Origin of the sequence: Rhizobium sp. 862_C5_N1_2 (assembly GCF_051811205.1) — a bacterium.
Taxonomy (GTDB): Bacteria; Pseudomonadota; Alphaproteobacteria; order Rhizobiales; family Rhizobiaceae; genus Rhizobium; species Rhizobium leguminosarum.
This window is the reverse complement of the sequence record NZ_JBPWPT010000001.1, coordinates 3,318,771-3,376,441: the sequence shown is the minus strand read 5'-3', so window position 1 is coordinate 3,376,441 and position 57,671 is coordinate 3,318,771. Positions and strand designations below refer to the sequence as shown.

Annotated in this window: 52 protein-coding genes, 1 tRNA gene and 2 pseudogenes (2 of these 55 cut by a window edge); 24 read left to right on the top strand and 31 right to left on the bottom strand. The window is 58.4% G+C overall.

Features of this window, described 5'->3' with window-relative positions; translation table 11 throughout:
- The 3 genes from ACD590_RS16960 to ACD590_RS16950 form a co-directional block, all read left to right on the top strand.
- Positions 1–744, top strand: partial view of a type I secretion system permease/ATPase gene (locus tag ACD590_RS16960; protein WP_018243214.1) — the 3' end only. Its footprint begins 1,023 nt before the window's first position; 744 of the gene's 1,767 nt are visible here — the last part of the coding sequence; its start codon lies off the left edge, out of view; it ends in the stop codon at positions 742–744.
- Between the two features lie 15 nt (positions 745–759).
- Entirely contained in the window at positions 760–2,067 is a 1,308-nt protein-coding gene (locus ACD590_RS16955) for an HlyD family type I secretion periplasmic adaptor subunit (protein ID WP_018243213.1), read from the top strand.
- A 143-nt stretch (positions 2,068–2,210) separates the two neighbouring features.
- The gene (locus tag ACD590_RS16950; RefSeq protein ID WP_130652901.1) at positions 2,211–2,906 is read left to right on the top strand and encodes an SGNH/GDSL hydrolase family protein; all 696 of its coding nucleotides are present in this window, start codon (positions 2,211–2,213) and stop codon (positions 2,904–2,906) included.
- Between the two features lie 42 nt (positions 2,907–2,948).
- Here ACD590_RS16950 and ACD590_RS16945 read toward each other — a convergent pair whose 3' ends face one another.
- The 13 genes from ACD590_RS16945 to ACD590_RS16885 form a co-directional block, all read right to left on the bottom strand.
- Positions 2,949–3,425, bottom strand: a complete 477-nt coding sequence (locus ACD590_RS16945) for a glycosyltransferase (protein WP_018243211.1) — start codon at positions 3,423–3,425, stop codon at positions 2,949–2,951.
- Positions 3,422–3,880: a glucuronosyltransferase gene (locus tag ACD590_RS16940; RefSeq protein ID WP_018446812.1), complete on the bottom strand. Its 459-nt coding sequence runs from the start codon at positions 3,878–3,880 to the stop codon at positions 3,422–3,424. Before ACD590_RS16940 ends, ACD590_RS16945 begins: the two co-directional genes overlap by 4 nt.
- Before the next feature lie 13 nt (positions 3,881–3,893).
- A complete protein-coding gene (locus tag ACD590_RS16935) occupies positions 3,894–4,106 on the bottom strand; it encodes a hypothetical protein (RefSeq protein ID WP_130717552.1) in 213 nt (70 codons plus the stop codon).
- A complete protein-coding gene (locus tag ACD590_RS16930) occupies positions 4,093–5,073 on the bottom strand; it encodes a glycosyltransferase family A protein (RefSeq protein ID WP_018243209.1) in 981 nt (326 codons plus the stop codon). Before ACD590_RS16930 ends, ACD590_RS16935 begins: the two co-directional genes overlap by 14 nt.
- Positions 5,070–5,954 (bottom strand): glycosyltransferase family 2 protein, encoded by an 885-nt coding sequence (locus ACD590_RS16925; protein WP_247264429.1) that lies wholly within the window; start codon positions 5,952–5,954, stop codon positions 5,070–5,072. Before ACD590_RS16925 ends, ACD590_RS16930 begins: the two co-directional genes overlap by 4 nt.
- 24 nt (positions 5,955–5,978) lie before the next feature.
- Positions 5,979–6,923, bottom strand: a complete 945-nt coding sequence (locus tag ACD590_RS16920) for a glycosyltransferase (protein ID WP_112904663.1) — start codon at positions 6,921–6,923, stop codon at positions 5,979–5,981.
- 82 nt (positions 6,924–7,005) lie between these two features.
- Complete coding sequence (locus tag ACD590_RS16915) at positions 7,006–7,827, bottom strand: hypothetical protein (protein WP_018243206.1); 822 nt, start codon at positions 7,825–7,827, stop codon at positions 7,006–7,008.
- Between the two features lie 11 nt (positions 7,828–7,838).
- A complete protein-coding gene (locus ACD590_RS16910) occupies positions 7,839–8,870 on the bottom strand; it encodes a polysaccharide pyruvyl transferase family protein (RefSeq protein ID WP_018243205.1) in 1,032 nt (343 codons plus the stop codon).
- 30 nt (positions 8,871–8,900) lie between these two features.
- Positions 8,901–10,403, bottom strand: coding sequence for a lipopolysaccharide biosynthesis protein (locus ACD590_RS16905; RefSeq protein ID WP_247264430.1), 1,503 nt, complete (start codon positions 10,401–10,403; stop codon positions 8,901–8,903).
- A gap of 151 nt (positions 10,404–10,554) precedes the next feature.
- Positions 10,555–11,457 (bottom strand): exopolysaccharide glucosyl ketal-pyruvate-transferase, encoded by a 903-nt coding sequence (gene pssM, locus ACD590_RS16900; protein WP_018243203.1) that lies wholly within the window; start codon positions 11,455–11,457, stop codon positions 10,555–10,557.
- Positions 11,454–11,960, bottom strand: a complete 507-nt coding sequence (locus ACD590_RS16895; protein WP_026230735.1) for an acyltransferase — start codon at positions 11,958–11,960, stop codon at positions 11,454–11,456. Before ACD590_RS16895 ends, pssM begins: the two co-directional genes overlap by 4 nt.
- Positions 11,960–13,111, bottom strand: a complete 1,152-nt coding sequence (locus tag ACD590_RS16890; protein WP_128408351.1) for a glycosyltransferase — start codon at positions 13,109–13,111, stop codon at positions 11,960–11,962. The genes ACD590_RS16895 and ACD590_RS16890 overlap by 1 nt, the downstream gene beginning before the upstream one ends.
- Before the next feature lie 31 nt (positions 13,112–13,142).
- Positions 13,143–14,216 (bottom strand): endo-1,4-beta-xylanase, encoded by a 1,074-nt coding sequence (locus tag ACD590_RS16885; RefSeq protein ID WP_247264431.1) that lies wholly within the window; start codon positions 14,214–14,216, stop codon positions 13,143–13,145.
- A gap of 139 nt (positions 14,217–14,355) precedes the next feature.
- Here ACD590_RS16885 and ACD590_RS16880 point away from each other — a divergent pair, with 139 nt between their 5' ends.
- Positions 14,356–14,799, top strand: a complete 444-nt coding sequence (locus tag ACD590_RS16880; protein ID WP_222284039.1) for a hypothetical protein — start codon at positions 14,356–14,358, stop codon at positions 14,797–14,799.
- Positions 14,800–14,907: 108 nt separating this feature from the next.
- Here ACD590_RS16880 and ACD590_RS16875 read toward each other — a convergent pair whose 3' ends face one another.
- Positions 14,908–15,798: a DUF6030 family protein gene (locus tag ACD590_RS16875; RefSeq protein ID WP_018243198.1), complete on the bottom strand. Its 891-nt coding sequence runs from the start codon at positions 15,796–15,798 to the stop codon at positions 14,908–14,910.
- Positions 15,799–16,534: 736 nt separating this feature from the next.
- Between ACD590_RS16875 and ACD590_RS16870 the strand changes: the two genes are divergently transcribed.
- The 7 genes from ACD590_RS16870 (at position 16,535) to ACD590_RS16840 (ending at position 22,202) form a co-directional block, all read left to right on the top strand.
- Entirely contained in the window at positions 16,535–17,227 is a 693-nt protein-coding gene (locus tag ACD590_RS16870) for a class I SAM-dependent methyltransferase (RefSeq protein WP_018243197.1), read from the top strand.
- Between the two features lie 171 nt (positions 17,228–17,398).
- On the top strand, positions 17,399–17,824 hold the full coding sequence (locus ACD590_RS16865; protein WP_018446802.1) for a helix-turn-helix domain-containing protein: 426 nt from the start codon (positions 17,399–17,401) through the stop codon (positions 17,822–17,824).
- A gap of 9 nt (positions 17,825–17,833) precedes the next feature.
- The gene (locus ACD590_RS16860) at positions 17,834–19,678 is read left to right on the top strand and encodes a peptide antibiotic resistance protein (protein WP_439003071.1); all 1,845 of its coding nucleotides are present in this window, start codon (positions 17,834–17,836) and stop codon (positions 19,676–19,678) included.
- 20 nt (positions 19,679–19,698) lie between these two features.
- Positions 19,699–19,911, top strand: coding sequence for a hypothetical protein (locus ACD590_RS16855; RefSeq protein ID WP_018243194.1), 213 nt, complete (start codon positions 19,699–19,701; stop codon positions 19,909–19,911).
- Positions 19,912–19,952: 41 nt separating this feature from the next.
- On the top strand, positions 19,953–21,146 hold the full coding sequence (locus tag ACD590_RS16850) for a YcaO-like family protein (protein WP_439003070.1): 1,194 nt from the start codon (positions 19,953–19,955) through the stop codon (positions 21,144–21,146).
- On the top strand, positions 21,143–21,850 hold the full coding sequence (locus tag ACD590_RS16845) for a TfuA-like protein (protein WP_222284035.1): 708 nt from the start codon (positions 21,143–21,145) through the stop codon (positions 21,848–21,850). Before ACD590_RS16850 ends, ACD590_RS16845 begins: the two co-directional genes overlap by 4 nt.
- 103 nt (positions 21,851–21,953) lie before the next feature.
- On the top strand, positions 21,954–22,202 hold the full coding sequence (locus ACD590_RS16840) for a hypothetical protein (RefSeq protein WP_065277190.1): 249 nt from the start codon (positions 21,954–21,956) through the stop codon (positions 22,200–22,202).
- Positions 22,203–22,466: 264 nt separating this feature from the next.
- Here the strand turns inward: ACD590_RS16840 and ACD590_RS16835 are convergent, their stop codons facing one another.
- Positions 22,467–22,673 (bottom strand): hypothetical protein, encoded by a 207-nt coding sequence (locus ACD590_RS16835; RefSeq protein ID WP_032980530.1) that lies wholly within the window; start codon positions 22,671–22,673, stop codon positions 22,467–22,469.
- 220 nt (positions 22,674–22,893) lie between these two features.
- Between ACD590_RS16835 and ACD590_RS16830 the strand changes: the two genes are divergently transcribed.
- Entirely contained in the window at positions 22,894–23,130 is a 237-nt protein-coding gene (locus ACD590_RS16830) for a hypothetical protein (protein WP_130729357.1), read from the top strand.
- Positions 23,131–23,940: 810 nt separating this feature from the next.
- Here ACD590_RS16830 and ACD590_RS16825 read toward each other — a convergent pair.
- From ACD590_RS16825 to ACD590_RS16795, 7 genes are all read right to left on the bottom strand, one after another.
- Complete coding sequence (locus ACD590_RS16825; RefSeq protein WP_047618777.1) at positions 23,941–25,065, bottom strand: glycosyltransferase family 2 protein; 1,125 nt, start codon at positions 25,063–25,065, stop codon at positions 23,941–23,943.
- The gene (locus ACD590_RS16820; RefSeq protein ID WP_439003069.1) at positions 25,062–26,816 is read right to left on the bottom strand and encodes an ABC transporter ATP-binding protein; all 1,755 of its coding nucleotides are present in this window, start codon (positions 26,814–26,816) and stop codon (positions 25,062–25,064) included. Before ACD590_RS16820 ends, ACD590_RS16825 begins: the two co-directional genes overlap by 4 nt.
- Positions 26,809–27,888, bottom strand: a complete 1,080-nt coding sequence (locus ACD590_RS16815) for a glycosyltransferase family 2 protein (RefSeq protein WP_439003068.1) — start codon at positions 27,886–27,888, stop codon at positions 26,809–26,811. The genes ACD590_RS16820 and ACD590_RS16815 overlap by 8 nt, the downstream gene beginning before the upstream one ends.
- A gap of 7 nt (positions 27,889–27,895) precedes the next feature.
- A complete protein-coding gene (locus tag ACD590_RS16810; protein ID WP_439003067.1) occupies positions 27,896–30,898 on the bottom strand; it encodes a glycosyltransferase in 3,003 nt (1,000 codons plus the stop codon).
- The gene (locus ACD590_RS16805; protein WP_047618769.1) at positions 30,892–32,109 is read right to left on the bottom strand and encodes a glycosyltransferase family 2 protein; all 1,218 of its coding nucleotides are present in this window, start codon (positions 32,107–32,109) and stop codon (positions 30,892–30,894) included. Before ACD590_RS16805 ends, ACD590_RS16810 begins: the two co-directional genes overlap by 7 nt.
- A 31-nt stretch (positions 32,110–32,140) precedes the next feature.
- On the bottom strand, positions 32,141–33,097 hold the full coding sequence (locus tag ACD590_RS16800; RefSeq protein WP_247264439.1) for an NAD-dependent epimerase/dehydratase family protein: 957 nt from the start codon (positions 33,095–33,097) through the stop codon (positions 32,141–32,143).
- Between the two features lie 122 nt (positions 33,098–33,219).
- A complete protein-coding gene (locus ACD590_RS16795) occupies positions 33,220–33,447 on the bottom strand; it encodes a hypothetical protein (RefSeq protein WP_334545174.1) in 228 nt (75 codons plus the stop codon).
- Positions 33,448–34,021: 574 nt separating this feature from the next.
- Between ACD590_RS16795 and ACD590_RS16790 the strand changes: the two genes are divergently transcribed.
- Positions 34,022–36,337: a rhodanese-like domain-containing protein gene (locus tag ACD590_RS16790; RefSeq protein ID WP_439003551.1), complete on the top strand. Its 2,316-nt coding sequence runs from the start codon at positions 34,022–34,024 to the stop codon at positions 36,335–36,337.
- Between the two features lie 64 nt (positions 36,338–36,401).
- Here the strand turns inward: ACD590_RS16790 and ACD590_RS16785 are convergent, their stop codons facing one another.
- The gene (locus ACD590_RS16785) at positions 36,402–37,823 is read right to left on the bottom strand and encodes a DUF882 domain-containing protein (RefSeq protein WP_439003066.1); all 1,422 of its coding nucleotides are present in this window, start codon (positions 37,821–37,823) and stop codon (positions 36,402–36,404) included.
- 138 nt (positions 37,824–37,961) lie between these two features.
- Between ACD590_RS16785 and ACD590_RS16780 the strand changes: the two are divergent.
- The 3 genes and pseudogenes from ACD590_RS16780 to ACD590_RS16770 all read left to right on the top strand — a co-directional run.
- Positions 37,962–38,196: pseudogene (locus tag ACD590_RS16780) on the top strand (IS481 family transposase); the annotation flags it as partial.
- A 159-nt stretch (positions 38,197–38,355) separates the two neighbouring features.
- Positions 38,356–38,805 carry a hypothetical protein gene (locus ACD590_RS16775; protein ID WP_018243180.1) on the top strand — a complete coding sequence of 150 codons (450 nt, stop codon included), beginning with the start codon at positions 38,356–38,358 and terminating at the stop codon, positions 38,803–38,805.
- A gap of 60 nt (positions 38,806–38,865) precedes the next feature.
- A pseudogene (locus ACD590_RS16770) lies at positions 38,866–38,993 on the top strand (transposase domain-containing protein); the annotation flags it as partial.
- 901 nt (positions 38,994–39,894) lie between these two features.
- Here ACD590_RS16770 and ACD590_RS16765 read toward each other — a convergent pair.
- From ACD590_RS16765 to xylF, 4 genes are all read right to left on the bottom strand, one after another.
- Positions 39,895–39,971: transfer RNA gene (locus ACD590_RS16765), tRNA-Arg, on the bottom strand.
- Between the two features lie 204 nt (positions 39,972–40,175).
- Positions 40,176–40,958: an ATP-binding cassette domain-containing protein gene (locus ACD590_RS16760; RefSeq protein WP_003542059.1), complete on the bottom strand. Its 783-nt coding sequence runs from the start codon at positions 40,956–40,958 to the stop codon at positions 40,176–40,178.
- A gap of 14 nt (positions 40,959–40,972) precedes the next feature.
- Positions 40,973–42,286, bottom strand: a complete 1,314-nt coding sequence (locus ACD590_RS16755; protein WP_018243179.1) for a sugar ABC transporter permease — start codon at positions 42,284–42,286, stop codon at positions 40,973–40,975.
- A gap of 266 nt (positions 42,287–42,552) precedes the next feature.
- Positions 42,553–43,593, bottom strand: coding sequence for a D-xylose ABC transporter substrate-binding protein (gene xylF, locus ACD590_RS16750; protein ID WP_018073829.1), 1,041 nt, complete (start codon positions 43,591–43,593; stop codon positions 42,553–42,555).
- 227 nt (positions 43,594–43,820) lie between these two features.
- Between xylF and ACD590_RS16745 the strand changes: the two genes are divergently transcribed.
- Complete coding sequence (locus tag ACD590_RS16745; RefSeq protein WP_439003065.1) at positions 43,821–45,044, top strand: ROK family transcriptional regulator; 1,224 nt, start codon at positions 43,821–43,823, stop codon at positions 45,042–45,044.
- 258 nt (positions 45,045–45,302) lie between these two features.
- On the opposite strand, the gene iolG is transcribed toward ACD590_RS16745, so the two are convergent.
- A complete protein-coding gene (gene iolG, locus ACD590_RS16740; protein WP_018243177.1) occupies positions 45,303–46,295 on the bottom strand; it encodes an inositol 2-dehydrogenase in 993 nt (330 codons plus the stop codon).
- Between the two features lie 314 nt (positions 46,296–46,609).
- On the opposite strand from iolG, the gene ACD590_RS16735 reads away from it, so the two are divergent.
- The gene (locus ACD590_RS16735) at positions 46,610–46,891 is read left to right on the top strand and encodes a hypothetical protein (RefSeq protein ID WP_105006986.1); all 282 of its coding nucleotides are present in this window, start codon (positions 46,610–46,612) and stop codon (positions 46,889–46,891) included.
- Here the strand turns inward: ACD590_RS16735 and ACD590_RS16730 are convergent, their stop codons facing one another.
- Positions 46,892–47,353 (bottom strand): hypothetical protein, encoded by a 462-nt coding sequence (locus ACD590_RS16730; protein WP_439003064.1) that lies wholly within the window; start codon positions 47,351–47,353, stop codon positions 46,892–46,894.
- Positions 47,354–47,510: 157 nt separating this feature from the next.
- Positions 47,511–48,515: a LysR family transcriptional regulator gene (locus ACD590_RS16725; RefSeq protein ID WP_018243174.1), complete on the bottom strand. Its 1,005-nt coding sequence runs from the start codon at positions 48,513–48,515 to the stop codon at positions 47,511–47,513.
- Positions 48,516–48,785: 270 nt separating this feature from the next.
- On the opposite strand from ACD590_RS16725, the gene chvE reads away from it, so the two are divergent.
- The 6 genes from chvE to araD all read left to right on the top strand — a co-directional run bounded on the left by chvE (position 48,786) and on the right by araD (position 57,094).
- Positions 48,786–49,850, top strand: coding sequence for a multiple monosaccharide ABC transporter substrate-binding protein (chvE, locus tag ACD590_RS16720; protein WP_003561803.1), 1,065 nt, complete (start codon positions 48,786–48,788; stop codon positions 49,848–49,850).
- A gap of 92 nt (positions 49,851–49,942) precedes the next feature.
- Positions 49,943–51,481, top strand: a complete 1,539-nt coding sequence (mmsA, locus tag ACD590_RS16715) for a multiple monosaccharide ABC transporter ATP-binding protein (RefSeq protein WP_018243173.1) — start codon at positions 49,943–49,945, stop codon at positions 51,479–51,481.
- Positions 51,478–52,689 carry a multiple monosaccharide ABC transporter permease gene (gene mmsB, locus ACD590_RS16710; protein ID WP_018243172.1) on the top strand — a complete coding sequence of 404 codons (1,212 nt, stop codon included), beginning with the start codon at positions 51,478–51,480 and terminating at the stop codon, positions 52,687–52,689. Before mmsA ends, mmsB begins: the two co-directional genes overlap by 4 nt.
- Positions 52,690–52,795: 106 nt before the next feature.
- Positions 52,796–53,791 (top strand): AraD1 family protein, encoded by a 996-nt coding sequence (araD1, locus tag ACD590_RS16705; RefSeq protein WP_026188493.1) that lies wholly within the window; start codon positions 52,796–52,798, stop codon positions 53,789–53,791.
- Between the two features lie 68 nt (positions 53,792–53,859).
- Positions 53,860–55,293 carry an aldehyde dehydrogenase family protein gene (locus ACD590_RS16700; protein ID WP_028733335.1) on the top strand — a complete coding sequence of 478 codons (1,434 nt, stop codon included), beginning with the start codon at positions 53,860–53,862 and terminating at the stop codon, positions 55,291–55,293.
- A gap of 61 nt (positions 55,294–55,354) precedes the next feature.
- Entirely contained in the window at positions 55,355–57,094 is a 1,740-nt protein-coding gene (gene araD / locus ACD590_RS16695; protein ID WP_439003063.1) for an L-arabinonate dehydratase, read from the top strand.
- A 169-nt stretch (positions 57,095–57,263) separates the two neighbouring features.
- On the opposite strand, the gene ACD590_RS16690 is transcribed toward araD, so the two are convergent.
- A protein-coding gene (locus ACD590_RS16690; RefSeq protein ID WP_018243168.1) for a transglutaminase family protein crosses the window boundary here: on the bottom strand, positions 57,264–57,671 show its 3' end. The gene runs 417 nt beyond the window's last position; 408 of the gene's 825 nt are visible here — the last part of the coding sequence; its start codon lies off the right edge, out of view — the gene reads right to left on this strand; its stop codon occupies positions 57,264–57,266.

Sequence of the window (57,671 nt, the reverse complement as noted above, 5' to 3'; positions counted from 1 at the left end):
CCACCGGCTGGCCAGCGCCTGGTCATCTCCGATGTCAGCTTCGGCTTAAGGGCAGGGAGCGCGCTTGGGGTCATTGGTTACAGTGCCTCGGGTAAGTCGTCGCTGGCGCGGGCGATGATGGGCATCTGGCCGACCGTCAGAGGATCCATTCGCCTTGATGGTGCGGCACTCGACCAGTGGGACGGTGACGCACTTGGCCGGCATATCGGTTATCTCCCGCAGGATGTGGAGCTTTTTTCGGGGACCGTCGCGCAGAATATCTGCCGTTTCGCGAAGGAGATGTCGCCCGAGGCAGTGGTTGCCGCAGCGAGGGCGGCGCGTGTTCACGATCTTATCCTTCGTCTGCCGAACGGTTACGAAACCGAAATCGGCGAAGGCGGTGCGGCGCTTTCGGCCGGCCAGAGACAGCGGATCGCGCTTGCAAGAGCGCTTTACGGCGAACCATTCCTCGTCGTGCTCGATGAACCGAACTCCAATCTTGATGAAGAAGGCGAGCGGGCGCTGAGTGCTGCGATCATGAGCGTGCGGGCGCGCGGCGGCATTGTCGTTGTCATCGCACATCGGTCCGGCGTTCTGGCGGTCTGTGACTTCGTGCTGATGATGCAAGATGGCCGGATGATCGCGTTCGGTCCGAAAGAGGAAGTTCTGGCAAGGGTCAGCCGGCCGGAAGCGGCGCGCACGCCGATTGCCGAGCGCGTGGCTCAGCTTAAAGTCGTGGTCGACGGCATCAATGCGGCCGAATAGGCCAGAGGGAAGATTGTGAATAAAGTTATCAGTGAATCGAAACGCTCCCTCAATCGGCATGTTGCCGTTGTCGGTGCGTTGTCGATAGCCCTCGTTTGCGGCATCGGCGGTTGGGCGGCGACGACAGAGCTTTCGAGCGCAGTCATCGGCGAGGGCGTGATCGTTGTTGACGGCGATGTCAAGAAGGTCCAGCACCTGACAGGTGGTATCGTGTCGGAACTGCTGGTCGCCGAAAACGACCATGTGACGGCAGGGCAGGTGCTGATACGGCTCGATGGGACGACGACAAGAGCGAACCTCTCGATTGTCGAAAGCACGCTCGCTCAGCTTTATGCGCGCCGCGCCCGTCTGAAGGCGGAACGGATCGGCGCCGATTCGTTCGAGGTCGAGGAAAACATCACTGATCTGACATCCAGCACCTCCGCGGCGAAGCTTCTCGATGGTGAGCAGAAATTGTTCGACAGTCGCAGGACGGCGCTTATCGGAATGAAGAGCCAGTTGGCATCGCGCAAGGACCAGCTGGCCGAGCAGGTAAAGGGGTTGGTCGTTCAGATCAACGCCACCAGCGATGCCTTGGGCTTGATCGAACAGGAGCTTGAGGGCATTGATACGCTCTACAAGAAGGGTCTCGTCACGCTTCAGCGTTTGAATACGCTCAAGCGCGCACGCGCCGATCTCCAGGGCAACAGCGGCCAGGAAATCGCATCAAAGGCCGAGGCCGAGGGTAAGGCAATCGAGATCGATCGCCAGTCGATCCAGCTGGATGAGGATCGTCGTTCGGAGATCGCAAAGGACCTGACCGACGTCGAGGCACAGATCGCCGAATATGAAGAGCGCCGCGGAACCGCACTCGATCAGCTGCACCGTCTCGACATTACCGCGCCGCTGACTGGGCGAGTTCACGAACTTTCGGTTCACACCGTCAATGGTGTCATCGATCCCGGTCAGACGTTGATGCTCGTCGTTCCCGAAAATAACGAACTTACGGTCGAGGCGAAAGTCGCCACCCGCGATATTGACCAGGTTCACGTCGGTCAGTCCGTCGATGTGCGCTTCAGTGCTTTCGATCAACGCACGACGCCTGATGTGAGCGGTGAGATTACCTCAATCGCCCCTGATATCGTCAAGGATGAGCGCACGGGCATCAGCTACTATCCCCTGCGCGTCAAGCCGAAAGCTGAAAGCATTGCCAGGATGAAGACGATAAAGCTCTATCCCGGCATGCCGGCCGAGGTCTTTATCAAGATCGGCGACCGGACCGTCATATCCTATCTGACGAAGCCGCTGACCGATCAGATGCAGCACGTATTTCGTCAGGAGTGATTGGCGGCTGTTTCGCGTGGTTGAAAGCCCGGACGTCTCAAAGCAGCCATCCGCCAGAGTGAGATTGGATAGTTTCGCGTTGCTCGAACGGGCATGAGCGGCCATTTCACGAAATTGTCTCAAGTCTGCGGCAAGGTCTCCCGATGATGTGTTTGCTGCTTTGGCGAGCGGCGCCGACTGCGAGGCGACCGGCTTATGGACTGGTTCTGTTTCTGGCGTGTCTGGTGATGTTTTCCGCGGTCAAAAACGGCCATGCCGATAGTCCTCAGCCGCTGAAAATAGTGGCTTTCGGAACATCCTTGACGGCCCGCGGGGGATGGCAGCCCGCTCTCGAGACAGGGCTTTCAGTCTGCCTGCAAAGGCCCGTGAAAGTCGAGAGCGTTGCAAAGAGCGGCGAGACGTCACTATGGGCCCTTACCCAAGTTGATCGCGTCGTTGCCGCGCAGCCGGATATCATCCTGATTGAACTCTATGCTAACGATGCGACATTGCATCGGTTCGTGTCGCTTGCGCAAAGCCGAAAGAATATCGGCGAGATCCTCGACCAGCTGCGGCAGCGCCTGCCGCAAGCGCGGATCATCGTCATGGCCATGAATCCGTTTTCGGGGCTGCGGGGGCTAATCCGCCCCTTTGCCGACAGCTATGTCTCTGCCCATCAGACAGAGGCCGAAATACGTGGTCTGGAGTTTGTCGACCACCGGCCCAACTGGGAGCGTCTTACGCCGGATGATCTGGCCAGGGCAATTCCTGATGGTGTGCATCCTTTGCCCGACGTGGCCTCCAAAATCATCGCGCCCGAACTCGCCAAACGTATCGCCGGCAACAATTGCGGAGAATGAAATTCTCTCATGCCCGTCACAGTCCCTGACGGCTCTCAGGGTTCAGACTGCTGCAATATAGTTTTTCAGGTAGGTGACCAGTGAAGCCCGACCGGCCTCCGACGAATCTTCGTGAGACGGGCTATCCAGGTCTTCGAGCAGATAGCTCCTGAGATCGTCATCGGTATGTGCAACGTAGATACCCGGTCGGCCTGCGAGCTGGCCTACCGTGGCAAGCTGATGATCGTTTCTATGCTCGCCGAGGGATGCCTGCCGGGGAACGAGAATGATCGGCTTTCCAAAACGTTTCGCCGTAAGCACAGTGCCAATTCCCGCGTGAGAGACGATGACACTTGCATCGAAAAAGACTCTATCGAAGTCCGCGGGCTCGATATTCTTGATCCATTTCATGTTCTGTGGCGTGTAGGTGCCCTTGCCGATCTGCGCCAGAACCGGTTTGGACAGTTCCTTTGCGAAGGTGTCGACAGATTTGACGAGGCGATCAAACGGCAGCTGCGTTCCGACGGTGACAAGGATCAAAGGACAGCTCCTGCGTAGTGGGGGCCATCCGGCCGTGAAAGATGCTGCCACTGCGTGAGCCAGAGCGTCGCAATATGGCCGGCCAATTTACCCGATAGCGACAGCTTCTCGACATTGGCGACGCTATCGATCCAGATCGTCCGCTTGCCCATCAATTTGCCGGCAAGCAGGCAAAAAAGCCCGGGCGCGGCACCGGTCGAGATGACGACGTCGGGCCTCTGTTTGATGACGATGGAAAAGGCGCTGAAAAAGCACCGGATCGACATGGGTATCGAGTCGCGGCTGCAATCGGGAAGCACTAGTCCGTCCCGAATGTCGTATTTTGCAAGCAATCCCGGGATGGTCGTTGCAAAGACGATATCGCAGCCCTCGAATGCGCCGCGCATGGCCATCAGTTGCTCCCAGTGGCCGCCTCCTGACGAGGCAGCGAGAACCTTCAATTTTTTCTCAGTCATAGACAGGCATCTCCTATATTTGACCGATGATAGGGGCGAAAAACCGTTCTGTACGAACAGCGATTGTCTCACGATAGTTCAATAGAAGTGTACCATTTTTGGCTTGGTCGATTGAAGCCTTGAAGTTCATGGACAGCCAATCACTCATGATATTTTCAACTGGAACATAATAAGGGTCAAAACTCTTCCAAGGGCGCTCGCGTAAACAAATATCAGAGCGCGGCATTGGGCTTGTATTCCTGGTATGCATGGCCGAGAATCCCATTAACCATGCCCGCGCCGCGCAGAACATGGGTGAGGGCTCGCATGCCCCAATAGGGTGAAATCAAGATCGCCGGCAGCATGACCAGCCCAAGGATGACTCTCGTGGCACCATAGGCCGCGCGATAGATCCGGCGCTTGAGGTTGCCATGCAGGACCTCGCTGACTGCGAAGGTATTGCCGAGCCGGTATTGTCTTTGCAATACCCATTTCCAGGTCATCCGGCTGGCCGGAACGATATCATGGACGAGCGCCTTGTCAGCCCAGAAGACCTGCATGCCACGGCGGATGGCTTGGTTGAAGAAAAGGTAATCCGTGCCCCCGGTGAAGCGCATCTTCTCTTCAAAACGCAGATTCCATGAGCGGATCAGGGGATAGTCGAACATGACGTTGTTAGAGGCCGCATAAGAAATGCGTTGACCGTCCTTGTTCTTCTTGCGCTCGAACACCCTTGCCTTGATGAAATATTCCGGCGGGTTTTCGGGATAGACCGGTTGGACGGGGCCGTAGACGCAATCGGCGCGGTTTTTCTCCCGTGTCTCCAGCATCGCGTCCAGCCAGCCATCGACCGGCCATTCGTCATCGTCGAGAAAGCAGAAGAGGTCAGTGCCGGGAGGCGCTGAATCCAATGCGCGATTGCGTGCAAAGGGTATGCCCTGATTTTGTTCGATGACGTAGATCAGGTCGTAGGCACCTGTTTGGCCAAAGCTCTCTACCGTGGCCCTTGCGCTGCCGGCCGCATCATTATCGACGATCACCATAGTGAGATGATAGGGGCGAGCCGGCTGCCTGACCTGGCGCGTCATGACGTCAAGAAGCTTGGCGATCCCGTCGAGGCGGCGATAGGTCAGCACGCCGACGGCGATCCTCAGCGGCGCGGCGCCTACTTCTGTGCCGACGGATGAATGCGGAAAAGTCTTTTGCTGATTCATGACTGTCCTCTCCGCAGCATATTTCCCAAACGCTTGCGCGCCGCCATCAAGGCCACTTCGGTCGCGGCAGCATCGCCGAACGGACCGCCGGCCACCGTGTTGCGAGCTTCACCCCGGAGCTTCAGAAGCGATGTCGTTTCGGCAATTCCGCCGGCCACGAGGCTCTTGCCGAGTGCCTGCAGCCCGTCATAGCGGCGTGCCAGTTCGAGCCCAGTCGCGATCATGATCCGTGGGCGCAGCGTCTTTGCCCTGCTTGTGCCCGTGTAGCGGTTCGACTCATGAATGCGCTGAAACGTCAGCGGTGTTTCGACGATGGCGCCGCGACCCAGATAGGCGGCTGCAAACTTGATGTAATTGTCGCTGAGGACGACGTCTTTCGCGACAGACATTGGCAGGATCTGAGACAGCAGATCGCGGCGGAAGCTCAAGCCGGAGGTCGGCACAGGAAGCGAGGGAAAGCCGCCCCTGCGCAGCGTATCCCGCTTGTCGAACCGCGTCACCTGCAGCTCTGTTGGAGGCTGGTCGCTTTCCTTAGTCGTCACCCGGTCGAAGCACCAGTCGATCTCGCTGCGGTCGTAGATTTCGGCTATACGAGCGAGCTTGCCCGGCAAGAATGCATCATCGGCATCGAGGAGAAAGAGGACATCACCGCTTGCGGCCGCAAAACCCGCGTTGAAGCTCGAGGCCTGGCCACCGTTTTCCTTCAATACCGTCAGGATCTGTTCACCGTAGGAGGCAAGGATCTGGCGGGAATCGTCCGTCGATCCGTCGTCGACCACCACCACTTCGAAGTCGGGGTAGGCCTGTGACAAAACACTGTCGATGCATGGGCGCAAAAAGCGACCATAATTGAAATTGTTGATGAGCACCGAGAGTTTCAATTTACTGCCTCCTGGGCCAATCGATCACCGCGCGAGCGTCTGGGGCGCATATCGGCGAATTCCAGCACGATATCCACGCATGTAGTAATATTTCCAGATAGCCCAGAAACGCTTCTTTGATTGCGGCAAGAGATAAAGCATGGCTGCCCGAAATGCCCATTGCGCGCTTTCGATCCAGATCGGTAGTGGAACTCCGCTGAGCCTCACCCCTCCAGGTACCTCGTCAGGGAAGAGCGCCGGCATGCCATAGCCAAGCCGTTCGCCGCGTTTCTGTACCCAATCCTCAGTGACACTTGATGCCGGTATCCAGTGATGAACCACGGCCTCTGCGCATCGATAGGACTTGGCGCCATTTGCCGCCAGTCGAATGATGATTTCCGCATCTTCACCCATGGCAAATATTTTCCCTGGTAGAGGGCCGATATCTTCCCGGTAGCGCACGCTCGTTCCGAGCAACTCTCGCCGAATGATCGTGTTGGGACCCCAGACTTTCGTCGGGTCACAAGGTCCGCTTTGCGCTTCATCGACGATCGCGAAAGTCGAGCCCATTGGAATCCAATCGATAAAGCGGCCCTTCGGCTCCTTTTCCCAATCGGGGACGATTCTGCCTCCGAACACGCCATAGCCCGGATGGGCGATAGCGCAGTCGACGATCGCTTTCAGCCAGTTCGGTTCGGCGCGTATGTCGTCGTCCGTAAAGACTATGAGATCTCCCTTTACTTGATCCAAAGCCAGATTCAGCGCGCCAGACTTTCCCGGCTTGCGCTGCTGCAGGATGGTGATGGGAAGCTTCTCGCTGTACGATTTCAAAAGCTCAAACGTATCGTCATTGCTATTATTGTCGACAGCAACCAATTCCCATCGATCATGGGGAAGCTCCTGGCGCACCAAGGAATCCAAAGTATGGCGCAGCCGGCGGCTGGCGCCATTGTAAGATGAAAAGAGCACGCTGACGAAGAGATCCGACATCAGTTACCAACCCTCTTGGTGAAGTCGTAAGAGAAGAGCTTCATGTTTTGACTGCCTGTGCGATGTTCGAGCAGTTCGGCGCCTACGCGGGGTTTGACCGTGTCTTGCCGAAAAACTCGCGCCTGTGACCCTCGCCGAGTACCCTCAGCTTGCGAAGATTGCGTAACCACCGCCGCGGTTTGGTGAGCACACCGCGGTTGAGGAAATACTGCCGCAGCAGGCTCGGTGCCTGACTATGCGATCCGCCATGGGCGACCCGATAGACCGCCCCGCGAAACGGCAGTTTCGTTAGCGGCGCGCCCCGCTGGGCAAGGATGCTTGCTATGCGGACATGGCTGCCCAGCATCGACTTGATCCAGTCGAGCGAAGCCTCCTCGAAACGTTCCGGCAGTTCATAGAGATCGGCACGTATGATCAACGAGGTACCGCAGAGATGGCTGAAGTCGTCGTGGCCAAACAGGAAGTTGCCGCCATCGTCCCAGATATAACCATGATCGATCGTCCATCCGTTGGCGTCCCGATTGTCGGATACGTGTTGAACGATCCGAGAGCTGACGAAATCGTCGTCATCGACAATCATGAAGAAGCGACTGTCGGTGGCGTTCAGCATGCCGCTCAGAACGCGACGGCCTTTGTCTGCCCGGAAGGCATCAAGGAAGTCTTCCTTGCTGCCCTTTCCGAGCTCATGCAAGTCGTTCGGCGGAAAGGTGACACGCACGGCGGAGAATTTTTCCGGCAGGTCAGGCAGATCCGCACCTTCGTTTGCCACGATGATGCCGCGCCAGTCTCCATTGGTCTGGTTGGAAATGGAAGCCACGGTCTGGGTCAGGTTTGCCTTCAGCCTGCTCCAATCGCGGGCATTGTCCTGATGTCGGACCGGGATAATGAAGGTGACAAGTGTCATCGAATGCCCCCTTAAGCCCGCAAGCTCACAGCTTCTTTTGCATCGACGCGCCCCTTTGCCGCCTGACGACGCGCCCACTCTATTCCGTCCTCGAGCGAGGTTGCCTTGTATGAAAGGTCGGTTCCGCCGGAGAAAGCATTCATGAAGCGGCGGATCTTTCCATAGCTATTGTCTAACACGGCATGCGGGCGGCCGAGCAGCAGCGAGCAGATATGGACGTGCAGGCGATCGGTCACGATTGCGCGGGCACGCGAAATCTGACTGATGCCGCGCTCGAAACGGTTGTGTGCCGCAGCGTCCAGTCTGCGCAAGGCAACTTCGCTCGGCTTCAATGCGAGATAAGCCGAAGCTACCCCCAACTTCTTGGCGATATCGACCTTCCGTTTCGACTCGGTAATCCAGTCTTCCACAGGAATATCGGAAGGGATTGTGCGATCGGTACCGCCAACCCGTTCTGCATCCTCCCGCAACATGGCGAGGACGGGAATCTGTGTCGCCCTTTCCGGAAGCGGACCGATGGCAAAAGCCATGTCGGGGCATAGTCGTACGGTGCAGTCGAAGTGTTTTTCGGAAAACTCCTTCGATTCTTCGTCGCGCACGAGCAACACGAAATTCTTGTGGCGCCCGATTGCCCGTTTGGATTGCTCGATGCGCTCAGGCGAGCTGTAGTGGATCGACTGCGGGAACTGGATGATCTGCCGATCCGGGAAACGCTCCATGATCGATTCGCGGAAATCCTGGTGGGCAACCCAGATATCGCCGAAATTGCCGCCGCCGTGAATGAAAATCGGGCCGGTCGGTACCCGCCGTTTCAGTTCGTCGGCGGAGAAGTCGTACAGTCTGGAAACATAGTCCGGGCGCTTGCCGAAGCGATCCTTGAGATAGGCCATCTCACCCAGCCAGATTGCCGAGTCGCCGCAATTGCGGATGTCGGGAAAGTCGAGAATCGCAAGCGGCTCGTCGCGCGAGACATAGTCCTTCAGGCAATCATGGATCATGCCGTTGAGTTTTGAGATCAGCTCCGATCTGGATTGGCTGGTCATTCTGCCTCTCTTGTTGATGTTCGTTTAACTTCAGGCCGACTTGGGTACGGCAATACGTTTGGCTTTTGACAGGAACTTGACAACGATACGCTGAACTTCGGTTTCCGGGCCGTTTGGCTTCTTCATCGCGAGCCAAAGGACACAGCTGGAACCGACATAGAGGATACCGCCGGTGACGACGAGGATGGCCAGGTGAAGAGCCAACGCCAATTTGTCGGTGGGGGTGTTCAGGACATGCGACAATCCCCAGACGCCGGCAGCCATCACGGCGACACTGGCAAGCGCGCGGAAGTTTGCCGCGAGCTGCTGGAAGAATGGCAGATTGATCAAGCGCTTGACGAGAAGCATGTTGACTACGGTGGAAATCAGGCCCGTCAACACGCGGGCATAAACGACGCCCGGAAGCCCGGCCATCATGAGACCAGTGATGATGATGGGCACGCGGACCACCAGCATCTGCGTGTCGCGGATGAACAGCATCTTGGTATGGCCTTTTGCCATGCCGAGCGGTTGGACGAGCGAACCGAGGGTCTGCAGGGCAAAGACCGATGCGAGTGCCTGTACGATGAAGATGGCGGGAACCCACTTTTCTCCCAGGGCAAGCCGCATCATCGGATCAGCCACAACAGCCATGCCGATACCGGCCGGAAGCGCCACCGCCGCCAGAAGCGCCTGTGCACGCTGATAGGCTGCGATCAGCCGGACCGGGTCGTTGCGGACCTTCGAAAAGCCCGGGTAAATCGTCTGGTTCAATGGCGCCGTCGCCTCGCGCGTCGGCAGCGTCGAAAGGGTGTTGCCGACGGTATAATGGCCAAGCTGCGTGGCGCCCAGCATCTTGCCGATCAGCAGGTATTCGATGCGCCAGTTCAGCGTGTTGACGATCTGTCCCGCCGTCAGCCACACCGAGAACGAAAACAATTCGCGTGCATGACGAAAGGTGATGCGCGGCCAGAACGGCAGGACGGTGTAGGAAACGATGATATTCGTGACCTGATAGGCGAGGGTGCCGATAACGAGCGCCCAATAACTCTGGTAGATGGCAGCAATTGCCACCGTCACGACGAAGCCGACCAGCTTTTGCGAGACGTTGAGTACGAACTCCTGCCAGAAAATCAGATCACGCTGCAGCATGACGCGGCGTGGATTGGCCAGACCACTCAGGAGCAGGCTGAAACTCAAGGCAAGCATCACGCTCGTCAGCCGCGGCTCGTTATAAAATTCAGCGATCGGATAGGACGCGGCGGCAAACAACAGCGCCAAAACAGCGCTTCGCGTCACGCTCAACGTCCACACCGCGCTGAAGTGCGTTTCGCTGGGAGACTCGTGGCGGATAAGCGCCTGATTGAGCGAGAGTTCGGTCACCGAGCTCAAGATGACCTGGATCGTCGTTGCAATGGCGACGAGACCAAAATCAGCCGGCACGAGATACCAGGCGAGCACAAAGGTGCTGAGTGCCGAAAGTCCGTTGACGATGGCGCGGGACAGACTCAGCCACATGCTGCCCTGAATCAGTCGGTCGGTAACACTGCTCATAAATGAATGGCTCCGCACGTCGAGGACATTGACCATTTAATTGGACTGCACGCCCATCCAAAATGCCTTTCCCTTTTGCTGGTGCAGAAGGGGTTGATGGAGTTAGAAAGCATCATGCCTTGTTGCCTCGTCACGAACCCGGTTTGCGACCTCACAGAACGCTTGCCGTTTTCTTGGAAAAATCTTGCTTCAGTCGGTTTAGCTCAAGCAGCATTCTGTCGTGCGCTTTCACGATAGACTCATCTGTGCTGAGCTGGCCCGGCTTCTCTGCTACCCGCTGCAACGTCTTGACCGTCGACCCGAAGACATAGTTGCCAGTTAGCTGTCGGATACGGCGGTGGCGGAACGTTATGTTCTTCAAAAGGTAGGTATTTTTTCGTACCAGCGACGCTCCGGCTTCAACAAGGTTCGATGGGCCGATCGGATCGAAATCGATCTCCAGATCGAGCGCACTCGCCCAATCATACCACTTGGCGCGATTGCCTGGCGCGATCGGCCGGATCGCCCGCCAAGGAACGCGTAGCGCATCGGATATGATGCAGCCATGCATCGCCTCGGAGACGACCTTATGTGATGCGCTGATCTCGGTCAGAACCTTTTCCACCGACCAGCGGGGATCGATATAGTGGATGCCGGCGAGATCGCAGACTTTATCCCAGCTGCCGTACATGGCGCTTTCATAATGCGGCATGAAGGAGACGGGATAACGCTTCTCGATGCTTTTGGCATCCCAGCAGCTGCGCGTGAGGATGCCCGAATCGCCGATGGCGTAGCTCGGATCGATGCCGAGGATTTCCGCGGTCTTCTTTCCGCGCACGAAATAGAACGTCCAGTTGCCGTCGACCTTCGGCGGGTTGGTGTAGCCGCCATAGCCCGAGCCGAAGACGATCTTCTGCATGTTCGGGTCGAAATTGTCGTAGAGGATCGAGCCGATGCCGAGAAAGAGCTGGCTTTCGTCCTCGTCGAAGAAGCCGGGCAGCAAACGCTCCCAAAGCCAATGGTTCAGTTCGTCGCCAAAATTCTCGTGTTTCCCCCGGTAGGCAAACATCTTCATCGTGCTTCTCCAGTCGGCAAGTGCGTCACGATCTGCGAGACCGTGTCCTCTTCGCGAGCCATGCGTCCGTAACGCGAAATGATCTTGATGTCGCTGCGGATTATCTTTGCCGGGTTGCCAGCGACAAGCGAGCGCGGCGGCACGCTCTTGGTGACCACCGAGCCCGAGCCGATGACGCATTCGTCGCCGATCTCGACGCCGGGCAGAATGATGCTGCGGGCGCCGATGAAGCAGCGCTTGCCGATCCTCGTGTGAAGATAGAGCCCGCGCGTGAGATCGTGGGTCAGAATCGCCGCCTCAAAGGCGACGTAAGTTTCCGCGCCGATATGCAATCCCCTAGGGTTGGTCTTGTCGAAACGCACGCTCAAGGAAAAGCTGGCCGTCGGATCGATGTCCATTCCCCAGAATTTCGTATAGTAGAGCCACTTGGCCTTCACAAATCCGTTCCGCAGTGGCCGAAATACGTTCAGTCCCCACTTCGGCTTTTTTCCTGTCTGCACCATCAAGTCCGACCCCGGCTGGAAAATTCGTCTAGCACGGAACTGTAATAGTCCTCGAGCGTCCCCGTCTGACGACGTAAGTCGAAGCGCTCGGCCACCAGAAGCGGTGCCCGCGCGCTAAAGGCTGTCCACAGGGTCTGGTCGTTGAGCAGTCTTCCGACCGCGTCCGCCATTCCTGCGACATCCCGCTCCTCCACGAGATAACCAGTTTTCCCCTCTTCAATCGCTTCGCCGACGCCTCCCGAGCGAAATGCGACGACCGGAGTACCGACGGCTTCCGCCTCGAGATTTGCGAGGCCGAAAGCTTCGGCGTGACCATTGTCGAGGGTCACGCTTCCATGGAGATAAAGCTCCGCACTGGCGAGCAGATCTCTTATCTCCGTCTGCGACAGATTTTCATGGATCGTGACGCTTGGCAAGGAACGACGCGCCAGTGCTTCGATTTCCTCCTTCAAGGGACCCTGGCCGACCATGACGAATTCGACCGGGGTGCCGGCGGCAGCCACACGCGAAAGCGCATCGATCATGAAACGATGGCCCTTATAGTCGACGAAGCGGGCAATTGAAACCACGCGCCCTTTTTTTCGGGGACGGGGTTCCATTTTGAAGAGATCGAGATCGATGCCGATATGATGGCGATAGACGCGATCGGCTGGAAAGCCGAGTGCCAGCAACCGGTCTCGGATGAAATCGGAAACGGCGATGTTCCAGCTGTTCCATCCGGCCATCTCACTCCGGCCCTTGGCGAAGAAACGCACCTGATTGAAGCCGCCCGGCTTTTTCGGATCGCCGCCATAGGTGGCGTCAAAGCCGTGAAACGTCGTGATCAGCGGCTTGCCGGCGGCCCGGGCCAGCGGGCCGATGACATAGCCGTTCTTTCCAAAATGGGCGTGAACGAGATCGGCTTTGCCGATCGCAGGAAAGAGGAAGGGAAGGCCGATCTGCGGGATTTTCAGTAGCAGTTCACCGGCCCGCGCAATGGGAGAGCGACGGATGTCATGAACCGGAACAGTGGATTTTTTTGTATGCGCCGAAGAAATTCGCGAGCCGGCAAGAATTTCAGCTTCGAAAGAACGAAACGCTACCGCCTGGTTGAGAACAAACGCCTGGCTGGCAGGCAAAAATTTTTCCACATAAATAACGGCTTTTTTCATGAATCTGTTCGCGTCTCCGTTGTCTTGTGCATCACATCGCCTCTATTGCCCGCCGGATACCGTCGATCGCACTTCTTGGCGCATTATTTTCGTCGTAAAGATTAACGCGCTTCGTGCAAGCCGCAGCGGGATCGGCCGCTTTCTCATCGCGCTCGCCGTATTTTTCCGACATGCCCCATACTGTCACGCCTTTCAAGTCGCCATGTTCGGCCGCCACGGTGATCACGTCACTGAAAATATCGGCGTAGGATGCCGGCGTGAAGGCTTTGTCGCGGTTCAGGAAGTGGCAGGACGCATCCAGTTCGGTGATGAAAACGCCGACACCCATGTCCTTCAGCGCCGCGCAGAAGCGTCCCATTCCTTCCGGATCGATCCGGTCGAGGCCGGGGCGGAAATGCGCCTGCAGCCCTACCGCATTGATCGGCGTTTTTTTGGCGACGAGATCCTCGACGATTTTCAGGATGCGCGCACGCTTCTGTTCGAACACGTCGGATTTTTTCTCCAGATGCGTTTCGTTGAGGACCAGCGTCGCGCCGGGATTAGCTTGGTGCGCCATGTCGAAACTCATACGGATATAATCGTCGCCAAGAAGGCGTCGGAAAACACAATCCCGCAGATCCGCTGCATCATACTCCAACGGCTCGTTCACCACATCCCAAGCATCGATCGAGTTCTTATAGCGAGTGACAACCTGTTTTATATGACGGTTCATGGCCGCCTGAATGGTCTTTGCGTCCGTGATATCAGACACCCAGTCCGGGACGCGATACCAGATCAGCGTATGGCCATAAACCCTCATGTTGTTTTTACGTGCAAATGCAACCATGCGGTCGGCGCTACCGAAGCTGAAAACACCCGGTCTCTTTTCCGTCGCATTCCACTTCAGCTCGTTTCGCGGCGTTATTGAATTGACGTTGTCGATGTAAATCTCGGAAGCGATTGGATCGTTGATGTTTTGCAGGTCGATTGCCGATCCGAATCGGAACGACTTCCTATCGGCGAGGGCGCGCAGCCCTGCAGAGGCAGGCACCTGCGCTAGGGCCTGGCCCGCACGAACATACAACAGAGCGAGCGGAACCGAGGCGAGGAAACGTCTTCTATTCATTCTATCTCTCACTGTTAGCTTTTTTCATGTCCGCGTTGGAATTTGAAGGGCCAGGCTCGTCGGCACCGATCCATCACGGGATTCGCGTTCAATTCAGCAGAGTAATGCAACCTCAAATATACTTTCGCCGCAGGGGATATTGTTGGTGTCTGCTAGACTTTTCAGCATATTCCAAGATATAAACCGCTCGGGGAGGGCGCTCGTGATGGAAGATTGGTCCAGCTATCTGATGAGCTATTTTTATATGGCATTTCAAAATGCCGTTTTTTTTATGGCGCCTGTTCGAAACGATCTATCGCTCCTCGATGACCGGCAGTTCGCAGCCCTTGTTCTCGGCATCATCGGCGTCATTTTCCTCCCGCTTGCAGCGCTCGTCAGAATGTCGTGGCGGCTGCGTCAATCGGAGATCGTCATTCGCTCGCTGAACGAAGACCTTGCGCAAGTCACGCAGGACCTCAATGTCGAGCGTGTCTGGCGCCTAGCGGGTGGGGACAGCACCGAAGGGCCGAGTGCGGACAGTTTGAAGGAGCTTTACAAGATTCTGGCCAGAGATCACGACGATGCAAGTTACATGGCGAGATAAGTCGGCGCGCGGCGGGAAGTCAGAAATCTAGAAGATGTCCGCCTTTTAGTGCTCTATCTCTTTGTTTTTGCACAATTTCTGTGAAGCCGGCGCACCTTTGGAATTGCTCTAATGCCGATGCTCCGGACTTTCTGCCGGGGCCTCGGCATCGGAAGGCTCGGAGACTGATTCCGGTTGCGCGCTGTTGATGTCGACCGCATGGTCGGGCAATGGCAGCCATATTCTGCCGGAAAAGTAATTTCTCGTTCTTTTCTGCGGTCCTGAAGTCGCATCCAGCGAGAGTGTGAAATTGTAATTCCCGGGATTGAGCACCTCGCGGGTGAAGCTGATACTGGCTCCGAAGCCGTCTTCCTTGATATCCCTCAGGTTCTTGATGGCGTTCAGGGTCTCGTGAAAATCGAGCCATTGCGGTTGCCGCAGCATGATTTGGAAAATTCGCAGAATGCCGGGATCGAGCTGGCCATTTTGATCGGTCTCGGGATTGACGATCTTCACGCGCATATTGTTGATCGTGCCGGCGGCGTCGCCGCGAACGATGACGAAGATGGAGTTCGGGAGCTGATCCTTTTCCCGCTTGCCACTCTGCTCGAAAAAGCATTCGAACGTATCGGCGTTGAAGCTCGTCGCCGCCCAATCGGTGGTTTCGATGCCGGCATTGCGCAGCGCCGCACACATTGCGGCGCCGGATATCCGCCATGTCCGTAGAAAAGTCGACGCGGTCTGTGCGGCCGGCGGTTCAATGACATGCAAGGGAAGCGCGAAGGTGGCTGGAGGCGCCGGACGGGGAAGAGCTTTGGGCGGCGGCGGCCTAACCTCAGGGGGAAATAGATCGAAGCCAAAATAATGGCTGACCGTCTTTAAGTGTTTCATGTCGTTGGAAAGCAGCACCGTTCCCATAACCAGCGAGAGGGAAATCGTCAGCAGCAACCAGAAGACAACGGGAATCCGCGGTTTTCTCACCGGCTGTTTCGCATATGCGGACGACGAAGTATCGGGCAAGCTTGTCTTCTCCGGCGTGCGAGAAGGGTTTCGATCGGGCGGTCTAGAGCATTTCCGTTTTTCTCCAAGCCACGGAACCCTCTATCTTTTTGTTTTTGCGCAATTCCGGACGCAAACCGCCGCGCACTTTTGCTGGAATTGCACCAAAGCATGTCGCGCAAAAGTGTGCAGCGGTTTTGCGACAACGACATGCGTAAAATCAAAGACCTAAAGCGCGAGGAGCGAATCTAAAAGATCGCGACGCGCTTTAGATCAAGCATATACATTCAGCCGTTAAATATCTTTGGCTTCGTGTCGGCAATTGGGCACCTTTGTGTGTCATCAGGAAGGGAGCGCTGCAGATTTCGGCGGAGGCGCTTCAACCCTATGTCAATTGGGAAGCTCCAAGATAGCTAGGGGCAATCGCGGTGGAAGATGGCGAATGATCTCACCATTCGGTCTATGAATCGATCAGCGTTAGCTCGGCTTCCGCGTGATTTCGACGGATTATTGTTTTTATTATTATGATTAAGGTGGGATATTTTGGACAATTTCTGAATTACTATATGATAGCTATCCATATATTAATTTATATTATAGTCTCAGTCTATTTTCGCGCAAAAGTTTTTATTTTTATTATGAAACCATAGATTATATTTTGGATATCCTTGGAATCGGACGGGTTTTGGCGATTTTCATCAAATTTTCGACGTATTCTTCGATAGGGTTTGCCGCGCAATCGCCGAGGGGAAGGGATATGTCCGTCGAGCTAGACGCAACCACCTATGTTCACGCCAAACCGACCACCGCGCATTCCTACATCTTGCCCGCCGTGCTCGATGTGCTGGAGAGCCATTTCGACGGCGCTCTTGAGAACGACGTTTTTGACTTGGGATGCGGTACCGGTGGGGCAGCTGCGGCTCTTGCGGGAAAGGGATATTATGTCGTCGGCGTCGATCCTTCCAGCGATGGCATCGCGAAGGCCAATGTCAATTATCCCGAACTGCCGCTGAATGTCGGCTCGGCGTATGACAAGCTTTCCAGGGAATATGGCACATTCAATGCCGTCATCAGCCTGGAGGTCGTCGAGCATGTCTACGATCCGAAGGCTTTCACCTCGACGATGTACGATCTCGTCAAGCCGGGCGGTATCGCCGTGATTTCGACGCCCTATCATGGTTATCTGAAGAACCTTGCCCTGGCTGCGGTGGGGAAAATGGACGACCATTTCATGCCGTTGACGGATCATGGGCATATCAAGTTCTGGTCGAAAAACACGCTGCGTACGCTGTTGCTGGATGCCGGCTTCGACAATATTCGTTTTGAATATGTCGGAAGGATTCCCGTTTTCGCCAAGTCGATGATCGCTGTTGCGCAAAAGCCTCTTAGACACGGCGTCGGAGCTGCACTGATTTCGGACGGCATTCGTCCGCTGCGACGTGCGCGATAAAGCACGGCGCGCACCCGCGCCAAATGCCGCCCGTTGCAATAATCCACAGGTTGCTTTTACTGTCTGCACTGCTGAAAAAAACCCTTACGAAATATTTACTTTTAGTTGCATTCTTGCTTAAACTCTCCATTATACAGCTGGGCGTGCTGATAACGCGGGAGACTTATTCACATGAAGGCTAAATCGCCGAATTCGATCGACGTCTATGTTGGCAATCGCGTGAGAGTTCGGCGGAAGACGCTCGGGATGACCCAGAACGGCTTGGCCGAACTTCTGGGCATTACCTTCCAGCAGATCCAGAAATACGAAAAAGGAACGAATAGAATAGGGGCCAGCCGTCTTCAGCGCATATCCGAGATTCTTCGCGTGCCCGTCGGCTTTTTCTTCGAGAACGGCGGCGCCGGGCCGATCGATGGCGAGACGAGTGAATTGAACAGCTTTTTGTCCTCGAAAGAGGGACTGGCGCTCAACAAGGCATTCATCGCCATCGAGGACCCGAATATCAGGCAAAAGCTGGTGGCGTTGGCCAAAAGCCTGGCAGCCGCGGGATTGCCTGAAAGCGACAGTGAGTTGCACGATTCGGTTATGAACAGCTGAGGACGGATCGTGCTCCATCTGCAGACATTCGGCGATCTGCGGTTGATCGAGACGAATGGCGATCCGGTTCGCTATCCGATCAAGGGCCTGTTGATGATGGCCCATCTCTATGCCGGCGCGGGCCATGAACTCAGTCGTTATGAATTGGCTCAGTTTCTATGGAATGACGTCGAAGCTGATCTGGCGCGGCTCAATCTGCGCAAACTGCTTTCCCGCATCCGCGAGACAGACGGCGGACGCGCCGAAATGCCCTTCGATTTCACCGCCACCACGGTTCGTCTCAACACGCAGGTAGTTTCCAGCGATCTGGATATTTTTCGCGCCGGCGGTTCGCCACTGGAGCGGCTGAACGCGATCGCCGAACTGACCCAGCGCGGGTTCATCGGAAATATCAAACCAGCGACCAAGTTGATAGATGCGTGGATCAGGGCGCAACGGGACGCGCAGGCGCTGCAATTGCGGCAGGCATTGCTGGATGCGCTGCCGGATGCGCAAAAGCCCGGCGCGGCGCGCACCATTTCCAGCGCCGCCCTGCAGATCCTCGAACGGGATCCGAATGACGAGCAGGTCAGAGCCTTACTGCACCGGCTATCTGGCGGTTCGTCCCTCAATGAGAGATTGCCGAACGGCGACGACCATGCCCGGGTACAGGTGAAGCGGTCAGAGGCCGGTGAGACACCTGCCGACATCGAACGCATATCGCCGATGCCGCTGATCTTGCCTCGCCTGGTGCTGCTTCCCCCGACGTCGAAACATGCCGATGCCGGACTTGCGCTTGCCAACGCCCTGATCGAAGACGTCACGATCGAACTCTGCGCGCTCAGAAACATTTCCATCGTCGCGCCACATACGGCCGGCCAGATCCGCCGCGACTCCGAGAAGGCTGCCGTGGTCGCCCGTCATTCGATCGCCTATCTTCTGGATACAAGGCTTTCCGAAGAGGGATTATTCGCCCAGCTGGTTTATTTTCCCACGGACGAGATTATCTGGGCCAATCGCTTTGCGATGACGCCCCATATATTGCCGCGTCAGAGACGGCTGATCGCGCAGCAGCTGACCATGTCGGTGGCCCGCGAGCTGGCTGAAAACGAGGAAGAGCGCTTACGCTTCGAGGCCAATCCTGAGGCCTATCACGCCTATCTGGTCGGCTCGAGCCTGATGAGCAAGTTGACATTGCCGCATATCCGCCGGGCACGGAAGGCATTCAAGCAGTCATTGTCGCATAAGGCGGATTTTTCTCCGTCATTTACCGGGCTGGCGAGGACCTTCACCAGCGAGTGGCTTGTGACGGCGCAGGGAAACAATGAGCTGCTGCATCTGGCGGAACAGAATGCACTTCGGGCCATCGAGCGGGATCCGGCTTCGGCGGCGGGCCATCGCGAGCTTGGCGTCACCAAACTCTATCTCGGCGATGTCGATGCCAGTGTCGCCGCACTTCATCTGGCGGAAGAACTCAGCCCGCATTTTGCCGATGTCATCTATAGCCATGCCGACACGCTCGTGCATGCATCCCGCCCCGGCGATGCGCTCGCCAAGATCAAAAAGGCGATTTCGCTCAATCCGATAGCGCCTGACGCCTATCTCTGGTGTGCTGCGGGAGCGAGTTTTTTCCTGGAACAGTACGAGGAGGCCATCGCCTATGTCGAGGCGATGAAAGACAAAGCGCCGGCCCATCGCATCGCCGCGGCCAGTTGCGCAATGATCGGCGATCGAAAACGGGCGCTCTTCCATCGGCAACGGGCCGAAAGCATCAACCCGGTCTTCGACGTCGAGAAGTGGCTCGCCATCGTCCCCTTCAAGGAACATTGGCAAAAAGAGCTATATCGGGAGGGCCTATTGAAGGCCGGTTTTTAACAATAACTTAGGGGCATTACATGGCCAAAGTTGTCATTATAGGTATACCCGGCGAGGCGGGTCTCTGGCTTGCCGATCTCGGTGCGGGTACGGTCAAGCCTCTCAATCCGACGGGGGATTTGGGGACTGCGAACGACCTGCGCAAAGCCGGCGGCACATTTGTGAAGGGCGTCGACCTCGCCGTCGCCGTTTCGTCGGCGCAGGTTGCCCTTTCCGGTCACGTCGACGGCTGAGCCGGCTTCTGACGGACTGGTCCGTATATTCCGAGAGGGTTATGTCGCCGCGGGAAACCCTTTCCCGCGTCGAACCTCTTTTGGCCGGGTTCGGCATTACCAGGGTTGCGCGACATACCGGACTGGACGACATCGGAATCCCGGTCTGGTGCGCATATGCCCCGAATTCCCGTTCGATCGTGATTGCCCAGGGAAAGGGCCTGACCGATATCGACGCCAAAGTATCCACTGTTATGGAAGCCCTCGAGCGGGCGGTTGCCGGCGAACCCTCCGTCGTTCTCGTCCACGACACCTCTTCCCGTCTGCAGGCGATGGGACGCAAGACCGTCATGCTGAACTGCCTGACCGCTCTTCATAAACCCGATCTCGGACCGGACGAGGAGACGGATTGGGTTGCCGGCGTCAATGTCCTCACCGGCGACGAGGTTTATGTCCCCTTTGAAGCGGTGGTGCTCGACCGCACCCGTGACGCGCGATACTGGATGTCTTCGGACGGCCTGGCGTCGGGAAACAATGCCGAGGAGGCGATCTTTCATGGCGTCCTGGAGCGTATCGAGCGTGACGCCCATGTGCTGTGGCAGGTGGGCGCGGAAGCGGATCGTTACGCTGGCTGCGTCGATCCCCGCGGCTTCCAGGACGGCGCTTTGGGCGGGCTGATCGACAAGATCGAAACATCGGGATTGGCGCTCAGGCTCTTCGATATCACCAGCGACATCGGGATCCCCTGTTTCACCGCCATGCTGGGCCCTGGGGATCTCATTCCGGGCCGTCGGGCTCTTCACTGCGACAGGGAGATTCGCCTCGTCGAGGTAACCGGCGGCACTGGCGCGCATCCGTCTCCTGTGCGCGCGGCCATTCGGGCGGTGACGGAAGCCGTGCAATCCCGACTGACCTATATCAGCGGAGCCAGGGACGATATTTCTCCCGCAACGTTCTCACGATGCTTGCCGCCGCTGATGCGGCAGGCCTTCGCTGCGGTTGCGGCACCGCCCACTGCCGCCATCGGCCGTGACGGGGTGGCAGGACATGGGCAGCAGGATCTGCCCCACTTGCTGCAGCATGTGCTCGACCGGCTGCGCAACAGGCGGATCGCTTCGGTGATCGCCGTGCGCCTCAGCGACGACACGCTTCCATTCAGTGTCGTCAAGATTGTCATTCCCGAGCTTGAAAATCCGGAGGGGGAGCGCGCCCGGCGGTTCGGAACGAGGGCGCTTGCCAGGGCAATAGGGTTTTGAAGATCATTTTCGCAGGGCCCAGTCTTCCCGATGCGGAGTCGCTGGCCGGCGAGGGGATACGTGTCCTGCCGCCTGCCACGCAGGGCGATGTCTTGGCTGCGGTGGAACAGGGCGCCAATGTCATCGGCCTGATCGACGGCGGCTTCGAACATGCCGCGCCGGTCTGGCACAAGGAAATTCTCCATGCTCTTTCGCTGGGCGTCGCGGTTCTCGGGGCGGCAAGCATGGGCGCGTTGCGCGCTGCCGAATGCCATCCGTTCGGCATGATCGGGATCGGCCGCATTTTCGAAGACTATCGCATCGGTCGGCTGGTCGACGATGCCGCCGTCGCACTCACTCACGCGCCGAGCGCGCTGGGCAGCAAGCCGCTGACGGTACCGCTCGTCAATGTCAGCGCAACGCTCGATGTGATGGAGGATAGCGGGCAGCTGGCCAGTGGGTTGCGTCAAGAGCTCGAAGATGCCGCAAACGCGATATTCTTCAAGAAGCGAACGTGGCGGGCGGTCGTCGAGCAATGTGCAGGGCTGGCCGAGCCGGATCGTCCGCGGCTGCTGGCGGCACTTTTGTCGAATGCCGTCGATCAAAAACGCATCGATGCCTTGGAATTGTTGAAAGCCGTGCAGGACGCCCGCGACATTCGCTCGAATGCAGATTTGCCGTGGAAACTGCACGAAACCGCATTCCCCACGCGCCCTGCATTGTGAAGTGAACTCGGCATTTGTCACCGAGGGTTGTGTCACGCTTTTTTCACGGGCTGGATCACGTCCACAGGCGTATCATTCCTTCAATTCATTGGAGAAATGGGGCATGGGCGTGACATCGGTTGTCAAGATAAAAGCAGACCAAGGGGCAGAAGACGGACTGGAAGAACTCGTCGCATTGGCGCGGATGATCGCCTATGCGCGACAGGTCTCTCAGGATGTCAAACTGCCGTTTGCGACGAATTGCCTCGACCTTGCGCTTGAGGCGGTGAAGCAGGAGGTCGGGGAGGGCTTGACCAGGGAATTGGCCGAATTGAGCTCCCCGGTTCCGCAAGTGAGCGTGAGAAGCCATTAGACCGGCATGCGTCCGATCGGACGCACTGGAAACGCTCTACCACTTCAAACACATGCATAACCCCGAAAATCGGCATCGATTTTCGGGGTTATGCATGTGTTGCTGTGCAAGTGAGCGGTCAATCGAAGTCCATCTGTGAGCTGGCGCGAATTGTAGGTTGGGAGAAGCCCGCCTCGTTCTGGGCCGCGCGCGCGGAAGCGGCGGCGATTTTGGGTCTCACACATCGTGCGGACGATCGGCCGATTGGCGGCCGATCCGTTGACCTCAATGGGTCAAATTGCGCTTCTGGGCCAGCAGCAAAATGTAATCGTCGGCAATGTCTGCGATGGCCATAGCGACTTCCGCCGGATCGCATCCCTCGACCTTCGTATTTGTAATGAACTGATAGACCGCCTTTTCGATCTGCTTCCGGCAGATCATCACGCGCTCATCGTAACCAAATTCCGGAATCTGCGATGCCATATCACTCATCAGGTCGGCTCCCTCGCTACTTACAGTGACCATGACACAAATTATAAGTTGAGCAAGCAAATGCTTTATGAAGGGTTAATTCGCTGGCGAGGTGCGACCATTTCGACACAGGTCGGGGCATGTCGGGGCCTCCGATGTATTGAATCAGGACTGTCCAACTTCGCCCAAGCATATCTCGCCAAGAGGATAGGAATTTCTGACGCCGCAAGGACAGCCTCATATGCCGAGACTTGATGTGACAGGCCGAATGCTGTTGGCTGAATCGGCCAGTCCAGATCGTATTGAATTGTATAATAACTTTATTTATCAGGTTGTTAATATTTCGTGCGGCGGTGTTAAATTGCATCGGCAACTTTTCCACGCCCGGCCAGCCCAGGACTATTGGGCCATCGGCCGTAACAACCTCACCAGTGCGCCGGCAGGTTGTCGGACCGTTGAGAACCGGGGAGGGAAATAACTTTCGGGAGATTTCTCCGAAAGCTAAACGCCGATTCTTGTGAAATGAAGGAGCTAATAAAACCAATAACGATAATTGAGTAGAACAAATAAAATTTATCAAAAGGTAAATTTATTGTTTTCAGATAATGGTTGTATTTAAACATCAATTATAAGACGATTGAAATTATATCAAACTATAATCATAGGGTGCGTTCTTCTTGGGAACAGCAGCGATAATTATAAACTTCTATTGGAAAACAATATCAACTTCATGACGATTGCTCCGCTTCCGCAATTTCATTGCTGATCTCGAAATATCCGGAGATAAATTGCAATTATGGTCAAAATATTAAGCAGGGAAAGCCGGAAATTCGACCGTCACTTGCCGATGACGCGGGATTTTCTCATCAAGCCGATCTCAACAGCGTAATATCGTCATCCGAAGGAAGATCTATCTACGCTGATGCAGCGACAACGGCGACCGCATTTGTGCAACCAGCCGAGAAGCAAAGTTGAGGACCCGCCGGGGTGGGTGACGGGTCCTCCAGTCGGAATGCCTGCACTGTACGTAGGTATGATTTCAGTTAAATTCGACATTGTCGAAGATCATTATTGGGGTAGTTCTTTTTTTCTTTAGATTACTCTCTTTTTTAGCAATTGCTATTCTACATCAATATAAAATTTCATAGTACAAAATAGTGAGATAGTCACCAGGCTGATGGAAAGGAAGGGGTTTCAAACCTTTGGATGTTTGACGGCGCTCGATCTCTTCGGCGCGACAATAGCGGCCGAGCGGAAAACGCCGTCGACAGCCGTTCAGCCGACAGATTCAAGCCTCCTGCAATGAGGTCGCCGCAGCGCATTCGTCAGACCGATCGATCTCAGATAAGCGGCTGAGCAATGTCTTCGTTCTGAAGCGAGACCAACCGCCGACCAAGGGCAGAAGCGGGTCTATCTCTTCGAATTTCCTCAGATTCTTTTGCTTTTGCTCCCTCGCTGGCCAGATTTTCGACAACGCCCTGCGTGCGGCTCTGTCAGATTTTGTAAAGATCAATCTGGCGAGGACGCCGGAGGCGACCATAGGGCTATGATGATAAATGTGTTTGAGCGAGGTTGCAGCGCTGGGCCAATCTTTCAAAGCGGCAAATTTTGAAAATGCATAAAGATGCGCCGACGCGCGGGCGCAGCTGACGACAAATGCCGGAAGCTGGGGATTGCGAGCGATACATCGCTCGGTCACCGCCAGAAGCGATCGCGCCATCCGCGACCTGTCTGAAGACATGGCTGCGGAATGTGAGCGATAGCCCACCAGACCCAACGGCACCGTCTCGATCTTGAAATGTTCAGCGGTGCGGAGTTCGAAATCGAAATCCTCGCATCCTCCAATCCCCTTTCTGGCATAGCTTGAATCGTAGCCGCCGATCTTGTCGACGACAGCGCGGCGAACCATGAAGCCGCTGCCATTGCCGACGAAGCGGAATACGAGATGACGGTTGAGAATGCTGTCCCGGGCGTTCAGCGACGAACCGGATCTCGTGCAATATCCTTCGGTATCGATGAAGCGGTGAAGGGCATAGACCGCGCCCCAGGCGTCCGGCAGGGGATGGAGCGCCGCAAGCATTCTTTCGACATAAGTCGGATGCCATATGTCGTCCGCATCGAGGAAGGCGATATAGGCGGATTTCGATGCTTTTATTCCGGTATTGCGGGCCGCAGCGACGCCACGGTTTTCGGTCGACAGAATCCGCATCCTTGGGTCGCCCGCGGCGAAGCGGCGACAGATCGAGACCGTGTCGTCCGTCGAACCGTCGTCGATGATGACGATTTCCAGCGCCTTGTGGGTCTGGTTGCTGACCGACTGGAGCGTGTGGGCAAGGTAGCGGCTGGCGTTATAAGCAGGGATAATGACGGCCACTTGAATGCGGGATGTGGTTGGCATCTCCATCGCTGTCACCCGAGCTTGGATGTGGGGGTGGGGGGGCGGAGATCGATCCGGTTCTTCATCAGCCTGGCCACAGCGGGCCGATGGCTAACGACGATCAGCGTTCTGCCGGCGTCTTCTTTCATCGCCGAAAACACCCGCATCTCGGTCTCTTCGTCGAGTGCGCTTGTTGCTTCGTCCAGCAGCAGGATCTGAGGCCGGCCGGCGAGCGCGCGCGCCAGACCTATGCGCTGCCTTTGTCCGCCCGAAAGCCGGATCGCCTCGTCGCCCAGCCATTCATCAAAGCCATACGGCAGATCTTTGATGAATTCCGTTGCGCAGGCCACATCGGCCGCCCAGCGGATATCCTGCTCCGAGATATCGCGACGAAACCGGATGTTGTCGAGGACCGTGCCTTCCATCAGTTCAACATCCTGGCCCGACACGGAGAGCAGTTGCAGCCAGCTGGACCGGTCGATGGTTGTCAGATCCCTGCCGTCGACTGTGATCAGCCCCTGGGTCGGCGGGTTGAGATCGAGAATCATATTGAGGATCGTGGTTTTGCCGGAGCCACTCGGCCCCGTCAGAGCCGTCGTCTCGCCTGCTCTGATTGCGAAGCTGAGATCGTGAACCGCCGGGGCGTTCGATCGCTCATAGGCAAAGGAGATGTTGTGGAAGACAATCGCCTCCGCCAGGCGGCTTACCTTCTCCCCTTGCGATGCCTGCTTGATGTCATCCTTCTCTGAAAGCAGGGCCAGAACGTTTTGCAGGGACGCTTCCATCTCGTAAAGGCTGAGAATCTGGGAATCGAATCCCTTGATATGCGGCTGAAGCCTGTAGAGAAGGATCGTGGCCGAGAGCGCCGCCTTGAAATCGACCGGCAGGAATTCCGAAGACAGAATGATCGTCAGGATGACTCCGAAGGTCAGCATTTCGCTGAGAAGCGAGGTTATCGCTCCCATCCCGTCTGACCGGCGCCAGGTCTGGCCGACGTCGTTGGAAAGCGCCTCGAAGAGTTGTTGGTGGCGCTTTTCCATGCCGAAGCTTTTGACGGCCTTCAAAGTCTGCAGCGTTGTCCAGCTCAACTGTGTCAATGCTTCCACCGCAGCCAGTGCAGAGGCACCGAGACGGCGGTAGGCACCGGCAAAGAAACCCAATACAAAATTATGGATGAAGCCGAAGGCGAGAGCCAGCAACGCGATCGGCCAGGCCATTATCAGCATGCCGACGCCGAATATCACAATCGTACCGAAATTCACCCCCAGCCGTACCAGACTGGCATGCGCCGACGATACCGCATAGGATTCGGTCGCGATGACGTTGATCAGGTCGCTGCGCTCATAGTCTTGAAAGCGCTGGAAGGGCATGGTCAAGACCTTGGCGTAGAGGCGGTCTCGCATGCGGTCGCTAATCCGGTGGTTCACTGCGCTTGCAATCAGTGAATTGGCGCATCCCAATAAAATCCGGAACAGGATGGAGCCGATGAGGATGCCGATCAGGACAGGCTTCGAAAGACTGAGGTCGATGCCGCCGAAAATCGCTGGAAGCCATGCGACGGCGGAGCCGGAAACGGGTCCTTGCTGCCCGAGAAGAAAGACGAGGCTGACCAGAAAGGTGATGCCGACCATTTCCGAGAACCCTGTGAGAATTCCCAGGACGATCATCACCGTCATCTTGAGCCGCAGCGCCGGTACGAGTTGCAGAAGCTCGCGAAATCGAGACGCAACGACCAGGTTGTAGGCTCTTGCGGGCATGGCGGAAGGCGGCTTTCGAAACCTATTCATTGTTGACCATCCGCGAAGAGGTCAGGCCAGTTGCTTCCCTGGCAGGCATGGCCGTGAAACGATCGCTAAATGCTGTTCCGGGTTGCGGAATGATCGCGCCGGCGAAGCGGGTTTTTGGCCGGGCCGGAGGTTTGCCGAGCGCGCGCTTTGCTATACCCCTGGCGTTGCGTTTCGCCTGGCGCCAGCCTTGCTGCACGCCATGGACGATGAGCTGCAAGGAGTATTTTCTTACCATCATCGGCGCCAGCTTGTTGACTTGCGCATAATCGTTGCCAAGAAACGCCTTCTTGAAATACCAGCTCGCCGTGTTGAATTCCGCTGTCCGGATATCGCGCGCAAGCTTCGGATAGCGTTCGATGATCGGGGCCATCACCAGCGCATGGGACTTCAGCATCCGGTAGGCGTTGCTGGACATATTTCCCTTGGTGAAGCGATAACCGGTCAGGAAATCGGGAACCAATGCGAAGGGCAGCGTCTCGGCCAAGGCCAGATAAAGTTTCAGATCTTCACATCCCTCGGCCCCGTTGTCGCGCAGGCCGGCGTCATAGCCGCCGCAGCGAAGGATCTCCGTGCGCGGCATCAGGGGTGTGCTGCCATTGCCGATGAAATTTTCCCTCAGCAGAGGTTCGAAGATGTTTCCTTGATGCATGACCGGTCGTGAATGGCCGAAAATGATGCCGTTCTCGTCGATCGCCGCATACCAGTTGTAGGCGACCCCCTGTCCGTCGGGAAATTTCCGCAGCGCCTGAAGCTGGAGCTCGATCTTGCTGGGATGCCATGTGTCATCGGCATCAACCGGGGCGATGTAGGGGCCGCGGGCCTCCTGGATGCCGCGGTTGCGCGCGCGCGCAACCCCTCCATTCTCCTGGCGGAGAACCCGTACACGGCGATCGGTCAGGCCATAGTCGCTGGCAAGTTCGAACGTACTATCCCGCGACCCGTCGTCGACCACAAGGATTTCGAGCTTGTCGTAGGACTGGCTGGAGACACTTTGCAATGTTTCGGCAAGCGTCTTCTCGGCGTTGTAAGCCGGTATGACGACGGTGATGAGAGGGGCCGCAACGCCAGTCATGGTATTGTCATCCGATATAAGCTCCCGGCAGGCCCATAAGTTCAGGGAAGGCCTCAAGAGGGTGATCGCCACGGACTTCGAGGCGTGGCAGACCGAAGAGATTATCGGAAAATGTGGCTTTTGCCGGCCGTGTCGTGAAGCCGATCCCGTAGCCGGCAAGCGCCAGAATGCCCGGGACCCTGAAGTCTGTCCCGCCATAGGGAAGCGCGATCGATTCCACGGAGGTGCCCAGTCGGCTCTGCAGCGCATTGCGCGACAGCATGGCTTCGGCCAAAAAGACTTCGTTGTCCATCGCACTGGCTGGTGTGTGGGATGCGAGGTGGGAGCCGAAGCAGATGCCCTTTTGGTGCAACTCCTGAATGTTCGACCACGACATCAGCGGCGCAGGTTCTCCATAGGCCGAATCCCAGTCTGACCGACCGCCGACTTTATCGGTCACGACGAACACCTCGGCGCTGAAATCATTCTCGGCAAGGATCGGGAAGGCGTCCGTCAGGAAGTCCAGGTAGGCGTCGTCGAAAGTCAGCATGACAGGCCGGCCCTGAATCGGCTTGCCGCTGCGCAGAAGATCCGCCAGGGTCTGCGCCGTTAGGGTATAAAAACCCTGTCGCCGAAGGAACTGCATCTGCCTGCGGAAGATCTCCGGCGGGGTGCGGAAGCGCCGGAGTGCCGTGGGTCCTTGCTCCGCGATCCTGTGATACATGAGAATGGGAACCGAGGTCGTGACCTCCGTCGTCCATGCTACCTCACGGTTTACGCCAGCCGGCCCCCAGATGATGTGTTTCGCCACATCCGCGTCCAGTGGGGTTCCATGACCCTCGATGCGCAGGACGGGATCGGCCACGGGACCTTTTCGGAACCGGTGGATGGCGTAGAGTTCGGTCTCGATCGTCTCTTCCAGGGCCAGATCAGCTTGTGCGGCCAGGACCTGTTTGATCGTCCCGACACCGAAGGGATTGCCCCAGTCGAAGCCCGTCCGGGCGGGTTCGTCCTCACGGATATGCGCATGGGCGGTAATCAGATAGCCGTTCGGCTTCACCGCTGCGGCCATCTTCTCACAGACTGCCGCAAGCATCTCCTCGTCTTTCATGTAGTAAAGGACTTCGGAGCAGATAACGAGGTCTTGTTCGGGCGGAACATCGCTCTTGACGAAGTCAAGCACGCGAAGCTCGACGTTTCGATGGTCTCGGCAGCGCTCGACCGCCCTGTCGATTGCCCGCTGGGAAATATCGGTGGCCGTCAGCCGGCCGACCCTTCGCGCCAGCTTTTCGGTGAAAATCCCTTCGGCGCAGGCGAGTTCCAGGGCCTTCTCGATCCCTTCCGGGATCAGGTTCAACGTCTGCTCATATTTAACCTGCTCGTAGACCGAAACGTAGTTCCATGGATCGGGACGTTCGAAGATATGTTCCCAGTACTCTTCTTCCGAGCGAACGGGGGGAGCGGCGTTTCTTTCCTCCGGCTGCGGGCCAGAGGGGTCTGAAAACAGGGGGGCTGGATCTCGCTCGAGATTCCGAAGGATGTCGGACAGTCGGGCGTCGTTGTCTTGTTTGTCGCTTGGCGCGGAGGCAAGGAGAGCCTTGCGTCCGAGATGCGCCAAAAGCCGTTCGAGACGTCCTCGCCGACGGCCGTTCCGGATGATGAGGCCGCCGAAGGCTCTGTATCCGCGTAGCGCCTCCCTTGTCCAGGAACTGATATAGGCGAGCGTGGGCGGGTTTTGCAGATGCTCTTCGGCCTGCATCTCATGCATGATCAGCCTGATCTGCGCCCGGATCGATAGATCGCCCCAGAGCGGCCCGACAAAGGTGCCGACGTGCTGTCCGCCGGACAGGGCGTGCATGACGAGCGTGTCGGCTGGCTCGGCCTTGGGGATTCGCGAAAGCGTTTCGAGCGCGGCACTGACCACTTGGACATTGCCAAGCGCGAATGATCGCAAAGCGTTTGCGGCGGATATGTGCCAAGACACGGCCTCAATGATCTTGCGCCCAGTGCCGGGTAAGGAATTTTTCTCAATCAGCTGGATGAGCGAAAGGAACGCCGGCCGCCATTTGTCGAGCACATCAACGAGATCGTCGGCGCGATCCATAGAGAGCCCGGTCTGCAGGCCATGCAGGATTACACCGGCAAGAAAGTTTTCGTAGCCCCCAGCGTCCGGCATCTCAGGCAGAAGCGCTGCAAGGGCTGCAATATCCACCTTCGGGTCGAGCCCGGCCGACACGACCCAGGCGAGCATGCGCAGCTGGCTGACGGGGGGCGTTATCCAGCCTGTCTCCGGCCCCTCGGCCGACAAGCCTTGCTGCGTCTGCAGCGCTTGCGCCTTCGATGTCACGCGAATGGCGTCACGCACCATCTTGATTGGATCGCCGGAGAGCGAGTCCACCTTCATGCGATAGAAAGCGAGGCATTGGTCGACGCGACGAAATTCGGCGCCGGAAAAGGCCATGCGAAGCCAGAGATCCCAGTCCTCGCAGGTCTGCAAGGTCTCATCCATGCCTCCCACTAGCTCAAAAAGGCTTCTGGGAAAGACAACCGTATGGATGGCGAGTGCACAAAAAGAGGAGAACTCACGCTTGGCGACGTCTCCCGTCAAGATGGGAGGTTGTTCTACCTGCATAAGCCTGCCGTCCGGGGCGACGCGGCGGAAGGCGCAATAGGCGATAACTGCTGGAGATGAATTCTCCGCCACTGGCTGCATGTTTTCGATGAAGGTCGGATCCAGCCAGTCGTCGGCATCCAGCATGCAGAGCAGGGGCGCGGCTGCCAGTCTTGCGGCGTGATTTCGCGCCGCGGCCGCACCAGCATTCGGCTGACGGGCGGGGAGAATGCGGCTGTCCGTGTTTGCGATGCTCTCGAGAACCTCCCAGGTGCGGTCGGTCGAGCCGTCATCGACCACGACGGCCTGCCAGTTCGATCGCGACTGCTGCTGCAGGCTGGCAAGACATTCGGCTAGCGTATCGGCTGCATTGTAGGCGGGGATGAGGAATGAAATGTCAGGCGTTGCGGCGATCACCATGCGGGCCTCTTCCATCGCCGCAGAACGTAGAGAGCGCCATTTACGCTTCCGAGCATCTCCTGCTTCAGGAAGACGTCGTGCGACGTCGTGCCTTTGCGAAGCCGTCTTCGGAGCCTTCCGGCGTAATATTTCGGAAACGAGAGCAGGATGCGCCGCAGATTGGCGTTATTTCCTGTGTTCTGATACTGGACCAGCAGGGCTGCGACATGGCCACTCATATATTGGTAGATTTGTTTGGCGAGCCCCTTCATATCCTTGCGATGAAAGTGCCAGGCGACCGCCGTCGGCTCGTAGCGGCAGACATGACCATGATGGAGGAGCCGGTTCCAGTATTCGGAATCGCCTGAGCATCCGGCAGCGCCCATGTCCAGGCGGACATCGAACAGGCCGATCTCGTCGAAGACCTTGCGGCGGATGGCCTGACTTGCGCCGGCTCCTATCGTCCAGACCGGAGCGCCGTAACGTGCATCCCTGGTATAGAAGTCCTGATTGAAATCCTGCCGCAGATAGCCACGGCCGAAACCCCAATGCTTTTCGAAGATAAACTGCGCAGGCGTTGCGAGTTCTCCGGGAAGGACCAACCCGGTGACGCAGGCGATCTCCGGCAGATCGAACCCCTTCATCAGGTTCTCCAGCCATCGCTCATGGAGGACGACGTCATCGTCCGTAAACGCGACGAATTCGGTTCTTGCCGCACGAACCGCCGCATTGCGCGCATAATCCAGCCCGACTCGATCTTCACGGACATAGGTTGCGCCCGATTCCTCTACCACGCGACGCGTTGCCTCGCCTGCAGAGGCATTATCCACCACGATGATCTCGACGGGGCTGAGCGACTGTTTGGGGATCGAGGCCAGGCAACGGCGTAGTTCCTCCGGCCGGTCCTTTGTGCAAATCAGAATGCTGACGTCACGGTTGCCCACAGGGGTTTGCGCGACTTGACGCGCATGCTCGAGCGTCTCGGGCCGCACGACACGCTCAGCGAGTGCCGCTGCCGCCTCGGGCCTTTCGATATAGGCTTGTCCTACGGGAAGACCATCCGACAGAAAGACCACGAGCCCATCGGAGACCGGGGGCGAATCGGCGAGGTGAGAGGTGGCGAGATCGAGATAGTGAATCGGTATGGGAAAACTTATATCCTTCAGATCGGACGGAATTGGTTCTCGCATCATTACTCTCTCAATCGCACCGTGAACATACGCCACCTGCATCCAGGACGCGAGTCTCGAAAGTCATCGTGGTTTATTCGGCCGCGTGCGCCTTCATTTGGTCCCTGAACCAATCGAGCGTCATCGCCACGCCCTGTTCGTAGGTGATTTTGCACGACCACTCGGGCATGACATAGTGCGCATTGGTCAGGTCCGGCCGTCTGTTCGTGGGGTCCTGCGGCGGTGACGGCTCGAAGACGATCGGCACGCCGCCGACGAGTTTGGAGACATATTGCGCGACCTCGAGAACCGAAATCTCGCGATCATTGCCGACGTTCAGTGGCCCCTTATAGTCGGTTTGATTCATCCAGAAATATCTCGCGAAGCCGTCGACAATGTCGTCGACATAGCCCCAGCTGCGTGACTGAAGGCCGTCGCCGAACACGGTAATCGGGCGACCCGAAAGCGCCTGAGTGATGAAGTTGGAGACCGCGCGACCATCGTCGGAGCGTGTCCGCGGACCATAGATGTTGAAGGGGCGAACGATCTTGACGTCGAGCCCTTGGGTACGCTGCATCTCGAACAGCAGCGACTCCGTGCACCTTTTGCTCTCGTCGTAGGATGAGCGCGGTCCGGTGCAGTCGACCTGACCCTTGTAGGATTCGGGCTGCGGCGACACCAGAGGATCGCCATAGACTTCGGAAGAAGAGGTGAAACCGAAACGTCCGCCTTTCTTCAGCAAGTCGAGCAACCGGAATGCCCCGAGAAGATTGGCGGAGATCGTTCTCTTCGGCTCCTTCATGTACCATGGCGGCGATGCGGGGGATGCAAGGTGATAGATTTCGTCGAATTTATCCGAGGTCTGCAGTGTCTCGACGTCGGATTTCACGAAGTGGAAACGGGGGTCCCGGATGTGCGCGATATTTTCGAAAAGCCCGGTCCAGAGGTTGTCAACAACGACCAGCTTCTGAATATCCGTCCTCAGCAAAAGTCGATCACACAAGTGGGATCCGATGAAGCCAGCCCCGCCAGAAATCAATACGCTTTTCATTGCTTCGTGCCTCATGACTTGAGATTAAGCTACTTGTTTATTAGCATTGCCTGTAATGCATGACAATTCTTTAGAAGAGTTCTAAGAAATACTCACTTATTAATGTCAATTGTTAAAAGTACCTACTTTAAGGTGTTTCTGTCGATGCCGCGCTCGATGACGAGCAGCCGGGCCGGACCGGATGCTACAGCCGATCGTGGCGCGATCATGACGACCTGCCCGATCTCGACTATCCCCATGAGACGGCCGCCGCCATTTGCGGGTTCGATCGAAGGAGCCGGCATGGTATCGAGAACCTCTCCGACGAACTCCGGATCCAGGGAGTTGAGGTTGCCTGTGAAAACGGGCATCCCGAATATGTGCTATATTTTCGAAAGGTCTGGTGCAAAGATTGTCAACAACAACCAGTTTCTGGGTATCATTTTCCAAGTAGAAGTCGTCACGTAAATGCGATCCAATGAAGTGAACGCAGTTTCTCACATCGCCTCGCCTCGTTACTTGAGAATATATTATTGTTATTACAGCGGGCGAAGGTTTTGTATGGGCACGAAGTCCGGGGTGGGTCGGACTTTGGTCTGAGTTTGCGCGCGCGGAAACGGGGGGCTTCGTAGTTCGACCGTCCCAACGACGGCGCCCGCGCGCCTTTTCAGGCAGGCAAGGATACCGCAACATTTTGCCGGGTCTATGCGTCTGGAAGTGTCTTCGCCTGTTCCAACGGAAATACGAACTCATTGGCGTACACGTCGACATGCTTGTCGCGCAGGCGGTGATATGACCAGCGCGAACCGGATAAGCCATATTTCGAAAGAGTTCATTCGTCTGGAGAAGGAAACGGGAGTAGAATAGCGGAGGCCGGAGGAGTGTTCCCGTCGACCGAAGGATCCGCTAAGCGTGGCTTTCGTCACCTCGCTGGAGAGGATGACCATGGGAGACGATCATGCCGAGCGGCGGCTGGTTGCAATTCTCGCCGTCGATATCGTTGGTTATTCAAGACTTATCGAGGATGACGAGGCCGGTACGCTGGCCGCGATGAGGGGATTGCGCTCCGAAGTCTTCGACCCACTGCTCGCGGAATATCACGGACGCACAGTGAAGCTCATGGGCGATGGCGCGATCGTGGAATTTGGCTCCGTCGTGGATGCTGTCCTATGTGCGGTTGCCCTGCAAAAGCAGGTTGCAGCACGGCAAGTGGATATCCTGCCCCAACAGCGGCTTCTGTTCCGCATGGGCGTCAACCTGGGCGACGTCGTCGTGGAGGGCGATGATTTGCTGGGCGATGGGGTCAACGTCGCTGCTCGCCTGGAGCAGATATGTGAGTCCGGAGGGCTTTTTGTATCCGGCACTGCTTTCGATCATTTGCAAGGCAAGCTCGAACTGCCGCTTGAATTTATTGGCGAGCAGCATGTCAAAAACATCGCGCGCCCCGTACGCACCTATCGCGTGCTGTTCGATGGAAACGCTCCTCGCTGGCAGTTCAAAATCCAGCGTCTTCGCAGTTGGGGACCGCTCGCGGCGGTGGCTCTGGTTCTGGTGGCTGCCGTCGTCGCAATATGGCTGGGTCCATGGACGACCAGCGCGGAAACGGCATCGATCGCTCGCATGGCACTCCCGCTGCCTGACAAGCCGTCTATTGCCGTCCTGCCGTTCGACAACATCAGTTCCGATCCGGAACAGGCCTATTTCGCCGACGGCATGACGGAAGATCTGATCACAGACCTTTCGAAGCTGTCCAGCATCTTTGTTATCGCTCGAAACTCCACCTTCGCCTACAAGGGCAAGCCCATCAAAGTTCAGCAGGTGGCCGAGGAACTCGGGGTCCGTTATATCCTTGAAGGCAGCGTGCGCCGCCAGGGGGACCAGGTTCGCATCAACGCACAGCTCATAGACGCGCTCGGCGGCCATCATCTATGGGCTGACCGCTATGACGGCGCGATGAGCGAGATTTTTACGCTTCAGGATAAGGTCATCGGCGAGATCGTGTCTGCGCTCACCGTCAAGTTCACGATGGCGGAGCGATCTCAGTCCGAGCAGGCGGAGACGAATAGCGCGCAGGCTTACGACGCTTTGCTGCAAGGCTGGGATCACCTGCGCCACGACAGCGAGAATGAAACCCTCAAGGCAATTCCCTTTTTCGAAAAGGCGATCGAGCTCGACCCCGATTACAGCCGCGCTCATGCGGCGCTCGCTTCGGCGAATTGGAGGATTGCCGTTTCCAATTGGGAGGCCGCCAACCTTGGCTTCGAGAGGGCGATGGAACGTGTGGATCGGCACCTGGCTCTTGCGGTTCGAAAGCCCAATTCGCTTGCCTATGCGATCTCCGCTGAGGTGCTGGCAAGGCAGGGCCGGTATGCTGACGCCTTTGCCAAAATCAATCGTGCCATGGAACTCGATTCCAATGATCCCGAAAATCACCTCAGCAAAGCGCGCATTTTGAACGCAACGGGCCAGGCTCCGGAAGCCGAACGCGAAGTGCAACGAGCCATGCGTGTCGACCCGCAATATCCGCCGAGCTATCTCAGGGTTCTTGCGATTTCACAGTTCCACCAGGAGAAATATGAGGAGGCGGTGAAGAACCTCGAACTGCTGGTGATCAGGCAATCAGACGTCAGTGAAGATTACGCCACGCTGGTGTCGAGCTTCGGCCACCTCGGGCGGACGGACGGCGTTCAGGAAAACATCGAAAAATACAACGCGCTCGCGGTTCCCGCCGGCTACTCGCCGCTGACGGTGCAGGAACTGGGATGGTACTGGTACGGCGACATTTTCAACTACGATTCGACCTATCGCGAGCGCCTGAAGGAGGGCTTGCGCAAAGCCGGCGTGCCGGAGGGAGCGGGCACAGATATTTCCTATGACGAATACGCTCGCCTGATCGGCAAAAGCAACGGGGAATACAATATCAAGGGAGCCACTGAAATAGACGCCCCGACGGCCAAGCGGCTGCACGACCGCGGCGTCAAGCTCGTTGATGTGCGCACCGCTCTGAGCTTTGGTCGCGGGCATGCGCCGGGAGCCATCAACCTATCGGTCGTGGAGGTTCTGGCAAGGGACACGCTATCGAAGGCCGTGAGCAGGGAGGAGGAAGTGATCTTCTCATGCCATGGCAAATATTGCGGCGATTCCGCCTACGCATCGGCCAAAGCCTTGGTATGGGGGTTTAAGAATGTCTACCACTTTGCCGGTGGCTTTCCCGCGTGGGAGGATGCTCACTACCCCATAGAGACCGCTCCGGGACATTAAGCGGATACCGCGCCGAAGTCGCATGTCGTAAGAGGTGCTGCGCATCAAGCCTTGATGATTGAGGTCAGCCCTCTGGAGGCGACGCAAACCGGCTCGCATCGAACAGGTCTGTGGCGGCGACCGGAATGATGTCCTCACCGGACTTCGCGGCATTGACCTCACGATGAACCGCGCGGGGGGAAACGCGAGGCGCGCTCAATTCCATCACCTCGCCGGGAGAATGCAGCGCCCATTTCATCAGCGCCGCGTCGGACGTCGATTCAAAGAAGCTTGCTTCTTCCCAGGACGCGGTCATCGGCAGGGAGGCGATCATATCAGCGCCCTGCTTGGCGGCCTGGTGTGCAACACGGAGGGGTTCGAAGCGCGCGTAGCCCGGCAATGCAGGCGCCGGGCTGTCCGGAAGCACGGCAATTGGGCCGATCGACGCAGTCTCCAGTTTGTCATCCATATCAGCGTCGTGCTCGAGGGCAGGCGGCCGCATCGCCGGTATCGGAATCGGCAAAGATGCAAGGTCCGGAGCGGACCGTTTGTCATCCCGCTCGACTGCGCCGGTCTGCAGCGCCAGCGCATTCAACGCCCGGCTTCGGGGCGCAGGCAGAAGTGCCGTCACGAGGTTGTTATCTCTAGTGTCGCCGCTCGGCCTGGTCGAGGCTCCTGCGTCTTCGTCGTCTCCAGCGGTGCTGGCGATCTGGATCGAGGTGGGGCCGACGCGCTTCTTGTAGTTCGCAATCGCCTGATTGTATCCCGGCAGCGGCCGGCCATCGGCAGGCAGATGCATCGTCTGCCCATTCGGGAATATTCGAGCGAGTTCCTGCCGGGACATGCGGGGCCAGGCCCTGACATTGCCGACGTCGAGATGCACGAAGGGCGATCCCGAGGTCGGATAATATCCGACACCGCCGACCTGCATCTGCATTGCAAGGGCGCGCAGCGTCGAAAGCTTCACGCCGGGAACGTAGAAATCCATTGCCTTGCCCAGCATGTGCTGGCTCTTCTTGGCGACGCCGGTGCTGCGCGAACGGTTGCGGAGCATGTTGTTGGTGGTGGGCGAACGATAGGCGGAGACGATGTGGATGTAGTCCTTGCCGCCGCTGCGCTTGTACACCTCCCAGACCAGGTCGAGCAGCCGGGGATCCATCCGGGTCGGCTCGTTCCTTCGCCAGTCGCGCAGAAACCTATTGATCTGGGCGAGGCCCTTGGGATCGAACTTTCCGTCCCGCTTGTAGGTAATCGTGGCCCTCTCGCCCGTATGGGTAAAGAACAGCTTCAGGGCCCGATCTTCCGCCGAGGCAAATGATGCAGAACCGACAAGTGCCGGCAGCGCGAACAGAGCCGGCAGAATGGTCTGCGCGACGAAGCGTTCCGCACGCGACAGGAGCATGGCAATTCCGCCCAAGGCCCCGCCCGACAATCCTTGCACTGGATACTTCAACACGAACAAACCCGCCCACACCAAACACTCGACGACGTGCGGGAACCTCCGCATCCATCACGCTTAGTAAAGCCAGCTTATGGTCAACAAATTGCTAACGAGCGGATGCGTGAGCTCGGCGAATTGAGGATGCGGGCCCCAACCCGAGGCGAAATCGCGCCCCTGCGCCCATTCATGGGAGCTAAGCACAAATACGCTTCCACGACCGTGACGTACTGGTGACCGATTGCGGCCGCATCTGCATGTACCGCAAGAAGATCAATATCTTCACAGTCATGGCCGGCCAGAGCTCGACATCGAGGAGGTCGATGACGGCGTTTGGCTCGTCAGCTTCATGCGCTATGATCTCGGATATATCGATCTGGAGCAGAGGACTTTGCAAACCATCGAGAACCCGTTCGGCACAAGGTTGTCACCCATGTCTTAGGGACGTTCTGTTACCTATGTCTCCGGTATGGGCAGGCAGATCTCCGGAACGATGCCGCGGACTCGGATGCCCGACAATTAAGTCACCATTGCTCGCCCTGGCGACACCCAGTAGTCTCGCCGTCTCACCGACATATCGGCAGCGGCACGCAGCGATTCCATGGCAATTCTCTTCAAAACAACAATCAGCGAAAACACGGCATTCGAGATGATCGAACGGTCACTGTCAGGCGCCTACCGATATGACGGTTACCTCAATGTCGTTAGCGATGCGGGCGAGACGGCATTGTCTTGGGGGCCAGCAATGCATGCCGAAGAGTTCAAGGCGGAGGTCAGCCAAATCCTACGGCAGACTTGGGATGCTGCCCGCTTCTGGGTCATCTATGAGCGCCGCGAAGACCGGAGGGATCCAGAAGGGACTGACATCCGCAACGCGGCTTTCCGCCTGACGCGCGGATACAGTGGCGTTATCGTTGTCACGCTCAGTCTCCTTGGGAAGCGCGACAGCGCCAATGACCTGGAACTCGTCTTCGTCTGCTTCGAGCAGGATTTTCACAGGAGGAATTTTCGCGTGCGCTACGAGGGTAAGCCGTTACCAAACCAGGGTTGATCTTGCTCGAAAACGTGTTGCTCACGCGCGCGACCGTTCTACGTTCGATTTGAAGGCGAGGGGCAGGAGAACAGGGCGACCATTGCTTCGCTCATCGAGCCGTCGATCCGTAGACCTATCTGACCGCCACGCTCACTGCCATCGACAATAGTCACAAGCAGAGCCGTATCGATGAGCAATTGCTGTGGAAGGAAATCACAGACTTCGACTTTGACGACCGCCCGCTTAAGATGCGATGGAACTGGCAACACCATCGCACGCAAGATGCCCCGACAGATTACCTATACCCTATGATCAATTGGAAGGTTGGTCGCCCGCAAACCGTCGGTGCCGAGGGTTAAGGGGGATTCCCGAAAACGAGTTTGAAAAGGGTGCTCCGGATCAGGGGCAGACACCCTTTTCGTGCTGAGTTTTGCAGTCTCAGCGGAACGGAAATTAGCAGAGAGATTGCTGTCTACCATCGGACCGAAGTCCGACTCACTCGCGATAATTCGTCGATGTCAGCGCCGAGGGGACACCATCAATGTGATTATTCGGGTGGGAGAAGTCGACGGTCGCACGTGCCGGAATCGGTCGGAACTTCGTAATGCTCGTCGCCGAGCTAGATACCGCGAATTCGCCTGGAGGAGGCGCCTGCGGAGCTTATCCGCAGGCGGAGTCGCTAGATAGGTCTGCCGTCCACAACGCCGCTCGTCGAGGTAAACGCAACGGCGCTGCCTTAGTGCAGAGGGCCACCCATACCACTGCCGCAGACACAAAAAAGGCCCCACTATGGAGCGGGGCTAAGGTTGAGGTGGGTCGCATATAGCGAAGTGTAACGAATCTCCGCACGACCCGAAGGTTTTACGATCAACGGAGCATATTGTTCCCGTGCCGACAGATTTTTTTGAGTTCGTTTCCCTGTTTCGGGCTCCACGTCGTAGCGAAGCCTTACTTTCAGTTGAAGAGCGTTATCGACTTGCCGGCCGACCGTGCAATTCCAGTAGTTTTTCAGGACGCGTCGACTCGCAAATCTGCGAGTGATCCATCGGCGACCGTCGAGCGAATGGCAGTCAGGTTTGGAAACATACGATAAACGTTTGAAAAGACTGGCGCACCCGACAGGATTCGAACCTGTGACCTTTGGAATCGGAATCCAACACTCTATCCAGCTGAGCTACGGGTGCATGCCGAAGGCGGTTTGAATCGCCTGTCCGATGGGTGGTTCTTAGCCTAGCTTGCGGCTGGCTTCAATCGCGAAATTCTCGGAAATACCGATGCTTGCGATTTGGCGGACGTTTTTATCCGTCAGTCCGGTGAATGCATATGAAAACTCCGCCGGCCTTGCGGGCGGCGGAGCGTGATTGTTGTCGACTGTCGCCTGGCGGCGGTCAGATCTGCATGGCGCCGGGGCCGGGGATTGCCTTTGGCGGCACTTTGCCGAGAATGATCATCCCCAGCACTTCGTCCTTGGTCACGTCCTCGGTGCGGGCATGGCCGACGACCTGGCCGTTTTTCATCACCGAGACGCGGTCGGCCAGATCGAAGACGTCATGGATGTCGTGGCTGATGAGGAAGATGCCGATGCCTTCCTTCTTCAGCTGCTTGATCAATTCGCCGACCTGCGCCGTCTCCTGGGGGCCGAGCGCTGCCGTCGGCTCGTCCATGATCAGGATGCGGGCGTTGAAGAGGATGGCACGGGCGATTGCCACCGATTGCCGCTGGCCGCCCGAGAGCGCCTTCACCGGTTCCTTGAAGCGCTTGAAGTTGGGGTTGAGGCGCCCCATCACCTCCCGGGCCGAGGCTTCCATCGCGACGTCATCGAGCGTGCCCCAGCGGGTCTTCAGCTCGCGGCCGAGATAGAGGTTGGCGGCGGCGTCGACATTGTCGGCGACGGCGAGCGTCTGGTAGATCGTCTCGATCCCGTATTTCTTGGCATCGCGCGGATTGCGGATGTCGGCCGGTTCGCCGTTGATCAGGATCTCGCCGCCATCGCGCTTGTAGGCGCCGGAGAGGATCTTGATGAGCGTCGACTTGCCGGCGCCGTTGTGGCCGAGCAGGGCGACCACTTCGCCGGGGTAGAGATCGACCGAGGCATTGTCGACGGCGTGAATGCCGCCGAAGGAGATCGAGATGTTTTTCAGTTCCACGAGGGGAGTGCGTTGATCAGCCATGTCTGGGGCTCCTCTCACTTGGCACGGGCGCGGTAGACGGTGTCGAGCCAGACCGCCACGACAAGGACGGTGCCGACGACGACGCTCTGCAGCGGCGTATCGACATGCGCGAGCACCATGCCCGATTGCAGCGACTGCATGACGAGCGCGCCGAGCATGGCGCCGGCGATGGTGCCGGTGCCGCCTGCCAGCGACGTTCCGCCGATGACGGCGGCGGCGATGGTGTAGAGCTCGTCGAGCGTACCCTGCGAGTTCGTTGCGGCGTTGAGGCGGGCGGTGGAAATCGCGGCCGCGATAGCGGCCAAAATGCCCATCAGCGCGAAGATGCGCACGGTCACCCAGCGCGTCTTGATACCGGCGAGCTCGGCCGCTTCGGGGTTGCCGCCAATCGCGAAGACATAGCGGCCGAAGCGCAGCCTTGTCGCGATGAAGGTCATGATGATGCCGACGACGATCGCGATCAACACCGGCACGGCGATGCCGTAGGGAATGTCCAGGCCGGTTTCGGGCCAGGGAATATTGTTGGTCTCGGCATATTTCTTGGCGATGTTGATCGGCCAGTAATAGCTGTTGGCGATCCAGACCGCGCCGAGGATGAGCACGCAGCTCAGGACCGCGAGGAAATATTCAGCCCACATCGGCCGGCGCGGGAAACCGAAGCGCCGGCGCTGCCGGCGTGAGCCGACGATGCTTGCGATGACGAAGAGGCAGGCGCCGATACCGACGATCCAGCTCCAGGTGGCGCCGATCGAGCCCTCGGCGCCGCCGCCCATGATGCGGAAGGTCTGGTCCATCGGGGCAACCGTCTGGCCGCTGGTGACGAGCCAGGTGGCGCCGCGCCAGACGAGCAGGCCGCCGAGCGTGACGATGAAGGAGGGAACGTTGAGGAAGGCGATGATGATGCCCTGGAAGGCGCCGATCAGGCAGCCTGCCGCCAATCCGACCAGCAGCGTGATCGCCCAAGTGAAGGGGCTGTCGAAGCCGATATATTCCGGCAGGATCTTGGCCTGCGTCACGCCCATGATCATGCCGCAGAGGCCGAGCACGGAACCGACCGACAGGTCGATGTTGCGGGTGACGATGATCAGCACCATGCCCGTCGTCATGACGGCGATGTCGGTCGTCTGGACCGAGAGGTTCCAGAGATTGCGCGGGGTCAGGAAGAGACCGCCGGTGATGATGTGGAAACCGATCCAGATGATGATCAGCGCGCCGATCATGCCGAGCAGACGCGTGTCGATCTCGGTGGCGCGGAAGAAGCGGGTCACCGGACTGGCTTCCGCCGCTCGCGGTCCGCTTGATGTTGTGGATTTTACCATTTCGGCCATGGGTTTGCCGTTCCCCCACTTTGTTTGGACGGACGCGCCGGCGTGCTAGAGGCTGCCATCGGCGTCATGCGTCTGTTCTTCAACTCACCACCGCGATGCTTCCGGAAACCGGTCGCGTGGCGTCGCGACACCGTTCCGGCAGGGAATGAAAACCCGCGATGGTGCGGCGAGGCGGAGAAAACTTCGTCGTTGGAATTCTCATCCGCATCCGGCGCCGCAACGGTGTTCCGCTGCGGCGCCGGCAATTTCAGTTTACAGCCCTTGGCTTACTTGCAGGCAGCGACGCTGTCTGCCTTGACGCCCTGGCACGCTTCAGCCTTGGAGATCCAGCCGGCGTCGATGACGACGTTCAGGTTTTCCTTGGTGATCGCAAGCGGCTTCAGGAAGACCGACTGCATTTCGACGCCCTTGGGGCCGCCCTTGAAAGCCTGGGCGCCGTCGATCTTGCTCATGTCCTTGCCGCCGGCGAGGTCGAGAGCGATTTCAGCGGCGCGCTTGCCGAGTTCGCGGCTGTCTTTCCAGACGGAAACCGTCTGCGTGCCGAGAGCGATGCGGTTGAGTGCTGCCTTGTCGCCGTCCTGGCCGGAAACCGGAACGGAGCCGGCGAGGCCCTGTGCGTCGAGAGCAGCGATCGCGCCGCCGGCGGTGCCGTCATTCGATGCGACGACGGCGTCAACCTTGTTGTTGTTGGCGGTCAGGAACTGCTCCATGTTGCGCTGAGCGTTCTCCGGCAGCCAGCCGTCCGTATAGGCCTCGCCGACATTCTTGATCTTGCCGGCGTCGATGGCGGCCTTCAGCACTTCCTGCTGGCCCGAGAACAGGAAGTCAGCATTCGGATCGGAAGACGAGCCCTTGATGAAGACGTAATTGCCTTCCGGCTTGGCCTTGAAAACGCCCTCAGCCTGCAGGCGGCCGACTTCCTTGTTGTCGAAGGTAATGTAGAAGGCAGCCGGGTTTTCGATCAGGCGGTCATAGCCGACGACCGGGATGCCTTCAGCGGCGGCCTTTTCGATCGCCGGGCCGATTGCGTCGGAGTCCTGGGCGAGAATGATCAGCGCGTTGGCGCCCTGCGAGATCAGCGATTCGACGTCGGTAAGCTGCTTTGCGGCAGAAGACTGCGCGTCAGCGGAAATATACTTGGCGCCCTTGGCTTCGAGAGCCTTCTTGATGGCGGCTTCGTCCGTCTTCCAGCGTTCTTCCTGGAAATTCGACCAGGAAACACCGACGACGAGATCGGCAGCCATGGCAGCGGTATGCACGGAAACGAGGATGGCCGCACCGGCCATCAATTTCAAAATCGACTTCATAATGTCCTCCCGAGTGGATTGCGACCGGCCCAGCCCATGCTTCCTCCGGCCACCGCGAAAAGCTGTCGAGAAAGGTTCGGATTTTTTTCTCGACAGTCGAGAAATTTAGTGTCAGAGATTTTTTCAACTGTCAACACTGCACTGCCGGCTTAATTTCCTTGCGAAACATCGGCTGGAGATGCAGTGGAAACCAAGGGTGGAGCAAGCAGGGAGAGAGGGCGGCGTTCATGCTGACCAAGTCGAGCACGGAGCTGGTCCGGCAGAGAAACAGCGTGCTCGTGCTGTCCGTGCTGCGTCGCCACGGTGCGCTCGCGCATACCGAAATATCCGATTTCACCGGGCTGTCGTCGGCCACCATCTCGGCCATCACCACTGAGCTGGAAAAAGCCCAGATCATCGAAAAATCTGAACATCAGCCGGCAAGCGGCCGCGGCCGGCCGCGCGTGCTGCTGCGGCAGCGACGCGATTGCGGCTATCTCATCGTCGTCATCATCTCCTCGGATGCGGTGCAATATTCGCTGGTCGATTATGCCGGCAAGCTGATCGACCGCTTCAGCGAGGAACGTTCGCATGATCCTGCGGGTGCTGGCCGCTTCGTCGCGGCAGTGCGGGCCGGGCTTTTGCGTATTCTCGATCGCTCGAAGATCAGCCAAGAAAAGGTGCTGCTGATCTCGATCAGCAGCAAGGGGCTGGTCAATTCCACCGAGCCGGTTCTCGTCTGGTCGCCGATTTTCGGCAGTGACCAGATCGATTTCGAATCGGCACTGCGGCCGGAATGGCGGGCCAAGGTGATCCTCGACAACGAGACGCTACTGGTCGCGGCAGCGCTCGGCGCGCGTGAAGAGATGGTGAAAGGCGCCGATTTCCGTTCGCTCGCCGCCCTTTCGCTCGGCCATAGCGTCGGGCTCGGCATCGTCAGGCGCGGAAACCAGACGGGCCAGGAGATATCGGCGCCGAATTTCGGGCACATGCTGCACATGGCCAATGGTGGGCTCTGCCGCTGCGGCACCCGCGGCTGCATCGAGGCCTATGCCGGTTTCTACGCGATCCTGCGCAGCGCCTTCGAGGTGCCGCTCGATACGATTCCGGCAAAGTTCGTGCCGGTGGCGGAACTGGACAAGATCGCCGCCAAGGCGCGCCAGGGCCACCGCGTCCCCGCCTTCGCCTTTCGCCAGGCAGGGCTGGCGCTCGGCAACGGGCTGTCGCGCATGCTGAGCCTGACGGAGCGCATGCCGATCGCCATCACCGGGCCGGGCACCCGCTATTACGACCTTCTCCGGCAAGGGATCGAAGAGGGTCTGGGGCAGTCGCATATCGTGCGCATGGAAGGCATGCCCGAGATCAGGGTGGTGGCCGACGAGCAGATCCTGGTCTTCGAAGGACATCTGAACCGGGCGCTGTCGGTGATCGACGAGGATATCGTTCTCTCTGGCGTACAGAGCGCGGATTGAGGGAGCTACTGCTGTCCGGTTCGCGCGGCCGACTGCCCCTCACCCTAGCCCTCACCCCGTAAAGACGGGGAGAGGGGACGTGCCCTGCGAGAAGTGTGTGGGGACGGAGAGATTGCTGCTTGTCCCTTCTCCCCGCCTGCGGGGAGAAGGTGGCGGCAGCGGGATGAGGGGCGGGCTTCGGGGCTTTGCCCCCAAACGCGAAATGGCCGGGCGGGTGCCCGGCCATCTCATGCATGGCTTCCGGTCGGGAGAGGGCCGTCAGCCGATCTTGATGAGCTTGCCTTCCTTAACGGACTGGACCGCGGCATCGGCGAGCGCGAGCGCTGCGAGACCATCGGCGCCTGATGGAGAGATCTTGGAGCCCTTCTCGATCGCGGCGATGAAGGCTGCGATCTCGTTGGCATAGGCTTCGGTATAACGGGTCATGAAGAAGTCATGCAGCGGCGGGCGGGTGTAGCCTTCGCCGTTTGCGACTTCGATCGAGACCGGGCGCTGGTTTTCGGCCGAGACGAGGCCCTTGGAGCCGTGCGCCTCGATGCGCTGGTCGTAGCCATAGGTGGCGCGGCGGGAGTTGGAGATGATGGCCTGCTTGCCGGACTTGGTCTGCAGGATCACCGAAACGCTGTCATAGTCACCAGCTTCGCCGATCGCCTTGTCGACGAGAACTGCTGCGGTCGCGAAAACCGACACCGGTTCTTCGCCGAGCAGGAAGCGGGCCATGTCGAAGTCATGAATCGTCATGTCGCGGAAGATGCCGCCGGAACGCTTGATGTAATCGACCGGCGGAGCGCCGGGGTCACGCGAGGTGATCGTCACCATTTCGACATCGCCGATCTTGCCTTCGTCGATGACTTTGCGCACCGCCATGAAATGCGGGTCGAAGCGGCGGTTGAAGCCGACCATCAGCTTGGCGCCGGTCTCTTCCACCACCTTGATGCAGGCCTTGACGCGGGCGACGTCGAGATCGATCGGCTTTTCGCAGAAGATCGCCTTGCCTGCGCGGGCGAAGCGTTCGATCAGATCGGCATGGGTATCCGTCGGCGTGCAGATGACGACGGCGTCGATATCCTTGGCTGCCTCGATCGCCTCGATGGTGCGGACTTCGCAGCCATAAGCGGAGGCGATCGCTTCGGCGGCCTGCGGAAAGGCGTCGGCGACCGCGACGAGCGTCGCATTGGCGTCGCCGCTGACGGCCTTTGCATGGACCTTGCCGATGCGGCCGGCGCCGAGAAGACCAAATCTCACTGTCATTCTAACCTCCCTTGAATTCGGAACAAATAAACCGAATTGCCAATATTCTGGAATTTTCATTCCATCTTCTGTGAACCGCGTCAAGCCCGCGGATCTTTCACATTTGCAAGATTCGAACCAGCGCCTTTCATGGTGGGATTGACGTATTCTGCCGGAGCAGATTTTGGTCAGGGCAGAGCCGATTGCCTGTGATCCCGGCGGAGAGATGCCCGGCCTTTCAGCCAAGAGAATGCTTTAATCTGGCCAGGAAAGTCTCTAGAGACAATCGCGGCACGGGCCGAAGGCAGTGCGACAAATGCGACCGCGGGGCAGGAATGAAACTCATCGATCCGAATCATCCGGCATATCGGCGCCTCTGGGTGCGGATTGCCATCGTTGCCGTTTGCTTCGGCTGGGCCGTGGTCGAACTTGTCACCGGCGATCCGTTCTGGGCGGTGCTGGCCGGCGGGGCAGGCGCCTATTCCTTCTATATGCTGTTCTGGACCTTCAATCCGCAGCCTCCGGCCATCGAGCCGCCCGTGCAGCCTGACGCCGAGGACGAGGACGAACCCGCGGCGACCGCTGAAAAACCCTCGAAGGACGGGCAGGCGGAATAGTCAGCGGCTCAATCGCCGCAGCGCTTCGTCGATCAGCAGATTGGCCAGCATCATGCGCTTCGTCGCATTGTCACGGAAGGGCAATTCTACGCCATCGGGATGATTGGCGCGGGCGAAGGCGCGGCGCTTCTCGCGGAGCGTCAGTGGCGTATCGGCGGCGGAGATCGCCAGTTCGGCGGCAACCTCCTGCGGTGTCGTGCGGGTTAGATGGTCCGGCATGACGGGCTCGGCTGGAGGCGCAGACGCCGGTTTCTCCACGACCCCAGCGGCAGCATCGAGATCCAGATTGTCGAAATAAGCCTGGCCGACGCGCTGCGACGCGACTGAGACCCCCTCCATGACATCGAAGGCAAGCCCGGTGCCGAGGCCGGACACGCGATGGGCGGCCGGCGCTTCGGCGGTCTCGTCCTCCGCCTTCAGCCGCTCGAGGACTGATTGAAATACCGACTGCCCGAACAGCATCCGCCTTCCTTGAGAGCATTTCCGTTTTTCTTCGAACCACGGAAATGCTCTATCTCCTTGTTCACGCAATTCCGGACGCAAAATCGCTGCACACTTTTGCTGGATTGCTCCAGGCGCATTAGAAGAGAGCAAGATGGCGCAGGGCTTGCGGATGTCGTCAGCCGGCCTGCTTGCGGCTCTCCTCGAGGATGATGTCGTAGAGCAGCCTTGCGCTCGGCGGCAGCGCCCGCTCCCTCGCCGTGATCATGCTGTAGGGTTTGACGTTGATGTCGAAATCGATCGGCAGCATGCATACGTCCGAGGCATTCGAGCCTTGGCTGGCAAGGAACTGGGCGACGTCGACGGCGACCGGAGCGATCGCATCGGATTCGCAGATGATGGCGCAGGTCAGAAGCAGCGAGGAGGTGTTGACGATATTTTCCGGCAGCGCCACACCCTGCGACAGGAAAACGTCTTCGATCGTGCGGCGCAGCAGGGTGCCCGGCGGCTGGAACACCCAGTCATAATCCCTCACGTCGGAAAGGCTGCTGGTCTTTTGCTTCATGAGCGGATGGCAGCTGCGCACGATCAGGCAAGCCCGCTCGATGCCGATCTCCGTCACCTCGAACAGGCGCGGGTTGAGATCATCGGGAATGCGGCCGATGATGAAGTCATGGCGGGCGGCGAGCAGTTCGCGGGCAAGCACGTTGCTCGTCTCCACCTGGATGTTGATCTCGATGCCGGGATAGGCCTTGCGCACCTTGTTGATCGCCGGCACGACGAGGCTCATGGCCGGCGCCGTCACCGAGCCGATGAAGACCGAGCCGCCCTTGCCGCTTTTCAGTTCGCCGATCTCGCGGCTCGCCTCGCGCAGTTCCAAAAGGATCTTCCGGGCTCTCCGGGCAAGCGCTGCGCCGAAGGTCGTCAGCACCACGCCGCGGGCCACGCGCTCATAGAGAGATGTCTTGGTGATTGATTCCATTTCGGACAACATCCGCGATGCGGCGGGCTGCGAAATGTTCAGAACCTCCGCTGCGGCGGAAATCTGTCCGCTATCTTCGATTGCGACGATCATCCGCAGGTGATTCAACTTAAGTCCTGCACGCAAAAGGCTGTCATCGCCGAAATTATCGCTGTGGATATCGACGTGATCCATCAAAAATGGCTCAGAAATAACCGTCATGGTTGCATCCTCCTCGCTGCGCTCCATCAAAAGTAATACTTTTTAACGATATACCAAAATTGTTATGCACGTTAGCACTTATTCTATTTGACAGTTATAGGAATCCATACCAGTTTGCCGCCGTGTGCTGGTTGGCACTCAACACGTGTGAGATCGTGGAGGAGACCTACTTCGTTTCTCACCATCTGAAGTAACTATCCAATACGGAACCTGCCACAGTTTCGGGGCGGGCGATTTTTCGTCCGCTGCTTATTAACAAGGGAGAGAGAAATGAAATCCATTATCTCATTGATGGCTGCGGCTGCCTTCGGCGTCGCTTCGTTCGTTGCGCCGGCTCTGGCCGCGGATAAGGGCACTGTCGGTATTGCGATGCCGACCAAGGCTTCGGCCCGCTGGATCGACGACGGCAACAACATCGTCAAGCAGCTCCAGGCTGCCGGTTACGGCACTGACCTGCAGTATGGCGACGACGACATTCCGAACCAGCTTTCGCAGATCGAAAACATGGTCACCAAGGGTGCCAAGGTTCTCGTCATCGCTTCGATCGACGGTACGACGCTTTCTGACGTTCTCCAGAAGGCACACGACGCCGGCATCAAGGTCATCGCTTATGACCGTCTGATCCGCGATTCGGGTAACGTCGACTACTACGCGACGTTCGACAACTTCCAGGTCGGCGTTCTGCAGGCTGGCTCCATCGTTGACGGCCTCGGCCTCAAGGACGGCAAGGGCCCGTTCAACATCGAACTGTTCGGCGGCTCGCCTGACGACAACAACGCCTTCTTCTTCTATGATGGCGCAATGTCCGTTCTGCAGCCCTACATCGACAGCGGCAAGCTCGTCGTGAAGTCCGGCCAGACCGGCATGGACAAGGTCGGCACGCTGCGTTGGGATCCGGCAACGGCCCAGGCCCGCATGGACAACCTGCTCTCGGCCAACTACACCGACGCCAAGGTCGATGCCGTTCTGTCGCCTTACGACGGTCTGTCCATCGGTATCATCTCCTCGCTGAAGGGCGTTGGTTACGGTACTGCGGCTCAGCCGCTCCCGATCGTCACCGGTCAGGATGCTGAAATCCCGTCGGTCAAGTCGATCATCGCTGGCGAACAGCACTCGACGATCTTCAAGGACACCCGCGAACTCGCCAAGGTCACCGTTGCCATGGTCGATGCCGTGATGTCGGGCAAGGAGCCCGAGGTCAACGACACGAAGACCTACGACAACGGCGTCAAGGTCGTCCCGTCCTATCTGCTGAAGCCGGTTGCCGTCGACAAGACCAACTACAAGCAGATCCTCGTCGACAGCGGTTACTACTCTGAAGACAAGCTGAAGTAATGAGAAGGACCGGAGCCCGCGCTTGCGGGTTCCGGTCTTCGATTTTATGATCGCCCAGCCGCTTGACGGCTGCAGGCGCTGGAACTTTGACTATGGACAATACTATCCTCGAAATGCGGAGCATCACCAAGACGTTCCCGGGCGTCAAGGCGCTGGAGAATGTGAACCTCAAGGTTCGCCAGGGTGAGATCCACGCATTGGTGGGCGAAAACGGGGCCGGCAAATCGACCCTGATGAAAGTGCTATCAGGCGTCTATCCCACGGGAAGCTATGAAGGCGACATCGTCTATGAAGGCGAGACGCGCAACTTCAAGGTCCTGAAGGACTCCGAAGAAATCGGCATCGTCATCATTCACCAGGAACTGGCGCTCGTGCCGTTGCTGTCGATCGGCGAAAACATCTTCCTTGGCAACGAGAATGCTAAGAGCGGCGTCATCAGCTGGGACGAGACATTCAACCGCACCAAGCAGCTGCTGAAGAAAGTAGGCCTGTCCGAATCTCCGAACACGCTGGTCACCGATATCGGCGTCGGCAAGCAGCAGCTCGTCGAGATCGCGAAGGCGCTGTCGAAGAGTGTCAAGCTGCTCATCCTCGACGAGCCCACAGCCTCGCTCAATGAACGCGATTCCGACGCTCTCCTCAACCTGCTGATCGAGTTCCGCAAGCAGGGCATCACTTCGATCATCATTTCCCATAAGCTGAACGAGATCCGCAAGGTCGCCGACCAGATCACGGTCCTGCGCGACGGGATGACCGTCAAGACGCTCGACTGTCATGCGGACGAGATCAGCGAAGACATCATCATCCGCAACATGGTCGGCCGCGATCTTGAGGACCGCTATCCGCCGCGTTCGGTGCCGATCGGCGAAACCATTCTCGAAGTGAAGAACTGGAACGCCTATCACCAGCAGCACCGCGACCGTCAGGTCCTGCACAATATCAACGTCACCGTCCGCAAGGGCGAAGTCGTCGGTATCGCTGGCCTGATGGGGGCAGGGCGTACCGAATTCGCCATGAGCCTCTTCGGCAAGGCCTATGGCCACAAGGTTTCGGGCGAGGCGCTGATGCACGGCAAGCCGGTCGACGTCAGCACCGTGCGCAAGGCGATCGATGCAGGTCTCGCCTACGTTACCGAAGACCGCAAGCAGCTCGGCCTCGTGCTCAACGACACGATCCTGCACAACACGACGCTCGTCAATTTGAAGGCGGTGTCGAATGCGTCCGTTATCGACAGCGTCAAGGAATCGAGGGTTGCGACCGACTATCGGTCGAAGTTGCGCATCCGCTCCTCCAGCATCTTCCAGGAGGCGGTCAATCTTTCCGGCGGCAACCAGCAGAAGGTGGTGCTGTCGAAGTGGCTGTTCTCGGATCCCGATATTTTGATCCTCGACGAGCCGACGCGCGGCATCGATGTTGGCGCAAAATACGAAATCTATACTATCATCAACCAGCTTGCCGCCGATGGAAAGGGCGTTCTGATGATCTCGTCGGAAATGCCCGAACTGCTCGGTACGTGTGACCGCATCTACGTGATGAACGAAGGACGCATCGTCGCGGAACTGCCGAAGGGAGAAGCAAGCCAGGAAACCATCATGCGCGCTATCATGCGCTCAGGGGAGAAGAAACAATGACGCCGATCAATCAACCCATCGCTGAGCAGGGGCGTGTCGTCTCCGTCGGAGACTACGTTCGCGGCAACATCCGCGAATACGGCATGTTTATCGCGCTCATCGCGATTATGGTGTTCTTCCAGTTCTCGACCGGTGGCGTTCTCTTCAGGCCGCTCAACCTGACCAACATCATTCTGCAGAACTCGTTCATCGTCATCATGGCGCTCGGCATGCTGCTGGTGATCGTCGCCGGCCATATCGACCTTTCGGTTGGGTCCGTCGTCGGCTTTATCGGCGCTATCGCCGGCGTCATGACGGTGCAATGGCACACCAACTATGTCCTGGCGGGTATCGTATGTCTCGCCATGGGTGCACTTGTCGGCGGCATCCAGGGCTATTTCGTCGCTTATCACAAGATCCCGTCCTTCATCGTCACACTGGCCGGCATGCTGGTCTTCCGCGGCCTGACGCTGTTCGTGATGACGGCATCGGGGACCGGCACCAGCATCGGTCCTTTCCCGCCGGCTTTCCAGCTGATCAGCATCGGCTTTCTGCCGAACGCTTTCGATATGGGCGGCATCAACTCGACCTCGATCATTCTCACCGTCGTCGGCGCCGTAACCCTCTTCTATCTGGCATGGCGCAAGCGCCTGTCGAATGAAAAGCATGGCAATGACGTCGAGCCGCTAGGCTTTTTCCTCGTCCAGAACGCCCTCGTCACCCTCGCCATTCTGGCGCTCGGCTACCAGCTGTCGATCTATCGCGGCTTCCCGAATGTGCTGATGGTCATGCTCGTTCTGGTGGCTGCCTATGCCTTCATTACCCGCCGCACGACGATCGGCCGCCGCATCTACGCCATGGGTGGCAATGAGAAGGCGACGAAGCTTTCCGGTATCAACACCGAGCGGCTGACCTTCCTGACGTTCGCAAACATGGGCCTGCTTGCCGGACTGGCCGGACTGATCGTTGCCCTGCGTCTCAATTCGGCGACGGCCAAGGGCGGCTTCGGTCTTGAACTCGACGTGATTGCGGCCTGCTTCATCGGCGGCGCATCCGCCCAGGGCGGCGTCGGCAAGGTGACCGGCGCTGTTATCGGCGCTCTGATCATGGGCATCATGAACAACGGCATGTCGATCCACGGTCTCGGCACCGACTCGCAGCAGATGGTCAAGGGTGCGGTGCTTCTCGCTGCCGTGTTCTTCGACGTTTACAATAAGAACAAGGGCTGAGCTTAGCTCGGCACCCGCATCGCAGTCATAAGAAACCTGAATTCCGGCTCCGCCTGGAGCCGGAGAGGCGTAGCTGTGCCATCGCCAAAGGAAAAGGATTAGTAACGTGCTTATTTCACAGATCAAGGGTGCAAACGGAGAGATCATCGTCGCCGTGCGCGAGGCGGGCGGCGCTGCCAGGTCGATCAAGAATGCCGTCAGCGTCTATGCGCTGGCGATGGAAGCCGCAGACGGCGGCAAGTCGCTGGCCGCCGTCATCGAAGCGCATGGCTACGGCGATGCCGTCGATCTTGAGAAGGCCTATGCAGAAGGCCGCTTCCTGCCGCCGATCACCCATCCCGATGCCGCGCACCTGCATCTGACCGGCACCGGCCTGACGCATTTGGGCTCGGCGGCAACGCGCGATTCCATGCACAAGAAGACCACCGAAGCCGCTGAGGAAACCCTCACGGACTCGATGAAGATGTTCAAGATGGGCCTTGAGAACGGCAAGCCGAAGGCCGGCGAAAAGGGCGTGCAGCCCGAATGGTTCTACAAGGGCAACGGCTATGGCGCCGCTGCCCCCGGCGCGCCGCTCATCTCGCCCTCCTTCGCGCTCGACGGCGGCGAAGAGCCTGAAATGGCTGGCATTTACGTGATCGCCAAGGACGGCACGCCGTTCCGCATCGGCTTTGCACTGTCGAACGAGTTTTCGGACCACGTCACCGAGCGGATCAACTATCTCTTTCTGGCCCACTCGAAACTGCGACCGGCCGCCTATGGTCCGGAAATCCGCGTCGGCGCGCCCCCGGAAGATATTCGCGGCACCTCGCGCATCAAGCGCGGCGACAAGGTGATTTTCGAAAAGCCGTTCCTGTCCGGCGAGGCGAACATGTCGCACACCTTCGCCAATCTGGAATATCACCACTTCAAATATGGCCTCTTCCGTGTTCCGGGCGATGTTCACGTCCATATGTTCGGCACGGCGACCCTTTCCTTTGCCGATGGCGTCAAGACGGAAGAGGGCGATGTCTTCGAGATCGAAGTCGCCGAATTCGGCCTTTCGCTCCGTAATCCGCTCAAGGTTGCCGCCGAGGAAGAGATCGCCGTCAGGCAGCTTTGAATTCAAGGCCTGGCCGCATTGGCGGCCGGATCTTTGCTCGTAAACGGTAAAGGAGGCTTGTTAAGCCCATGACCATTTATCAAAATCTGATCGCCGGCGAATGGGTCGGCTCGAACGCGACGAAGAACATCAACCCGTCGGATACGAATGAGGTCGTCGGCCTCTATGCCGACGGCAGCGCTGATGACACGAGAAACGCCATCGCTGCCGCCAAGGCCGCTTTCCCGGCCTGGTCGCGCTCGGGCATCTGGGAGCGCCACGTCATCCTGAAGAAGGCCGGCGACGAGATCATGGCGCGCAAGGACGAGCTCGGTGCGTTGCTTGCCCGCGAAGAAGGCAAGACGCTGCCGGAAGCCACCGGCGAGGTTATCCGCGCATCGCAGATTTTCGAATTCTTCGCCGGTGAGGCGCTGAGGCTGGCCGGCGAGGTCCTGCCGTCGGTTCGTCCGAATATCGGCATCGAGATCACCCGCGAGGCTCTCGGCGTCATCGGCATCATCACGCCGTGGAACTTCCCGATCGCCATTCCCGCCTGGAAGATCGCGCCGGCGCTCTGCTACGGCAACACCATCGTCTTCAAGCCGGCCGAACTGGTGCCCGCCTGTTCCTGGGCGATCGTCGATATCCTGCATCGCGCCGGCCTGCCGAAGGGCGTGCTGAACCTCGTCATGGGCAAGGGCTCGGTCGTCGGCCAGGCCATGCTCGAAAGTCCCGACGTTCACGGCATCACCTTCACCGGTTCCACCGGCACCGGCAGGCGCGTCGCCGCTGCTTCCATCGAGCATAACCGCAAGTTCCAGCTGGAAATGGGCGGCAAGAACCCGATGGTCGTGCTCGACGATGCCGATCTCAACGTCGCCGTCGAGGCAGCCGCCAATTCCGGCTTCTTCTCTACAGGCCAGCGCTGCACCGCGTCATCGCGCCTCATCGTCACCGAGGGCATCCACGACAAGTTCGTGGCGGCGCTGACCGACAAGCTGAAGACGCTCGTCGTCGACAACGCTCTGAAGGCCGGCACGCATATCGGCCCTGTCGTCGATGAGCGGCAGCTGAAGACCGATACCGACTATATCGAGATCGGTAGAAAAGAAGGCGCGAAACTCGCCTTCGGCGGCGAAGTGATATCCCGCGAAACGCCCGGCTTCTATCTGCAGCCGACGCTGTTTACCGAAGCGACCAACCAGATGCGGATCTCGCGCGAGGAGATCTTCGGGCCTGTTGTGTCGGTGATCCGGGTCAAGGATTACGACGAGGCGCTGGCGACGGCCAACGACACGCCGTTCGGGCTCTCTGCCGGCATCGCGACGACGAGCCTGAAACATGCGACGCATTTCAAGCGCAATTCCGAGGCCGGCATGGTGATGGTCAACCTGCCGACCGCCGGCGTCGATTTCCACGTTCCCTTCGGCGGCCGCAAGGGCTCGTCCTACGGCCCGCGCGAGCAGGGCAAGTACGCCGCCGAATTCTACACAACCGTCAAGACCGCCTACACGCTGGCTTGAGACAAATGCGATGAACCGGGCCGTACGAGGCGGTCCGGCGATATCCCGAAGGATAGAGACGATGAAAAAGAAAGCGGAATGGCCGCGCAAGCTGAGGTCGCAGGAATGGTACGGCGGTACGAGCCGCGACGTGATCTATCACCGCGGCTGGCTTAAGAACCAGGGTTATCCGCACGACCTGTTCGACGGCCGGCCGGTGATCGGCATCCTCAACACCTGGTCGGATATGACCCCGTGCAACGGTCATCTCAGAGAGCTGGCTGAAAAGGTGAAGGCGGGCGTATGGGAGGCCGGCGGCTTCCCGCTTGAGGTGCCGGTGTTCTCGGCATCCGAAAACACCTTCCGCCCGACGGCGATGATGTACCGCAATCTTGCCGCGCTCGCAGTGGAAGAGGCGATCCGCGGGCAGCCGATGGATGGCTGCGTATTGTTGGTCGGCTGCGACAAGACCACGCCGTCGCTTATCATGGGGGCGGCTTCCTGCGACCTGCCTTCGATCGTCGTCACTGGCGGGCCGATGCTGAACGGCTATTTCCGCGGCGAACGGGTCGGCTCGGGCACGCATCTGTGGAAGTTTTCCGAAATGGTGAAGGCCGGCGAGATGACGCAGGCGGAATTCCTCGAGGCGGAAGCCTCGATGAGCCGTTCGTCGGGCACCTGCAACACCATGGGCACGGCCTCCACCATGGCTTCCATGGCCGAGGCGCTCGGCATGGCGCTCTCCGGCAACGCCGCGATCCCGGGCGTTGATTCCCGCCGCAAGGTCATGGCGCAGCTCACCGGCCGGCGTATCGTGCAGATGGTCAAGGACGACCTGAAGCCCTCCGAGATCATGACGAAGCAAGCCTTCGAGAATGCCATCCGCACCAACGCGGCCATCGGCGGATCGACCAATGCCGTCATCCACCTGCTCGCGATCGCCGGCCGTGTCGGCATCGATCTTTCGCTTGACGACTGGGATCGCTGTGGCCGTGACGTCCCGACAATCGTCAACCTGATGCCGTCGGGCAAGTACCTGATGGAGGAGTTCTTCTATGCCGGCGGCCTGCCGGTGGTACTGAAGCGCCTCGGGGAGGCGGGCCTCCTGCACAAGGATGCGCTGACGGTATCTGGCGAAACCGTCTGGGACGAGGTCAAGGACGTCGTCAACTGGAACGAAGACGTGATCCTGCCGGCCGAAAAGGCGCTGACAGCTTCGGGCGGCATCGTCGTGCTGCGCGGCAACCTCGCGCCGAAGGGCGCGGTGTTGAAGCCTTCAGCGGCTTCGCCGCATCTGCTGGTGCACCGGGGCAGGGCTGTGGTGTTCGAGGACATCGACGACTACAAGGCCAAGATCAACGACGATAACCTCGACATCGACGAAACCTGCATCATGGTCATGAAGAACTGTGGGCCGAAGGGCTATCCCGGGATGGCCGAGGTCGGCAATATGGGGCTGCCGCCGAAGGTGCTCAAGAAAGGCATCCTCGACATGGTGCGCATTTCCGACGCTCGCATGTCCGGAACCGCCTACGGTACCGTCGTGCTGCACACCTCGCCGGAAGCGGCGGTCGGCGGGCCGCTCGCGGTCGTGAAAAGCGGCGACATGATCGAGCTTGATGTGCCAAACCGTCGTCTGCATCTCGACATTTCCGATGAGGAACTGGCGCGGCGGCTCGCCGAATGGCAGCCGAACCATGATCTGCCCACATCCGGCTATGCATTCCTGCATCAGCAGCATGTCGAAGGGGCCGATACTGGCGCCGACCTCGACTTCCTCAAGGGATGTCGCGGAAATGCGGTTGGCAAAGATAGCCACTAGTCGGGTTATCCAAGATTGGAAAAGGCGGGGCATAACCCCGCTTTTTTCTTGTCCGCCGGTTTTTCCAGGCTAACGGCAATCAGCCGTTTGAGATCGCCATGCTGTGATCCTCGTCGACGCCATGTTCGAAGAGCGCACGGATCGCCGGCCATTTGTCTTTGCGGTCCGCTCAACTCTGGCTCTGGCTTTGCATCTGTCCGCCGTCCTCGACCTTCACGGTAACCGACAGCGTTTCGCCCGGCGTGCCGATGCGCATGCCTGAAATCGGCGCCGCGTCGCGATAGCACAGGCCGGAGGCGACTCTGATGTAGCGCGCGTCCGGGCAGATCTCGTTCGCGGGATCGAACCCGACCCAGCCGAGGCCGGGAATATGGGCCTCGGCCCATGCATGGGTCGCAGCCTGTTCGATCTTTTCCTCCATCATCAAATAACCGGAGATGTAACGCGCCGGCACCTGCAAGGCGCGGGCGGCGGCAATGAAAATATGCGCATGGTCCTGGCAGACGCCGCTCTTCTTCTCCAACGCCTGTTCGGCCGTCGTCTCGGTGTTGCTGGTGCCGGGCTTGTAGTCCACCGT

Bases quoted from the DNA above. Each gene is read 5' to 3' on its own strand.
- ACD590_RS16835 (WP_032980530.1), bottom strand. From the start codon at position 22,673: ATGAGTGATATGGCATCGCAGATTCCGGAATTTGGTTACGATGAGCGC.
- ACD590_RS16755 (WP_018243179.1), bottom strand. From the start codon at position 42,286: ATGGCCGAAATGGTAAAATCCACAACATCAAGCGGACCGCGAGCGGCG.
- ACD590_RS16805 (WP_047618769.1), bottom strand. From the start codon at position 32,109: ATGCAGGTGGCGTATGTTCACGGTGCGATTGAGAGAGTAATGATGCGA.
- ACD590_RS16905 (WP_247264430.1), bottom strand. From the start codon at position 10,403: ATGAGCAGTGTTACCGACCGACTGATTCAGGGCAGCATGTGGCTGAGT.
- ACD590_RS16810 (WP_439003067.1), bottom strand. From the start codon at position 30,898: ATGGTGATCGCCGCAACGCCTGACATTTCATTCCTCATCCCCGCCTAC.
- ACD590_RS16725 (WP_018243174.1), bottom strand. From the start codon at position 48,515: ATGACGGTTATTTCTGAGCCATTTTTGATGGATCACGTCGATATCCAC.
- ACD590_RS16760 (WP_003542059.1), bottom strand. From the start codon at position 40,958: ATGGCTGATCAACGCACTCCCCTCGTGGAACTGAAAAACATCTCGATC.
- ACD590_RS16870 (WP_018243197.1), top strand. From the start codon at position 16,535: ATGTCCGTCGAGCTAGACGCAACCACCTATGTTCACGCCAAACCGACC.
- ACD590_RS16910 (WP_018243205.1), bottom strand. From the start codon at position 8,870: ATGACCAGCCAATCCAGATCGGAGCTGATCTCAAAACTCAACGGCATG.
- ACD590_RS16855 (WP_018243194.1), top strand. From the start codon at position 19,699: ATGGCCAAAGTTGTCATTATAGGTATACCCGGCGAGGCGGGTCTCTGG.
- xylF (WP_018073829.1), bottom strand. From the start codon at position 43,593: ATGAAGTCGATTTTGAAATTGATGGCCGGTGCGGCCATCCTCGTTTCC.
- ACD590_RS16735 (WP_105006986.1), top strand. From the start codon at position 46,610: ATGAAACTCATCGATCCGAATCATCCGGCATATCGGCGCCTCTGGGTG.
- ACD590_RS16830 (WP_130729357.1), top strand. From the start codon at position 22,894: ATGCCGAGACTTGATGTGACAGGCCGAATGCTGTTGGCTGAATCGGCC.
- mmsB (WP_018243172.1), top strand. From the start codon at position 51,478: ATGACGCCGATCAATCAACCCATCGCTGAGCAGGGGCGTGTCGTCTCC.
- ACD590_RS16700 (WP_028733335.1), top strand. From the start codon at position 53,860: ATGACCATTTATCAAAATCTGATCGCCGGCGAATGGGTCGGCTCGAAC.
- ACD590_RS16745 (WP_439003065.1), top strand. From the start codon at position 43,821: ATGCTGACCAAGTCGAGCACGGAGCTGGTCCGGCAGAGAAACAGCGTG.
- ACD590_RS16940 (WP_018446812.1), bottom strand. From the start codon at position 3,880: ATGACTGAGAAAAAATTGAAGGTTCTCGCTGCCTCGTCAGGAGGCGGC.
- iolG (WP_018243177.1), bottom strand. From the start codon at position 46,295: ATGACAGTGAGATTTGGTCTTCTCGGCGCCGGCCGCATCGGCAAGGTC.
- ACD590_RS16930 (WP_018243209.1), bottom strand. From the start codon at position 5,073: ATGAATCAGCAAAAGACTTTTCCGCATTCATCCGTCGGCACAGAAGTA.
- ACD590_RS16915 (WP_018243206.1), bottom strand. From the start codon at position 7,827: ATGACACTTGTCACCTTCATTATCCCGGTCCGACATCAGGACAATGCC.
- ACD590_RS16815 (WP_439003068.1), bottom strand. From the start codon at position 27,888: ATGACTGGCGTTGCGGCCCCTCTCATCACCGTCGTCATACCGGCTTAC.
- ACD590_RS16885 (WP_247264431.1), bottom strand. From the start codon at position 14,216: ATGAATAGAAGACGTTTCCTCGCCTCGGTTCCGCTCGCTCTGTTGTAT.
- ACD590_RS16935 (WP_130717552.1), bottom strand. From the start codon at position 4,106: ATGCCGCGCTCTGATATTTGTTTACGCGAGCGCCCTTGGAAGAGTTTT.
- ACD590_RS16950 (WP_130652901.1), top strand. From the start codon at position 2,211: ATGATGTGTTTGCTGCTTTGGCGAGCGGCGCCGACTGCGAGGCGACCG.
- ACD590_RS16920 (WP_112904663.1), bottom strand. From the start codon at position 6,923: ATGTCGGATCTCTTCGTCAGCGTGCTCTTTTCATCTTACAATGGCGCC.
- araD (WP_439003063.1), top strand. From the start codon at position 55,355: ATGAAAAAGAAAGCGGAATGGCCGCGCAAGCTGAGGTCGCAGGAATGG.
- ACD590_RS16820 (WP_439003069.1), bottom strand. From the start codon at position 26,816: ATGAATAGGTTTCGAAAGCCGCCTTCCGCCATGCCCGCAAGAGCCTAC.
- chvE (WP_003561803.1), top strand. From the start codon at position 48,786: ATGAAATCCATTATCTCATTGATGGCTGCGGCTGCCTTCGGCGTCGCT.
- ACD590_RS16785 (WP_439003066.1), bottom strand. From the start codon at position 37,823: ATGCGGAGGTTCCCGCACGTCGTCGAGTGTTTGGTGTGGGCGGGTTTG.
- ACD590_RS16840 (WP_065277190.1), top strand. From the start codon at position 21,954: ATGGGCGTGACATCGGTTGTCAAGATAAAAGCAGACCAAGGGGCAGAA.
- ACD590_RS16800 (WP_247264439.1), bottom strand. From the start codon at position 33,097: ATGAAAAGCGTATTGATTTCTGGCGGGGCTGGCTTCATCGGATCCCAC.
- ACD590_RS16790 (WP_439003551.1), top strand. From the start codon at position 34,022: ATGGGAGACGATCATGCCGAGCGGCGGCTGGTTGCAATTCTCGCCGTC.
- ACD590_RS16850 (WP_439003070.1), top strand. From the start codon at position 19,953: ATGTCGCCGCGGGAAACCCTTTCCCGCGTCGAACCTCTTTTGGCCGGG.
- ACD590_RS16730 (WP_439003064.1), bottom strand. From the start codon at position 47,353: ATGCTGTTCGGGCAGTCGGTATTTCAATCAGTCCTCGAGCGGCTGAAG.
- ACD590_RS16895 (WP_026230735.1), bottom strand. From the start codon at position 11,960: ATGGTGCAGACAGGAAAAAAGCCGAAGTGGGGACTGAACGTATTTCGG.
- ACD590_RS16775 (WP_018243180.1), top strand. From the start codon at position 38,356: ATGGCAATTCTCTTCAAAACAACAATCAGCGAAAACACGGCATTCGAG.
- mmsA (WP_018243173.1), top strand. From the start codon at position 49,943: ATGGACAATACTATCCTCGAAATGCGGAGCATCACCAAGACGTTCCCG.
- pssM (WP_018243203.1), bottom strand. From the start codon at position 11,457: ATGAAGATGTTTGCCTACCGGGGGAAACACGAGAATTTTGGCGACGAA.
- ACD590_RS16795 (WP_334545174.1), bottom strand. From the start codon at position 33,447: ATGCCCGTTTTCACAGGCAACCTCAACTCCCTGGATCCGGAGTTCGTC.
- ACD590_RS16865 (WP_018446802.1), top strand. From the start codon at position 17,399: ATGAAGGCTAAATCGCCGAATTCGATCGACGTCTATGTTGGCAATCGC.
- ACD590_RS16890 (WP_128408351.1), bottom strand. From the start codon at position 13,111: ATGAAAAAAGCCGTTATTTATGTGGAAAAATTTTTGCCTGCCAGCCAG.